Here is a 41,744-nt window from a genome sequence, read left to right as displayed (position 1 = left end):
CATTTGGCCAATGGTCAGTCGCAACAAATCGCTATCACTTATCAAGTAGAAGATGGCCATGGTGGAAGTACGCAACAAACCGCCACGCTTACGATTGCCGGGACAGATGATAAAGCCACACTGGTTTCTAATGTCATTCAGCTCACTGAAACACAAGCGCTGGATAGTGAATTTAAATTCTATAGAGGCCAGCTTCAGCTAATTGACCCTGATAGTGGTGATAACACTCAGTTTGTTTTTAGCGGGAAGTATTTAGGCCAAGGGGTTGAGCCTGGTCACCTTGATGTTTGGCCTAATGGCACTTATCAATTCAGATTAGAAGCTGTTACCAATCGTCATGCGGACGATCTCATTGGTAGCCTACATGCTGGCGAGTCGATGGAGCTCCCCTACGAAATCGAAACCAATGATGGTCAAAAGCTCACCATTATGGTGAAGGTGACCGGTGAAGATAACCAAGCAAAAATTGAAGTAACGCCCTACTCCAGCCTCAATAATCATGTTTACGAAGATCACACTTCCTTTGGCAATACCACTAATCAGCTCAGCAGTGGTGGCACGTTACACGTGATTGACCCCGATCACGACCAAGCCGGTTTTATTGCACAAACCATCACCACCGCCGAAGGTGGTCGGTTCAATATCAACGCAAAGGGCCATTGGTCATACGATATTGACAATGATAAAGTCCAACATTTAGGCGCAGGGGAAAGCTTCCAGCAAACCTTTACCGTTGAATCTATTGATGGCAGTGCTAAAAAAGATATCACAGTGACCGTTCATGGCACCAATGATGCGCCAATTGCCTCGGCTGAAGTGCGTTTAGCGAATGGCTTAGAAGATAGCAAAATTGTCCTCACCCCAGCACTGCTACTTGCTAACACAACTGATATCGATGATAACGATATTGGCAAATTATCCATTGAGAACCTACACGCCGACCATGGTTCGATATTAATTAATGGCGATGGCACCTTTACCTTTACGCCAGAAAAAGACTATAACGGCGATGTCCATTTTAGCTATGACGTCAAAGATGCCCACGGTGGTGTGACCCACACCGGTGCATCAACAACACTCTCGGCAGTTGGCGATGCTGCGATCTTCGCCGGAGATAAAAGCGGTCAAATAACAGAAGATCGCCATGTACAAGGTGATGCCCAACATACGATATTTGTCACTGGCGTGTTGAATGTTATCGATCCTGATGCCGGTGAAGATCATTTTTACGACACTCGTAATGCCCATGCGATCAGTGATCCCTATGGCGGTCATCTGACCATTGGAAAAGCCGGTGATTGGGCTTATTCGGTTCCCAATGCCAATATTCAGCACTTAGCGGCAGGGCAAGTCGAGCAGGTTCAATATGAAGTAACGACCGCTGGTGGTGATAAACAAATTATTACCATCAATGTGCATGGCACTAATGATAAACCAACAGTTTCTGAAGTTATCGCAGGTGCACATAACATTGATGAAGATGCTGCAAATGCGACCTCTGGGCAAATTATTATCAGCGATGTTGATCATAGCGATCAACATTCTGTCAGTATTGATAGCCAACATCAGCCACAGTATGGTTCTGTTACCTATAATAGCAATACACAAACTTGGGTCTATACACTTAATAACAGCAATAGCCATGTTAATGCTTTAAATAATGGTGAACAATTGACCGATAAGTTTTCTCTATTAGTCGATGATGGACACGGGGGCATTACAACTCAAGAAGTTGAAATGCGCATTGATGGACACAGCGATGTTCCACCAATGCCAACCCTAGTTGCCCCTGCAAAAATTACCGGCAGTGCAGGCAATCAGGACCTGCATGCCTCAATCGGAATTCCTCCAATTATTCACCAAGGAACGCCTACGCCAATGACAGGCTGGGGAATATCAGATCACCACGGACACTCTCTCACTGCATTACACGGTCAATTTGGTACTTTGCATGTCAATCCTGCAACCGGAGAGTTGAGTTACGATTACCAACAAACTTCATCAGGCGTCGTTAAGACACATACAGGAGGCTCTTACGGTAGTGGTACAGACGAAACCGACTCGTTTGTTTTAACCCTAGGAGGCGATCAAAACTCACAAGTCGCGGTGCACCTACATTTGCACTCGCAATCCGTCCATGGAAACAGCGGACATCACATTGACCAAACCACACTAACTGGCATGGATTTATCGCCAATCGCTCCATCACCTCCTCCAGCACCCGGCATGAGCCAAGCGGATGAACCGGATGCCTCTTTCAGCACCCCTGATGAAGTTACTCTTAATTTTGATGAGGTGACGGCAAACCTAGAACATACAGCGATAGGCGAACACGAACAGCGTTCTGGTGCCCATGCTTACCTAGACGCTCTGGGTATTAATGCTGACTCGCCGTCTATAGATTCACCGTCACACAATGTACCAGTAGCGCATGATATCGATATCATTTTCAGTGATGCCGAGAGTGCTTATGGGGCTGAGCAAACTGACGATGGTATGAGTGATGGGCTGTCTCACCATACCGATAACCCATCTATTGATGATTCTTTACACCATCATAATGACGTTGACGGACTGCCTGACATAGACCCAAATAACTAGAACTTCACCCCTTCGGTTAGATAAAAAAAGGAGCACGGCATGTGCTCCTTTTTTATGCAAGCCAGAGTGGAGGACTTTACCTCTCTCCAAACGCCACGCTAACATTGGTATAAATCGGTTTCCATAAGTATTGGAACACCGACTTCTCGCCAGTTGTGATGTCTACTTCACCCGTCATACCCGGCAGTATGGAAAAGCTTTCAGGGTTATCACGGAAGTAAGGCGTATCAACCGACACTACAACTTCATAATAGATCTCGCCACGTTCGCTTTGACTTGTGGTCGGTGAAATACTCTCTACCGCCCCTTTTAAAGCCCCAAAGCGGCTGTAATCAAACGCATCAATCTTGATACGAGTCGGCTGCCCTACACTCACAAAACCAATATCTCTTGGTGACAAACGCGCTTTAAAGTCGGCTTTCCCACCAACAGGAACGATTTCAACCACCGTGCCACCCGGCTGAATAACACCACCGTTTTGCGTGCTTGGCAGGCTTTGCACCAAGCCTTGTAGAGGTGACACCAACATGGTGTTGGTCAATTTAGCTTGGCTTGAACGAACTCTAGCATTCAATGCTGATAAGTCAGATACGGCTTTAGAACGATCATCGCTCACTTTAGCTTTCGCTTCCGCCAGAAGCTGTATGATTTTTTGGTCATTACTGTCAGCTTGTCTAATCAATACCGACTTCTTACCACGAGCTTCTTCGATTTTCTGTTCGATACTGGCCAATTTTTGTCGCATTTCAAGCACACGTAAACGTGAAATGTTACCCGCTTTGTAACCCTTCTCCAGTATGTTCAACTCTTGCTTAGTCGCATTTAACTCTTTCTCATAACTCGGCAAGGCCTTTTCTACGCTACGAAGCTGCTCTGCAATTTGCTCGCTCTCTTTCTCAAGCACCACACGCTTTTGGAAGTAGAGGGCTTTTTGCGCGTTCAGCTGCGCTTTTTGTTGGCTGACGATCTCTGGGTAATCGACCTCAAACTCAGCAAGGTTAGGCTCACGCTGCTCAAGCAGCGCATTCATACGTTCCACACTGGCTAGAAGCGTCACTTGTTGGGACTTTAGCTCTTCAAGGGCGGTACGCTGGAAAGTGGCATCAAACTCAACAAGCGGCTGGCCTTTCTCTACCAACTGGCCTTCTTTAACGAGAATTTGCTTTAACTTACCGCCAATCGCGCTTTGTAATACTTGCTTCTCGCCTTCCGGAATCACAGCACCTTTGGCTTTGGCGATTTCATCAACTTGAGTGACTACAGACCAAGTGGCAAAAGCAATAACACATAAGGCAACCGACCATGTGGCCAGCGCCAATGTACGAGCCGTATTTTGTGATTCAACAAGTTCACCGTAGCGCTTGCCCTTCTCGATAGATTGTTTAGTCATTAGCGACTCCTTGCTTAGACTCTGATTGTTCTTGTTGGGCTGCATTTTGTTGAGCAGACGCCTCTTGAGTTGACGGCTGTAGCTCTTGAGATAACGGTTGCTCAGATAACTGCGGTTCTTGAGAAGCTTGAGGCTCTGAAGGCTGTTCCTGCTTCGAAGACTGCTCCGGATCTAATGGACCGGCATAAACCACTGCACCTTCATTTAATACCACCACTTTATCGGCAAGCTTGATTAAATCCGGATCGTGGGACGTGTAGATCACCGTTGCTTTTCCTTTTTTCGATTGCACAAACTCACCAAATATACGTTTAGCATTTGGGTGAGCATCAGGCACAGGATTATCCATTAAGAACATTGGGTAGCCATAAACCAGCGCTTTCGCGTCAATGAGGATCTGCGCGACGCTGCCAGACAACATGTCAAAAAGACTGTCCGGCTGAATACTGCTGATGGAAGTATCGAGCCCACCTGATAATGTCTCGAACCAACGCTTTCCACCGACCATTTCAATTGCAGAGATCATTTTCTGATCTTCGACTTTGTGACCGTCGTTTAGCCACTCTCGAATACTCAGCGTAAGCAAATCAGGATATGCGGCTCGAATGAAACACCAGTGGCGATAAAGCTGCGGGTCGTATTGAACGAGGTTAACGCCTTCAAGCTCGACCATGCCATTTTGGATAGGCTGCAAGCCAGACAGCACTTCAATTAATGTTGATTTACCGCTCCCAGAAGGGCCGGTAATCGCGACAACTTCACCGGCTTCAATATCAAAACTCACACCATTCAAAGCGGGGCGACTCTGTTTGGGATAGCGCAGCGTCACTTGGTCTAATTTCAAGTTAGGCGCTACCACGGGTAACGGGTGATGCTGGTAACTGAATTCACGCTCAGACGGCTGAGACAAAATACGGTTCACTTGCAGCTTGGATTGATTAAAGCTATTAAAACGCATCGCGCTGTTTGCCAACACCTGAGCAGGACCCGTCACCTTAGATATCAACATCATTGAAGCAATCAAACCACCGGGCGTCATCACTTGTTCAAAAATAAGTCCTATGCCTAACCCCATCACGGCGAGTGTCGAGCCCACACCAATGAAATAGTAAATCGAGGTGTACCGACTCTGGAGAACCGATTGATTAAAGGTCACTGTTGAAGCAAGAAGATTGGCTTTTTTGAAACGTTGAATCCAGTGCTCTGAGAATCCAGCACTGCGAATAAAGGCAAGCTTGGATGACAGCTCATTAGTCATGTTTTGACGATTCGTACCTGCGACTGTCGATTGCATCGAGCGCTTGCTGCTAGAGCGTATCGAGCGTTTTGCTAGCAAGTAATAAAGGATTAAAGAGACGACTGGAACCAGTACCAACCATCCGCCTAAAACTCCTATCGCTAGTACAAAAATTAGAATGAATGGTAGGTCAAATAACGCATTTCCTAATGGCCCCGATAGCACACCTGAAATACGCTCTGACAACATCACTTGGTTTTGCTGACTAGAAGAAGCTGTTTGCTGATTTTGAGCATAGCTATTACGAAGCAGACGCTGCACGAGGGATTGAGAAATCTCACGACTTACTCGGTTGGAAACTGAAGCAAACACTCGGCTACGTAATGTTCTCAACCAACCCATCATCACAAACAACAACGCCGCGCCAATGGCGATACCTTGCAACTCATGCCCTGCATCACCACCAATCACATGGTCATAAATCGACATCGTGATGAAGGGAACAGCAAGCGCAAATAAGTTAGTGATAAAGCTGACCAATAACAATTTAGGAATGATGGGGCGAAACGCATGTAACCTTTCACCAACCCAATCAGGAGAGGCCTTCTCTAATGGTGGCCCTTCGATAACAATACAAAACTGAGGGACATCGGTGATGTCGTTATTGGCATTAAAGGCAACAAATTGCTTGGATTCCAAATGACCAGAGACCAGCTCATGTTCACCAAGTACCAGTAAGACCAATTTATGTTCACCAACTTCATCTAGGTTGGCAACCAAGCGATAAGGCAGTGCAAGCCTGTCGAACAAGGCAAACATATCGTCGATTGATTCAATGCCATTTTCATCGACCCATTGATGTGCGAACAACTGGATATTAGCATTAACTTCCAACTGCTTAAGAACGGAAAGGCTCTCGGTTTCTAAATGATTCATCACCTCTTGTCGACCGCTGGTATCTGCACGGTTGTTCGTACCTGAAGGGTTACCAATATCTAAACGATTCATACGACGGCCTCCTGATTGCTCTCGCTGTCGACCGTAATAGCTCGACTTTCCACTGTAATGATTCGATTAGCAAATTCGCGAAGCTTCGAATGGTAGCTCACCATCAGTATCGTGCGTCCTGCCGTTACTTCTTCTTCCAACACCTTAGCTAGATTCCCAAGGGCGTCTAAATCAAGTGAAGAATCCGGCCTTTCCAACATGATTATGGGTTTATCACTTGCCAATTGAGCCGCGATATTGAGCATTTTCACGTTACCCATACTCAACAAAGAAGCACTCGTATGGCCAATTTGTGTCTCTAGTCCATCGGGTAATCGAGTAATCTCTTTGGTTAAACCCAAACGCTTTGCATAGTCACTGGCGCTTTGCGTTTTCTCAGGGTCAAACCCGCACAAGTTGTCGAGAATAGTACCCGACACCAACTGCCCTTTAACGCCACAGTAGGCAGCAATATTGGTTACGGATGCGATTGAAACTGCAGCTCCGTTAATGAAGCACTCACCCGCTTTTAGATCATCAATACCTGCAATCGACGACAATAAATGACTGTTGGTGTGGCGATCCTCACTCTCTAACAAAACCAACTCACCTTTATTCAGTGTGACATCTGCATGAGAGAGTTCACCATATCTTTCAACGGTCGCTTGCTTGATTTCCAACGTCTCAAAGTCAGATAAGTGGTTCTCAACTTGCTCAGAATCTGAAGATTCCGATAATGATAAGTCACTCAATTTTTCTATTGCCTGATTGGCACTGTGTATTGAATTAAGCTTGATTCTAACCCCAACCAGAGCACTCAAAGGCGCAACCGCTCTGCCAGATAAGATAGAACATGCCGCCAAGCCACCAGTAGTTAACTGACCATCCAACACCCACAAGCTCCCCGTAATTACGAGTAAAACTGACGTGGCTAATGCGGCAAGCTGAATACATTCTTGGGCAAAGGCGTTCTGTTCTTCTTCTCTCGCTTTAGACTGAGAGCGAACGTTATTGAGGGATTTAAACTGATTGAAGATTCGAGACTCAACAGCCTGACGTTTGATTCCTTGAATGGTTTGGCTCAGTAAAATCAAGAACGCTTTTCGCTCCTGCTCATCTTGGGAAGCTTCTTCACTTAAGCTTTTAACGCGAATAGAAGATAACCAAACGATTCCGAGAGTAATCAGCCAAACTGCCAAAGGTATCGCCACCAGCTCACCGCCGATGTAAGCCACCAAGCCCAAGAAGATCAAGGCAAAAGGCAAATCAATAAAGCCTGCAATCACACCACCGGAATACCAATCTTTGACTTTGGATACAGAACCAAGCCCCTCTTCCACGCCGCCAACACCAATGTGGCGGAGATGGCCTGATGAAGCCGTTGTTACTCTTTCAACCAAAGTTTGATAGGTCGCTTTCTCGGTATTGCTGGCCGCGGCTGACAAAAGCCAAGTACGCACAAACCGGATCAATGCTTCCATGGCAACAGCCAACGCTGCACCCGCCAACAACAAAGTGGCAGTACCGTAACTTTGGTTAGGTAAAATACGATCGTAAATTTGCAAAACCGTTAACGGAACGGCGAGAGAGAGAAGATTTATGAGTAAAGAAGGCAGTAAGACTTTCCCCACCACCCCTTTGTTTTTCATTGAACTTGCGGGCATACACAATCCTTATCCATGCTTATGAAATAAGATTGGTACACCATGTTGAGTATTGCAAGGTAACGGACTGATTTAACGTGTTTTTCAATATAAATATGACACAGATCTTTCTACACAAATCTGTGGCTATACCCGTACCTTAAAAACTCTCCTTACAAACGCTCGTTACAAGTGCTCCTTACAAGTGCTCCTTACAAGTGCTCCTTACAAACAATTGTCGTAATCCGTTATCGCCTGCTTTAACTTTGAAAAGTCTGAGTTACATAAATACGGTTTCAGCGCTTCAAATTTATCTGAGGGCCACTCGTATATTTTGAATGACATGAGTTCGTCAATAACGGACTCATCAAAGCGGTATTTGACGACTTTAGCTGGAGAACCACCGACAATGCTGTATGGAGCGACGTCTTTAGTCACCACACTATTCGCTGCAACCACAGCGCCTTCGCCAATCGTCACACCGGGCATCACCATCGCTCTCATGCCTAACCACACCCCATCTTCAATGTGAGTGTCACCTTTGCCAATGTAGGCATCGTCGATTACATCCATAAATGGATACAGCGAAAACCAATCAACTCTGTGGGTATGGTTGCCACCCATTAAAATCACAACCTCTGCGCCAATGCAGACATAATCGCCGATATGGAGTTCGTCGATTTCCCATCGAGGCTCCCACTGGCGGCTGACTTCGTCGCCATGTAAATAACGGACGACAGATTGCTCGAACCCATTATCCCAGCAATCGCTGTAATAACTGTGTTGACCTTTTACGTGAATATTGGGGTTGGTTACGACTTCATGCAGCAACTCGAATTTGGACCAATGCTTCTTTTGCATTTTTACCTCTGAATGATCTATTAAGTTTTATTCGTTAACTATCAAAATGTTCGACGATGCAAATCCAAGGTGCACAAACTAACGCCCTATAAACACAGGGTTCACTGGGATGAATAGTGAGTATCACGCTTAAATCATAGCAATATCGCTAAAACTAAAGAGACGTCAGTGGATTCGAGGTTGCTTAAGAAGAGGAAGTAGTTTCAAAGTTTGCTCAGTTTTTATCGATAACTTGGTTGGATAATTTACAGGCGTAGTGTAACTGTTTAGTCGCGCCAATTTGACAGGAAGATGTGATTAATAAGGTTTCAAATTTCGTTTCGTGGAATACGGAATGAACAAGAGCCTGCGCGATTACACAGGCTCAAACTTAGACTCAGCTATAAACTTCGGAGCTCGCTTGGAGCTGGGCTCAGCGACTACATGCGTGCAAGCTGTACTTTTCTGTCTTTATTCACCACGCAGAAGTTACCGCGCTTAGTACGACACTTAGAGCATCGTTCGCATTCAACAGGGCTTCTATCCCCTTCCTTCCAACGCTTCACTAAATGGGGTTCAGAAAGCAGCGGTCTTGAAAGCGCGAAGTACTCAATGCCCGTGTTGTTTGCAATCGCTTCGATAGCATCAAAATCCGTTAGACCACCAACCGTGATCACTGGGATATTAACGTCTTGGCTAATCGCGTGACCATACTCATGGAAGTAGCCTTCAGCTTGAATGGTAAAACCATCGTGCGACTCGCCAATCATAGTGTCTGCTTTGCCATGAATATTGCCTGACACGACAATGCCATCCACACCCACTTGTTCAAGCTTTTTACAGACAATACGTGTTTCCTCAAAGGTGACGCCACCTTCAAAAAACTCGGATGCCGTGAGCTTAACCAAGATAGGGAAATCATCACCCACCAGCTTACGTGTCGCGGTATAGATCTCTAACAAAAATCTCATGCGGTTTTCTAAGCTACCGCCGTATTCATCTTCACGTTGGTTGTAATAAGGGCTTAGAAATTGGTTAATCAGGTAAGTGTGAGCGGCATGAACTTCAACGCCATCAAAGCCTGACTTTTGTGCTCTCAAAGACGCTTGAGCAAACGCATCAACAATGTAGTCGATCTCGTCTGTGGTCATCGCTTTACCTAGTGTTTGAGTGCCTTTTTCTGGAACCTCACTTGGTGCGTAGATCACTCGTTCGCCAAGATCATGCGTGGTTTTGGTGCCACCATAAGCTAATTGCATCACGATTTTAGAGTCGTTGTCGTGCACCAGTTGAGTCAGCTTTTGATACTCTTCAATGAATGAGTCGTTATACATACCCATCATGCCTGCATTCGGCTTTTCTTCTTCAACAATGTTCGCGTAGCCCGTCACGATCAGGCCGACTTCACCTTGAGCCAACTCTTCATAGATAGCGTACAGTTTATCTGTCATATGCCCATCTTCGGTGGCCATATTTTCCCACGTTGCACTTCTCATGAAGCGATTCTTTAGTGTCATCTTGCCAATGTGGGTTTCTGTAAACAAAGTGCTCAAGTGTCTTCCTCTCAAAATCGTGTTACGCAAGTTACCCATTAAGCATGGGCACTGATTCAGGCGGATACTACAGAGAATAAGGCAGCGAAAACTTAATCTAGATTAAGAGAGCGGCACTCTCATGTGAGAAAGATATAGAAAGCATCAAAAAGAGATAAAAAAGATTGGAGAAATGGTAACAAAAGAAAGTCGCTAAGTTTTAATAAGCGACTTTGTTCAATTTAATCTGGACTAAGTCAATGGTTCTTACGAGAGGTGTCCACCTGCGAATTTCTGCCTGCTAACAGTTATTTGAACTCATAGGTGTAAGACGCGCCAACACTGTTATTTTCACCGAAATCGTCCTCAGCAAAAATAGTGAAGAAGTTGAATGATTGAGCGTCACTCAACTTGTAGCTTGCACCGACGCCTGCCCAATACCCTGAATAATCATCAGACCCCATTGAACCGCCACCGAAGCCCATAATCGACCACTCATCCGTAATCGTTTTTAAACCAAAGGCACCAATGTAGCCACCATGTGTTGAACTCGGCATCAATACATAATCAGAGCCAACGTTATCATCATCGAAAACCGCCACTTCGCCATCATTATAACTGTAGCCAGCCATAGGGAAGATTTGCCAACCGAACGGCTCAATGTCGAAATAACTCAGTGGTATAAACGTACCAATACTGTAGTTGTTCTTATAAGCATCGTTGTCGTATTCAGAGCGGCTAAAGTTGAAATTGACGATCCCCATAGGCAACAACCATGAACCGCCTACTCGCCACTCTTCACCGTCAGCATTAACACGAGCGTTGATCATTCGCGCTTCATCAAGCCCAATAGACCCAGAGAACTGCAGATCTTCGTTATAAGCAACGCCAGCTTTGGTTACGATTTTAGTCGGATCATCAGGGTGCTTCTCTTCAGCAAAAGCACCCGTTGAAAATAAAGACACTAAAGTAATGATTAGTAGATTACGTAATGTCATTAGAAGGTCGCGCTAACACCAACAAAGTGGATACGGCCATCGAATGAACCGTCAACCATGAATCGGTCCATATCTACTGAACCCAAGTCAGCATATTCGTAGAACACGTCAATTAAGATATCATCCCAATAGGTAGATGCACCCACTGAGTAGCGATACTGCTCACCAACGGGAAGATCAACATACTGCATTGTCGGGTCGTCTTGTGGAGAAGTTTCGTAAGAGAAACCGGCTTTCAAACGCCAGTCTGAGTTAAGTTGGTAATCTGCACCAACTGCAAACTTCCATACATCGTCCCAATCGCGCAATAGTGTTTGATTAATTGGAAGGTTACCATTTTGGTTTGTACCCAAATCTAAAACAGTGCTATCCCATTGACTCCAACGATGAAATTGCACACTAGCTAATAGATCAAGCTGAGTATTAAATGCATAACTCAAACTGGCATCAACAATTTCAGGTACATCTATACCAGTATTTAATGAACGCTGGCCGCCAGTAAATACATTCACATCATTGTTAAATTCATGTTCGAGTTTAGAACGATAACTAGCACCCAATTTAAGCTTGTCTGTCGGTGTGTACATTACGCCAAGGTTATAGCCATAAGCCCAATCAGTGTCTTGCTTAGCTGTAAAAAGAGAGGATGATTGCTGTAATGCAGCCCAACTTAATTGTACACCCGCCCCAACCGACCACTGGTCATTCAGTTGGTAACTCAGTGATGGATTCACTTGCATCGCAGTAAGCGTAATATCTTGAAGTAAAAGATGACCTGCCCATTCGTTACCGTAATCAACGCTAGAGCCACCAACGGCACCAAGTGCAATACCAAGGTGTAATTTGTCAGTGACTTGATGCGCGTGGAAGACACCAAATGAAGGCATCACTGTATGTGCTTTACCGTCTTGCTTATCGCCGTTGTCTTGATACTGCATCTCAAGATCGAACGCCATGGTATTGATGGTCGTTTTGCTTTCGCCCATGTGAGACATAGTGGCAGGGTTTGTCCACATCGCCGCTGCAGATCGAGTGTAAACACCGTCGCCAGCACCAGTAGTACCAGCGTTGGCAACGACAGCTTCTTGCAAAAACAGGCCACTTGCGAATGCATTTAAGCTCGTAAAAATTGCAGTGGCAGCTAGAGAGTAAGTAAAAGTTTTGTTCATCAGAGCGCTCATTTAGCCTTAGACATTAAATTGCTCTAAGGTTACCGCAAAGCCCCATAAACAAAGGGAATATCGATTATTCCTGTACAAACATTATTTGAACTTTCTTGCTAAGTAAGAGCGTGGCTTGTCAGGATGAATTTCACGCTGTGCTGCTATCGCTCGGTTCTTACCTAACCCTACTTTGATCTGATACCAAGTTTCGTAGAACACAGCCATTCCGGGGCTTGACCACCAAATCTTGTTGTAGAGTTTCTTATTAGCAGCGACGACATCTGGCGACCGATTCGCACACTCAAGTGCCAACGCATAGGCTTCAGCGTAAGGATCTTCGGCAATCTTGGTCACCAACCCATATTCTTTAGCGGTTTCACAGTCGATCACTTTGGCCGTCATCGCCATTTCAAGGGTGTGATCTTTACGCATCAGCTCTCTAAAAGCGATAGCGCCTCCCATGTCTGGAATCAGACCCCACTTTGCTTCCAATATAGAGAAGTTCGCATCCGGGCTAGCAATTCTAAAATCACCCCCACTGACCAATTGCAGGCCGCCTCCCCAACAACGACCATGAATCGCAAAAATGACAGGGCATGGAATATCTCGCCAACCCAATGAAAAGCGTTGTGCAGCGTTAGGCAATGTCGGTAGCCATTTAAACAAGAGCTTCATCGCCCCAGATTTACTGGTTAATAGGGACTTAACATCAAGCCCTGAACAAAAATCAGAACCCTCACCTTTTACTATTACGGCACGAATCTCGGTGTTCTTTTTCAGCTGAGTCACCATGTTATTCACGCCTTGAAACATTGCCATATCAATAGCATTGAGCTTATCGGGTCGATTCAACACAACCGTCGCAATTTGGTTTTCATCGATAGAACAAGTAATACGATCGAGGTTTGGCATGGTGGCTACCTTATCAGTGGTCAGACCTTTAGGTTATACATTTTATTAACATATGCCAAACTTGCACATTAAGAAGCGAGACCTGTGTTGCTTAACGTCTTTCCCTTTACACAAACGACATCAACAAAAAAGCAGTGATGGATCGCTCCATTCACTGCTTTTCATCCGTAGCTTTTATCGCCAATGGCTTTGATTGCCAGTAGCTTTGATTAGCAATGGCTTTCGGTCATGAGCAAAACCTATGTTCTTCGAGATTTCAGTAGCAAGAAGATAAAGTAGCTGCCAGCAATAATGGAAACTAACGTCCCTGCCGCAAGCTGCGCTCGGAACACTACCACTTGCCCTAAGCAGTCAGAAAATAGCATATATTCTGGTAACTTAAACCAAAGCGCTGAACATTAAAAAGGCCATTGAAATTCATCATTTCAATGGCCTTCTCGTTCCTACTAGCCAGGCAGCTAGCTAATTACCTAAGCAACTAACTGAGCTGAGACTCTCTCGCTTCTTGGCTACTGAAACCACGCAAAATGTTAAACAGGGTAATCAATGTGAACAGCATGATAACGAGCGATAAATGCCACGCTTCCCCTAACCCTAACTGAACCAGGCCCATACTCACCATTGAAGACACCACCATCTGCCCGCCACCAGACATCGCAGCCGCCGCGCCAGCGTTCTTCTTATAAGGCAACATCACTAACGCCTGAGCACAAGGTAACGCAATACCATTACCAAGGATCATCAAGAACTGGCCAAGCATGAGATACAAAGGTTCGAGTGGACAGAAGAACAGCCACAAGGCCGCAGCAACGTGCAATACAGGTGTGCATAACAGAGTTTTCTTGTTACCCAGCATAGGGCGAATACGGTTACATAAGCCTGTTCCGCCAAGCATGCCTAATGCTGGAATCACCGCCCACATCGCGTATTCATCTGACGTCATACCAATCTGGTTTTGCATGATAAATGGCATCACCGACACAGTGGTGATCATCAAGCTAAAGTTAAGCCAACCGATACTCGCAAAGCTCATAAAATAACGAGAAGTGAGTAACTCTTTATATTGAGAAACCATTCTCTTAGGCGAAGGGATCGCCGAAACCTGAGTGACGGTTTCCTTAAATTTGAACGCTAACACCACCCAAGCTAATGAGACATAGCCAAGTAGCGAGATAAACACCATGCTCCAGCCAAAATGGAAGTTAATGAATCCACCGATAACGGGCGCGATCAAAGGTGTTATAGACGCAACCATAGCAATGTAAGACATCGCCAAAGGCAAGTCTGCCCCACTGAATCTGTCTCGCGTAGAAGCACGAGCAAGTACCGCGCAACAACCGGTTCCTAAGCCTTGCAGGAATCGCCCCATCACCATGCTAGTAAACGAATGGCTGAAGAAGATGATCATCAATAACCCAAGCATGGCAATCAACAAACCGCTTAGCAGTACCTTCTTGCGTCCCAAAGCATCGGAAATAGGGCCATAAATAAACTGGGAAGGACCAAAGCCCAATAAATACACACTCACCAAAAGCTGAGCTTGCTCTAGCGAGACATCAAAGTCTTTGGCGATCCAAGGTAAAGAAGGAAACACCAAGCCCATACTGAGCTGGCCGATACTGATGACCAAACACGCAAGTAAGATCGATTTAAAATCAAATCCACGACTCATCGTTTAATACGTCCATTTGAATAAAAATCGTGCGTATCTAACTCACAACATAAAAACTGAGAAAATAGCGAAAATGCTGCTGGTGAGTTGTTCATAATGCTCCGACGGGATCAAATAGAGAAAGGCACAGTAAACATACGTGAGCTTGTATAATCATACAATAGGCGTTCAACTAAATATGTGAATAGTCACTTTTCAGCAACCTCGGCTTTCCGCCAATCGGTCACAAGCGCTAGACTAACACTAGATGCTCATAATCAAGGGATTTCAATGAACACTCATCACCGTATTTTTTCATGTGCTTTGGCGCTGCTTGCCTCTGGTCCTATAACGTCAGCCTTTGCATGGCAGGCAGAGAAGATCACCGACGGACTCGTGATCCCTTGGGGGCTGGCTTATGTCAACGATAAGTCCATGTTAGTCACAGAAAAATCAGGCGTCATTAAACATGTCGATTTAAAAACAGGCGATCAAAACACACTGTTCAGGCTGCCCAATGTATGGGCGAAAGGCCAAGGTGGATTATTGGATATCGCACTCTCCCCTTTTGAAAACGGAAAGCTCTACGTCACTTACAGTAAAGACGTCGATAGTGAAGGCGTAACGACACTGGCTTCTGCTAATTACAGCAATAATGAAGTCACCAATTGGACAGATGTGTTTGTATCTAAATCTAGAACGGACACCGGACGTCACTTTGGTAGCCGTATCACCTTTGATGATAGCCACCTGTATTTTTCAATCGGCGACCGTGGTGATCGAGACAACGGCCAAGACACCATGACTCACGCCGGATCAATATTACGACTGAATGCCGATGGAAGCACACCAAGCGATAACCCATTCACGGATAACAACAAAGTGCTCAATGAAATTTGGAGCTTTGGCCATCGTAATCCACAAGGTCTGTATTACGATTTCCCGACTCAAAAGCTTTGGTCGATTGAACACGGCCCTCGCGGTGGTGATGAAATTAACCTAATAAAAGCGGGTGCCAACTATGGGTGGCCTGTCACCTCACACGGAAAAGAGTATTGGGGCCCTATCAGCGTTGGCGAATCGGAAACCAAAGATGGTATTGAAGCGCCAAAAAAAGTCTATGTTCCTTCAATCGCTCCGGGGAGCTTGATTGTTTACCAAGGCGATAAGTACCCAGAGCTGAAAGGCAAACTGCTGGCTGGCGCACTAAAACTTACTCACATCAATATTGTGACAGTCAATGAACAAGGTGAGGCAATCGAGGAAGAACGCATTTTAGAGGACTTGGGCGAAAGGGTAAGAGACATCGAAACTTCACCAAACGGAGACATCTTCTTCAGCACTGATAATGGCAACCTGTACCGCTTGAAAAAGTAGCCGAGACCTCGTTCAAGTAAAGGCACTTACCTTACAACGACATTTATAAATATAAGCCGTTAAAAGTGGGCTCAACGCCCAGTTAGCGGCTTTAAATTTGCAAAAATGAATGCGCTAAAACAGTGCATTTACTCCAAATTCGTCATCAATTTCGACCACCTTTTTCACAAAAACTACAACAAATCACCATACAACTGTAACTCCATGATATTTAAGGAATGCAAAGTTTGACTACCCCCAAGTTTCTGCAACCTTTCCCTATGTATTCGATTGACTATCCCCTGATTTGATTTAGACTCGTTCCCGGCTAGAAAGAAAGTTCTTTGTATATAAACATTTCGTTGGATTACTAGTAACCCCGTTGTGTTGTACGCAATAGCAATAAACTTTTCCACGCTATCAGTGCCACAATTGGCTCAAAATAAAAATTTAATTTTAGGATATCATCATGTCTAACACAGTTACTGGTACAGTAAAATGGTTCAACGAAACTAAAGGCTTCGGCTTCATTCAACAAGAAAACGGCCCAGACGTATTCGCACACTTCTCTGCTATCACTGGCGACGGTTTCAAAACTCTTGCTGAAGGCCAAAAAGTTGAGTTCGTAGTATCTCAAGGTCAAAAAGGCCCACAAGCTGACAGCATCAAAGTACTTTAATTTAGTATTTTAAAGCTTTCTAAAAATAGCCAGCCTCTGCTGGCTATTTTTTTACCCGCTATTCAGAGATTTAAGGTAATATTCCCCTTCACTATTTCTACCTAAGACACCCTCTCAATGGCTCTTAAACCGACAATCTACAAGTTTCGTATCTCTTTAACCGATATGAATCGCGACTATTACGACTCTTTCAATCTAACGGTTGCACAACACCCTTCTGAAACAGAACAGCGAATGATGGCTCGAATCATGGCTTTCTGTATCAATGCGTCTCCTGAACTTGAGTTCACTAAAGGGTTGTCTAGCATTGAAGAACCCGATTTATGGCAGAAGTCGTTAGACGATCAAATCCTAGAATGGGTCGATGTGGGCGAACCCGATCCAGAGCGTGTTAAGAAGGCAACTCGCCTATCTAAATCAGTACGCGTATTCAGCTTCAACACTAAATCAAACGTTTGGTGGGAGCAGAACAAAGGTAAATTCGGCTACCTAAAAGCTCAGATCGTTCGTCTAGACAACGATGGTATTGAGCAGCTAGCGGCGATGACACAACGTACGATGGATCTTTCAGTCATGCTGACGGGTAACTCTGCTTTCATTAACAGCGATACTCAATCGGCAGAAGTAACGTGGGAAGAGCTACAGAGTAATGACTGAGCGTCCAACCCCGAATAATTCGCAAACAGCAGCTAGCCAGCTAGAAGAAGCCAAGCAACAAGCCGACGCGCAGCAAGAAATCAAAGCTAAACAACAAGCTAGAACCAAGCTTCACCAGTGTTTAAAAGAAGCAGGTTTAGGTTCAGTCAAAGCGCTCTCGACAGGCTACGAGAAAGAGCTGTCGTCATTTATTGATGAAAACCACGCTTTGTTTAAACACGCTTGCGAGAACAAGCCGGAGAACTCTGCACGTCAGACGTTGCTTGGCTTGCTAACCAAGGTACATATCGATGCAAGCTATCGCTTTGAAAGCAATAAAGAAGCGAATGAGGCGATGCAAAATGTATTCGATAATACAGTGGGAACTGAGCACAGCGACAAGTTACAAAACTCTAACGCTCAACAGTTAAAACTAGTCACGCATTTGTGGTTGTTCATTCAAGGACGACTAGGAATGGATTACAGCCTAGCCAATGATCACGCAGCTGTAGCCGCTACGCTACTGTCTCGTATATCGAGAAGCAGTGATGATGAGATTCGCGTAGAGTTCATGGCGAGTTTTTACGATGGTTTGAGCATCTATCAAGCCGAGAACAAGCCATCCGGTATTGTTCACCACTTAAAGCGTTTGTTTAACCTTTCTTAAGCACTCCACCAGCGACTGATTCTAGTTACGCTCTATATGCTTTCAACAAACGTTAAGATATAGAGCGTGCTTTTTCTGCTTGGCCGCAACAGATTCCCTATTACGTTCATTCCTCACTTTAGGGAATGGCGAAAGTGAATAAGTCGCTCATTCTTCACTTTAGGGAATAACAGCATTTTCAGCCATTACAGTTGACTTCATTGCAGGCGTAAAAAAGCCCCGCATAAAGCGAGGCTTAGAATATTTTCAACGAACTTCAATTTACAAAGGCTAAATCACGTGCATCCAATAACGAAACGTATTAACGCAGGCCGTGTAAGAATTCGTGGCGCGTTGCTGGGTTTGATCTGAAGATACCGCCCAGAGCTGTTGTTGTCGTTTCGCTAGTCGCGTCCATTACACCGCGTGATTTCACGCAGTAGTGAACCGCATCCATGGTGACAGCAACGTCATCAGTTTCGAGTAGCGTTTGCAGTGCAACAAGGATCTGCTGCGTCATACGTTCTTGAACTTGTGGGCGCTGAGCAAAGAATCGAACAATACGGTTAATCTTTGAAAGGCCGATGATTTTCCCACGAGGGATATAAGCGACCGCAGTCTTACCATCAATCGTCACTAAGTGGTGCTCACAAGTACTGGTCACGGTAATGTCTTTTACTCGTACCATCTCACGAACGCCCATCTTGTTTTCGATTACCGTAATTTTAGGGAAATTGGCGTAATCCAAACCAGAGAAAATTTCATCCACGTACATTTTAGCAATACGTTGCGGTGTTTCTTCCAGACTATCGTCCGTAAGATCAAGTTCAAGGAGAGTGAGAATCTCACGCATATGGTGTTCGATTCGTTCCTTTTTCTCTTCTCGGCTAACCTGGTTTGGACTCATTGGTGTCTCTAAACCACGGCTTGCTAGCGCATCTTTAACCAACTTCGCTGATTCGCTAAGACCTGACATTGAACTTCCTCTTTTATTACCCCTTCTGGATGGCAAACAAGGATACTCGGAATTTTGAATAAATACACCCATATTTTAAGGGAGGTCATTATTTACGGGGCTTAAACTGTGCTAGAGTGGCTAGAATTTCGTTGGCGAACCATCATGATTTGATAACTATTGAATCCCTATTGCCAACCGCCAAATCAAAATAATAACGATCAAAGGATTTCAATTATGGGCTGTTGCGACGCTCCGGGCTTGATGCCAATTGAAGAAGCACTAGATAAGCTGCTATCACCAATTCAACCTATTCAAACGACCTTATCACTGCCATTAGCAGAAGCATTGGGTTACGTACTTGCTGAAGATATTCTATCCCCTATTTTCGTCCCTCCTTTTGATAACTCAGCAATGGACGGCTATGCACTGCGCTTAGCAGACCTAGAGAACAGTAAAGTGCTGCCTTTAGCGGGCAAGTCCTTTGCAGGTCAACCTTTTGAAGGTGAATGGCCAGCAAACACCTGTATTCGCATTATGACTGGCGCAAAGATCCCGGAAGGTTGTGACGTCGTAATCATGCAAGAAAACACGGCTGAAACTGACGCTGGCATTGAGATTCAGCAAGACGACATCAAGCTGAACAATAACATTCGCCCTACCGGTGACGACATCAAGCAAGGCGATATCGTTCTTAGCCGTGGCGAACGTTTAACACCTCGTGACATTCCAATGATTGCTTCGCTCGGTGTGAGTCATGTAACTGTGGCACACAAACCTAAAGTCGCTTTCTTCTCTACTGGCGATGAGCTCAAGCCATTAGGTCAGCCTCTTGAAGATGGTCAGATCTACGACAGCAACCGCTACGGTATCAAACCACTGATTGAAGCGTTTGGTTGCGAAGCAATTGACCTAGGTATTATTCCTGATTGCCCTGCAACGCTTAAAGAAACCTTTGTAAAAGCGCAAGAACTGGCAGACGTAGTTGTCACTTCTGGTGGCGTAAGTGTCGGCGAAGCTGATTACACCAAAGACATTCTTGAAGAGCTTGGCGAAATCGGCTTTTGGAAACTAGCAATCAAACCAGGTAAACCATTCGCATTTGGTGAGCTAGACAACGCTTGGTTCTGTGGCCTACCGGGTAACCCAGTATCAGCAATGATGACTATGTATGTGTTAGTTCAGCCTATGCTGGCTAAATTAGCTGGTCACACAGCATGGACAGCACCAGAGTCGATTCCTGCTATCACTAAATCTGCATTCAAAAAAGGCCCAGGCCGTACTGATTACCAACGTGGCATCTACTCGATTGAAAACGGTAAGTTTGTAGTAGAAACAACAGGTAACCAAAGCTCTGGCGCTTTCCGCTCAATGAGCTTAGCAAACTGCTTTGTGGTACTAGAGCGCGAACGTGGCCGTGTTGAAGTCGGTGAAACGGTTCAGATTCAACTGTTTAACTCCACGCTTTACTAACGAGGCTTGCTGATGGAAATACTGTCTGACGCAGAGATGCTTCGCTATAACCGCCAGATCATTCTCAAGCAGTTTGATTTTGAGGGTCAAGAAGCGCTGAAACAGAGCTCGATTTTGGTGTTAGGTGCGGGTGGTTTAGGCTGTGCCTCTGCTCAATACCTTGCGACTGCGGGTATTGGTAAGCTAATGCTGATCGACGACGATGTTGTCGAGCTTTCAAACTTGCAACGACAAGTGCTTCACACCGATGCTGATATTGGTAAGAAGAAAGTCGTTTCAGCCGCTGAATCATTACAGGTGTTAAACCCACACCTTAGAGTTGAAACGGTCGACCACAGACTTGATGACGAGGCACTAGCAAAGCTCATTGAAGCGCATTCGTTAGTACTTGATGCCAGCGACAACGTTGAAACGCGCAATCAACTTAACCGTTTGTGTTACGCCTCAAAAACGCCACTTGTATCGGGCGCTGCGATTCGCATGGAAGGTCAGATTAGTGTCTTCACTTATCAAGATGCTGACGCACCCTGTTACCAGTGTTTAAGCGCTCTATTTGGCAACGCTGCTCTAAGCTGTGTTGAAGCCGGTGTGATGGCACCTGTTGTTGGCATGGTAGGCGCGGCTCAGGCTTTGGAAGCTATCAAGGTTATTGCCAAGTTTGGACAACCAAAGCAAGGCAAACTTTTGATTCTCGATGCCATGTCTCACAGCTGGCGTGAAATGAATTTAATAAAGATGCCTAATTGTTCGGTGTGTGGTAAGTAATAAAAAGAGCCAAAGCCCATTGAGTTGGCTTTGGCTCGTTACCCTAATACGTTGTTAATGATTAGAAGTATATTCAGAAGCGACGTAATCTAGCTCCTTTTGCTCTGTGAGCATCTCAACTACAATTTCAGGTAGTGATGGAACCCCATGAAGAAAACCTTGTTGGTTAAAGCCGCCTAGAGCTTCCAGAAATGCACAGGTGTCTTTATTTTCAACACCCTCATAGATAATACGTGCGTTTTTTACCGAAACGAGCTTCTTAACTTCATCGATTTTTTGCATGTAATCAATGTTATGGCAAAGTCCCCATGTAATGGTTTTATCTATTTTTATCTCACTAATAGGCAGTTTGACAATACGTTCAATATTCGATGCTTCCATCCCAAAGTCATCTATAGAGATCTCAAAACCATTCAACCTTAGCCGTAAAATATTTGCCAACAATTCTTTTTCAATATTGCCTGAAAGCCCCTTTTCAGTCAGCTCTACAACGATAGTATGCTCAATACCTTGCTTATAGATCTCGAGTAGATTATCGACAACAGATTCATCAGTCAGTAAATTAGGATCGATATTAATTGAGAACCTCAACGATTTATCAAGTTCACTGAAGTGGAGATGATAATCCTGAATGAATTTATTTATCACGATATTGGTAAAAACCTTTTGCTTTCCTAGCTCTTCAATTACTGGCAAAAAATAGCTCGGTGGAAGTAAGGTCCCGTTTTCATCAGACCATCGTGACAACACTTCAAACCCCGAAATAACATTTATATCCGAAACAACTTGCGGCTGATAAACCAGATTGATGGGAAAATCGTCATCGATGATTGTTGCACGGTTACCAAAGCCAAGCTCGCTTTTGGTTATGGTTTCAACTTCAAGTGCTTTATCAACCAACTCACTTATTTGGTTAGCCCAAATAGGCTTTTCTAGTGAAGCGACAACATTTAACTCATAGAGCTTTCCAAGCATACTCACCGAGCTAACAATGGATTTATCCAAACCTGAAATAATGATTATTTTAGACTCAACATTTTGTTGCGACATCATACTCAAGAGTTCAAATCCATCGCCATTGGGCATCATGATGTCCATAATCACCAAATCAAATGATGCGTTTTGCATTTTGCTCATTGCATCGAACGCATTTTCTGCAAACTGTAGAGATGTTTTTTTATTAGATAAAGAGACCGCATTTTTAATGACCTCTCTCGATAGTTCAACATCGTCAACAATCAATACTGTGTTATTCATTCTCTTCACCTTTATAGTTTGCAATAATATCCATCCAAGTGCGTTGTGATTTCATTTTCTTTGAATCCAAGTTCATGACCTTCATTGATCTATCGTTACTTCTTACACTTCGATACTCGCAGCCCAATGAAAAAAACAGATCAAAAATCCTTTTGCTTTTCAGTAGTATATAAAGCTCTTTATCTGGATTTAAGCTTTGTAGATACTTGTACGCCTCTCTGCCCATTGTGTCTGTAAATGACGAATAATGAGTGCAGTTAAAAGTAACAACTAAATGTGCTCTATCTTCTTTAGATACTAAGACTTGCTCCAAAAAATCTGCTGCAAGATTATAGTTAGCACTTAATAAGTGTCCGATTAATTGCCCATTAACCGTGACGAGCGTTAACTCTCCAGAATATTGATTTATTATTTTTTCAATAATTACCTTTCTACTCATACCTAAATCTTCTAAATTACTGAGCATAACGTTATCCTCATATTCAAAGATGACATCAATTAACTTGGTAATCTTCCCAAGAAGGAATGAATTATTTGAGTTAATCACCGTAACTTCTGTTTGGACGTGCATGTTCATATCAATATAACCGTTATTATTAAATTTATTCGTTAACCCTGTGAGAACTGTTTGTGAGTCGTTTGCCTCCCAAACATCAAATATGTTGACTCCAATAAGGTCCAGTAACTCGTTTTGACGTTTTAAGTGGGGAGTTGTTACTCCTCTTTCCCAACGGCTTAGTGTCACAACGTCCAGGTTGTTAAAGTTAGAGTTACTTCTTTGAATCGCATCAACAAAATTAGTTTGAGACAAACCATTATTAACACGAAACGTACGTATAATATTTCCAAACATAGCTTTATTTTCTTATTCGTTATTGTGATTTAGCTTATTTTTAATTAAATACGAACAAAAGCTAAGGGCAAGCTGTGATTGAATAATTTGAAAATGCCCAGCTACTCTCAACACTTATTGGATGATAGTTATTTTCATAACAGTTTGGGCATTATCTTGATGACAATGCCCATAACTCTCAGAAAAACAGATGAAAATAATACATGAAGATCCGAAGATGGCTTACCCTCAGGTTATAGGTAGGAGTATTTAACTAAGTTAGCAAGTACCACCTGATAAAGCGCAATGAAGCTTTAGCTTTAGATCGCTCGGGTTGAGCGGTTTGGTTAGATAACACGAAAAGTATTGGTCCATTCGAGCCTCTTCTTGAATGGTAGCTCGTGCCGTAACGGCAATTATAGGTAACGATGGCTTACGCTTTTCCAACTCAGAAGCAAGCTCAATGCCATCCATAACCGGCATTGAAATATCCGTCAGTACAACATCAAAGTCATGTTCAGAAGCGAGTGCTAAAGCCTCCAAACCATCATTCGCGGTCATGCATTCACAACCTAGCTCGTTTAAGTGGAACTCTAGAATTTCTCGGTTGAACTCAACATCATCAACGATCAAGGCTTTTTTACTTGTGCAGTCTAAGCGCTCTCTAACGTTATATACCTGTTCAGCAACACCGTTAGAACACTCAAGAACATTCATAATTTCTTGAGCTGGGAGTGAGATAACAAAAGTACTACCGGTGCCGAGCACACTCTCAACACGCAACGAACCCTTCATTAACTCTACGATGGTTTTAGTTATCGCCAAGCCCAAGCCAAAACCAAACTGTTGGTCTTCTTGATTAACCTGTTCAAAGCCGTTAAACACCGCATCCAATTTATCTTGGGGAATACCGACTCCAGTATCGCTTACGGAGATATTGAATGCTCTATCGTCGGTTGAAACTTCTATTGTCACCCCTCCCTTGTTTGTAAACTTCAATGCGTTCGAAACTATATTATTGATTGCTTGCTTAATACGAAGCTCATCAATCATCAATGTTGTCGAAGCATCGACATTGCATATAATATCAAGCGACAATTGTTTAGACTCGCTAAGCGGAAAAAACGTATTTTCAATTTCGCGCATCAAACTCATTACTGACAGGCATTTAGGGTTTAATGAATAGCTTGCTGCTTTTACTCTTTCAAAATCCAATAGGTCATTCACAATGCCTAAAATAGTATTGCTCGCACTCGAAATACCGTTCAGCTGATGGCGATATTCGTCAAAGTTTTTGCTATGGCTTAGCATATGTGTATAACCAATAATCGCGTTCAGTGGCGTGCGAACCTCATGGGACACATTTGAAAGCAGCACCGATTTCTGTTTATTGGCCTCACTCGCCTCTTGCGCTGCTATCTCGTACTGCTTCGTTCGCTCTTCAACTTCATATTCAAGCCCTTCAATCAAATTTTGAATCTGGATCCCAGCCTCAGAATAAGCCTTTGAAAGCTGTTCAATTTCGTCTCCATTACTATAAACAGTATGTCTGGATTTATTAAAATCACGCTGCTTTAGATATTTAGCTTGTGCGATCAATTTAGAAATAGGTATCAGCATCTTATTCACCGCGATTGAGTTAATAGCTAAAAACAGACCAAGCAAAAGGATATAAGCAAAGAACAGGCGTTTGATCAACGAGTTATCACCAGATAAAACCAGCTCTTTGGTGGTCGCATAACTGGAACGAATCACATGCTCTGGCGTGACTAAAATCAACCTCCAACCGGTTTGACGGTTCTGAACAAAAGTGACATTGAAAACACCTTTTTCGCCACTTACCACAAAACTACCCAAGTAATGTGACATGATATGGCTTCCGACACTCTTTTGAATTTGTTCATCAAAAACACTTTCAGACATCAATTGGTCGACATTCTGTTGTAGATTCGACGCGATAAGCTTGCCGCTGTCGTCTACTAAGAAATAACGGTATTGGAATTCATCGATCATATTTTCAAAAGTCAGTGAACGAGAAAAATACTCTAAATCTAAATCAAATTTGAGTAACGCGTTATCCCAGTGCTCTGGACGGATATAAATGGCAAACTTAGTGACGTGCCCCACTTTAACTTCTTTCCCTATATAGAAATTCTTGTAGTGGATCATGCGACTAAAATCGACAGAAATAGAGCGGCTTACAATACCATTTTCGGTGATAGAGACTTCTTGGTTGCGTTCAGTGTCAATAAAAAGCACCTTTTTGATAAAAGGCTTACGCTCTGTGTTGATATAAGCCAGTTGTTTATTACGAAGTGCCTCGTTTTTCGATTCATTAACAAAATCATGAGCAAAATCAATCGCTACATGCTCCACTTCCTCAGTGATCAGCTCGACCTCTTTATCGAGGGTTACACTTTGAGCTTTCACAAAGGTAAGTAGAAGCTTTTTGTTATTTCCCGTAATGCTCTCCTTTATCTCTTCAAATTGGTTTTGTGAAGAAACCTGAACGATTTCGATAGCGGAGTACGTAAGCAACACCACAAATAGAACCAGTATTGTTGCGTTGGTGAAAATGATTTTATTTTTAAAAGACACGTTCCTATCCTCCAACTTAAGCGTCAAAAAGTTGAATCATGGCGTTAGACACATCCATCAAAATCTTTTTTCCGGCACTTTCATTGATTACCGCGTCGTAGTGCTCCAATTTAAGACAAATTCTTGCAACCTCTGTAGCCCCGCAAGATAACGCAATGCCTTTCACTTTATGGGCGAGCGCTCGATTGGACTCACCTCCTTGAAGAATATCATCATTAACCTTGTGCAAACTTCTAATAGCAATCTGACGAAATCGAACGCCAATATCCGATTGAAAGTTACAACCCGTCGCCATTAAAAATACATTTGTGTCGATGCTATACATACCAATTTCTCCCGCCTTCGTGACCCCCCTTAATTTTGACCGTCTGTTACAAAACTGATATGGCAGATCGAGAATTTAAATAACCGGCATGCCTAATGGCATTGTCTGTTTTTTAACTTGGCTTATGCCATATTCACTGCTGGCTACATTTGGACAATAGATCACACTTTTTATGATTATCGAGTGAAAATAATGGCTCAACTTTTCAGACATACTTTTAGACGCTTGGAACAATTAGGTCGAGTGTCTATAAAACAAATATTTGGCGTAACGGCCTTCTATGTAGATCACGTTTTGCTCGTTCTACATAAAAGTGGGGAGCTGTACCTCAGAGGAACACCGGCACAAGAAGGCTACTTTATTAACAAGGGCTACCCCAAGGTGAATGCGAGCGTACTTGGAGTAAGTCAGAATGCGGATTATTACAAGTTGCCAGCAAACCCTTGGAGCAAGTATTCTTTGACTCTATGTGAAGCAGAAATCGCACTAGAGCAAATAAAGAGATCACGAAGCAGTTATATTTCTGCTCCCGAAAGGCTCAAAGACTTACCCAACATGCGATTCTCAACTGAGCAACTTCTTGAGAAAGCGGGTATAAACTCCATTGAGAAACTCAAAAACCTGGGCACGATTGGTGCTGTAGAGGCTATCCAACAGCATACCCACCATAAACCAACCATCGAGTTAGTTTGGTCGTTAGAGGGTGCAATCCAGGGTATACACCGTTCACAACTGCCGACGAACCTAAAAAATGCATTGCGCACCCAAGCTCAAAGTTATTGTTAGCCTATATTGTTTTAACGAAGCTTAGATTCTTGTTAAATCCAAATGCGGTCAATTTGATGCCGTGGCTATTCCTAGCTACGGCTCATTAGGCTAACCCGCTGTCCTTAAGTGATTTCACTCAAGTTTAACGTCTTTAAATTAGCCTCCCCTTTCATTTGATCGCCCACTCCGTTTTAATTTTCACTGCCAGCCTTTATTTTGGTTTCCTACTATTCCCTCTGCTACAAATTACCATTCAAGTTTTAATGCAACTGAATTTATAACTATTTATTTTACAACCTGCCCTATCGCTACCAAACTAGGCATATCAACACAACACTAATAAAAGGTGCCTAAATATGCGTTCATTAATCTTTATTTCAACAGCAGTATTAGCAACTCTTATCTCTTTTCAGTCGGCGGCCGCAAATGTCACTGTGCGTTGGACAGGGAAAGTACCGACTTCTGACTGCGCTTCAAACCCTATTAGCAATCAAGTCGCGTTCAACTCACAAAGCGAACGTTGTAAGGTTGAACTTAAACAAACTGAAATAACTAATACAAAAACAGCAAATAAAATGGTTTCGTTTGATGTGTAATATGAAAGGAAAACCCATTAAGTAGGCATAATAGCCAGATTAATATTCAACCTGACCTTGCATGTAATCGCAGCAAATAAATAATACGGGTATGATAATTAAACTGGCTGTTTGTTTATGCACTTAATCTTACATAAAGGGTCGCTAAGAATTTCGCTAGCCGACCACCCAACGATAAAACCCATCCAGCTCACACTCAGTGAATTTTTAGTTCTAAAAGAGTTACTCACTCATCAAGGGGAGCATTTAACCAAACACCATCTACTAAAAATGGGATGGCCCAATTCATTCGTCTGTGACAATGCATTGAATATGGTGATCATGTCTTTAAGAAAGAAGCTTCTTAGGCTCGGTGGATGGATAGAAATCAATACCATTTACAAGATAGGTTATAGTTTAAATAAAACTGACAAAATATGTGTTTTGCAGTGAATTTAAACACTCCCGTCCAAAAACCAGCGCCGCCAACCTACAACTTGCCTTTGAATATGACCAATGCATTCGGTCAGCACAGCAAGCGCACCGTGAGAGAGGAACTTCATTTCCCAAGCTAATAACAGCAGTGCTGAGATAGTCTCTAGCGAAGCATTAACCTCCATTAACAAACTTACGGCGCACTCTTTTCCTGCCGTTGTTGATTTATTTTGTAGATTCGCTAGTACTACATTGCGAATCGCTAGCGTTATTTCTTTGAGCAATTGTTCCCCAGTGGTAAACCGAAATGCTCTGGGAAAATGCTTATGTTGGTTCCAATATAGCTTATACAATTTCTGTAAGTCATAGTATATTCGATTATGTTTAAAAGGTTGCCCCATAATTATCCCTCATCAATTCGTCACAAACTTGTCTCTGAGTTACTCCGTAGTGCTCAACTTGCAGGTCGTAGCCAACAAAAGGCTACACAGGCCTTGCAAATGCCAACATACTGCCACGAGCTCTGTGATGCCATACTTAGCGGCTCATATAGCCCTGAGCCCTACCAACACTTCGCCATTACCGAACCTAAACTCAGAGAGATTTATGCCCCTTCATTCAAAGACCGAATTGCTCAAATGTGGGTGTGTAGTCATTTAACCCCGCTAATGGAAAAGCGTTTTATTGACGACACTTACGCAAACCGTAAAGGGAAAGGAACCTACGCGGCTATAGAAAAAAGCCAAAAATTAATGAGGCAACCAAAGCACCAATGGGCAATGTCGTTGGACATATACAGCTATTTTAACCAGATAGATAAATCCCTTCTACTCAATAAAATAGAGCAGCTTATTGCCAATGCTACCATTAACCCACTTAAACAGCGTTGCCTTATTGAAGTAACCAAGCAAATTATTACTCACGATACCGCACGTGAAGCTCTTACCCGAACCGGGGATCAGTCTCTTTTGCACGCCATTCCTAAACATAAACGCCTCATTCACAGCCCAATAGGAACAGGCCTGCCGATAGGTAGCGTTACGAGCCAATTAATGGGTAATTATTACCTCAATGACCTAGACCACTTTATTAAACACGAGTTAAAAGTGAAAGGTTACGTTCGTTATATGGATGACCTATTTTTACTTGCCGGCTCTTCAAGCACCTTGCAAAGCTGGCAACAAGAAATTAAGTGTTACCTCATAGAACAATTAAAGCTTAAACTACACCCAACAAAGGTTCACCTTGACAAAATAACGCATGGCTTTGACTATTTGGGGTATCGTATTTATGGGCACCATAAAACTATACGTCAGTCTACAGTTCAGTCACTCAAGCAACGACTCTGTTATTTTCGCTCTCTCCTGATGCCACATATGACTTTACCAAATGCGACACCACCAGAACGTGGCCAATGGCAACGATGGGACAGAGCGGGCAACACGCCTCCATTAGGGCTCCCTTTATATCGCGCAATGCTAAGCACTATTAATAGTTATTACGGCTTATTGAGCCATGCTAACCACTGTAGATTACGTAAATCGCTCTATCACAATCATTTCGGCGAGTTAAAAACGCTCTTTATTCCTGCCAATGCATACTATACGAGCGTTAAGCTCCGTTCTTGTCATTTTTGATAAGGCGACAACACTGAGTATATGTCAGCCTGATACGCACGAGACGTAGTTCTGATTGGATGGGTTGTTGCTGTTGACGTTGCCATAGTTGAGGTTCACGTTGTAGTAGTTGGAACCATTAGCCGTCGACGACCAGTAGTTGTTGTTGGTCGCCCAACCCTTCACGTTTGCACTTATTGTTTATACGGAGTGTTGCCTTTCGACTTGCCCCCCTTTATTACCTCTAATAAGGCCATAAGTGCCGATAACATACCAGGGCCCGCTCACCAATGCCGTAACAAAGGTGTTCTCTAGGCGCAGCAACGCTGCTATGTTCCCTGTTTTTAGCGTATCGCCTTATCAAAAACATTACTAAGGCTACCGTTCAGTCCAACGAATAACATCAAACAACAACCTACCCTCTGGGTTAGATGTGTCCGGTGTGCATTCGTCTAGCTGGTGTACTAACCACTGTGGCATCCAAACTTTAGCGAAGCTGTTATCTATTTTTAGTCTAGGATTTAAGTCAGACCGTTCATGTACAGGTAAGTCGTTTTTGTGCGATAGATACCACTCTTCCCAATTAGACATATCGGCATAAAAACCAATGCTGATGATACCTTTTCGTCAGGAAACACCCCTACTTTTGCAAGGCTGCTTACAGGTAACCCGCCCGATAGAACACATTGTGACCCGAGTTTTTTAACCACTTTAGCTGACACTTTTAAAACAGGCAAAGAGGGGGGAGTGACCACCCACTGCTGCCATGCGAACAGCGCTTGATCATAAAAACGAACAAACATGCCTTCATGTATGCCGATAATTTTACCTTGTTGCTGACTAAGCTTGAGTTTTGTTTCAATATCCATATTAATCCTTACTGAGTTTAGAAAATAAACCGCTACCCTCTATAAAAAGAAAAAACGGCCCTGCGGGCCGCAAACTCTGAACGTTGAACCCTAAGAACCTGATACGCACGAGACGTAGTACTGACGGGATGGGTAGCTGCTGCCGACGCCGCCATAGGTGAGGCCCACGCTGTAGTAGTAGCCGGAACCATTAGCCGTCGACGACCAGTAGAAGTAGCCGGTCGCCCAACCCTTCGCGGTGTACATGTGACCAAAGTTATTAAAAAGACTCGTCAACTCATCTATATTTGCTAAAGCCCAATCATCTCTCCCGTTAAGCTCAAGTGTATTATAATGTTCACAAAGGCTATGTGCTTCAGTAACACTAAAAATTGCAAACGATCCTGAAGGACCATAAGGGATATTGTCAACATGACTACCGTAGTAATTACCACTATAGCCAACAGCGTTTAAAAAGCTCTCACTTGGAGTACCGGTAAACAACTTTCCATCGCTTTCCGCAATTTTAACACAGGCACCCGCGGCGTTTTGTTGATCATCATCCCCAACTTGGCCACCACACAAATAGGCATGAAAGGTAACTTGGCTAATCGCATTAGTCTGTGTATTGGTTGTTGTGGTGTAAGATGACGCCACATCAAAGGTCATGGTCGTTGTTGGGGTTTGATAGTTTGTATCCCACTTTACCCGCACTTTTTGCTCACCTGATTCATCGGTTTGAGTCGTTTCCGCTTCAAGGATAGGAGTAACCATTTCTGCGGTGTCTGGGTGCTGTTCTGTACTTACCACTGAAATGACTGAGTAACCTTCTACTGGGTTGCTATTTTGATCGGTCAAGGTCGCAGTAACCTGGCCACCTTCCACTGACGTATAAGGTACCGTGTCAATCGTTGCTTCTGATGACACTGCAGCCGTCTTTTCATCACCAATAAACTTAACTTCATAGTCTTGAGTAATGCCACCCACATCAAGGGTTAATGTGACGGTTTCCGCTTTTAAACTGGTTAAGCGAAACTCGGCAATACCATAGCTGTCTGTGGTAACGTTATCGCTGTCCAATGTCACATTTGGGCTAGAGACAGAAGCCGTCACAAGGGTATCTGGTCTTACTTCTTGACCGAGTTTTAACTCAACAAATACAGAACCAACATCAACTCCATCCGCGACAACTTCCGTGCTTGAGGTAGGCAATACAGTAATTAAACCTTGCTTAACACATGTCACATAATAAGCCGATGTTGGATCGACATCGCCTGTAAGGGTGCTGCCATCTTTAAGATCCACCCACTTAACCAGATCTGCTCCGTCATCATAAGCGAGGTATTGCGCTTTAACAGGCCAGTTATGTAACGCCTGAACATCGGTATCAGTGGCCATCAGCTTAAGTTGATCAAACGTCGGCACTGAACCACCGATGGTGTCGCAGTATGCTACGGCCGACGGATAACGAAAACCAGCCATATCAATCGCTGGGCTGTAGCCATCATCGTTCAGTTTTATATCATAAGGCGAGCCTTGCCCGGCTGCATCAAGTGCGGTGGGTGGTCCAATATAGAGATCCAACAAATGAGAAATGTCGTCCCATTTTGATGACTGATTAGGATCGGTCACTTCAACACGAATCAAACCCATGTCATACACTCCATTATGATCACTAACCGCAAAACTAATATAGTGGTAACCTGGTTGTGACGCTTGAAAGACGATCGTTTTATTCTGAGTGTCCAGTGGATCTTTAGGTACCGCTTTTGCGTTAAACGATTCAACATACACCAATTGATAATCATCACTATCGTCCGAGGAAACAAAGCCGCTGATGTCGATTTCTTCATCGGTCAATACGTTGACAACAACTGGATATACAATATTATCGTCAATCGTAAAACCTTGGTTAGCTTCGTAGCCCACCGCAACATCTAAAACCCCCATCAGCACAAGGCCATTAACCGAGTCTTCTAACGTATAAAGAACACGGTCAATGCCGGTAAAACCTGACGGCGGGGTATAATCCATAGTCTGGTCATCTGTACTATTTATTTGAACTGAGCTCGAGCGACCGTACGGTAGTGTAAGCTCCGTTAATACAAACTCGTCACCTAACGTAAAGCCGACTTTCTCCAATTCGTCCTTCAGTAAAACACTCACATCTTCATTAATCAGTGTTGTTGCACTTACTGGAACCAGTTCGGTTGAGCTAGGATTACTACTTACCGCAATGCGCGTAACCGCAGAACTCGAACCTTCTGAGCTACTACTATCACTCATTGGCGCTTCAGCCATACGGCTCATTGGCGACAATGTTTTAGGAGTCACATGATATCGATAGTCACACACCTTGGTATCAAAGGCCTGAATTACAAACCCTGTTTCCGTCATACTTTCTACTTGGCAGCTATCATCATTAGACAAGACCTCGACTTCACTCAGCGCAAAGCCACCACCCGTTGATGAAAATACCTTTGACGACAGGTCAACCTCGAACGATTCAGCATAGCCAGTCGAGTAGGTAGCATTTTGAGCGGAAAGCGTCGCGCTTTGAGTATTAGGGGAAACACTTGCTGAGCTTCCGGCACTTCCTTCACTGCCCTCTCCACCACACCCAAAAAGGGTAAGCGTAGTAGCGACGACAAAACCCAGGGGAATGCTTCCTCCTGGCTTATTGCTTAAAAGGTTCATATTACTTCTCTTTACTTTTTATTGATTTCAAAATTGATTTTATGATTTGTATTTAATGTTGTATTGGGCATTTACACTTTGCTGATAACAGTGATGCCATGTAGGCTAAAATTAGCACTGAACATGGGTAATGAATGCTGATCGTCCTTGATTAGCATTCATCATTGAAGGCCTATAATTATGTCTATTTTCAGCGTTCCTATTACTGAATAGGCAGTTGCATCTCTTTAGAGTATTTTTTATCGTAAGATGTTACGGTTACATTAAGTTGTTCACTTTGCGTATATTCCGCAAGAGAAAACGTTTTATCCCGACCAGATACAACAGTGAACTTTTGTTTACATTGCGTATTATTTTCTGTTGTACATGAGTTAACATAAACATCAATTAGCGTATTACTATTATTATCGATGCGTAAATTCTCGCCCTGATTGTAAATCTTATAATCAAAACTTGGCTTTGTCGTAGGCAGAATATAAACCGGTGAAAAACCATAGTTTATCTCGACACCGTGAATTTTCTCTCCCTCTTCTTTATAACGACTAGGAGTAAATGGCAGCATAAACATCAAATCTTTGCTGTTATCGCAAGACGTGTTGTGACATAAGCTACGAACACCCACGTCTTTCTCTTCACCAGGTCTTAAAACTAATCTTGGGTGCGTAAGAGATATTTTCCAATCATCTAGATTGTTTCTTGTATAACTATTACGAACGATTTTTTCGCCATCAATAAACTGAATTTCTTGTACTTTTCCATTAACAAAAATCGGGTGAGACTCATCATTAATAAGTGTCACGACACCATTGCCCTTTTTATCCGCGACGACAATCATCTTGTCGACATTAAAAGCATTGGCAGCAGTAGAAGTCATTGCTGAACAAATTGCGAATACTGTTAATAGATTATATTTAATTTTCATATTTCTCTCTACTAAAAATAATAAATTTTAGGATACTACTCGTCTATTTTGCTCAGCGCGTATATAACACCAAGTGCGAAAAGAATGAGTACATACATGTTTAAAATATTTGGTCCGATCATTACTCCGCTCTCTTATATTTGACCTTCATGCATATAATTGAGGTATTAATTAGCATATTTGCGAGCCCAAACGATAAAAGGTGAGTAGCTCGATTGGTGAGCAGTATCGCGCATTCGGATTTAAAGGTATTGGGCACTCTTGAATTTCAAAAACGCAAGATGCGAGATAGCTAAACAAGTGTAGATATCATTTACATTGGCGAGATACTCTCTGCTACAAACAAAGAAACACTGCCAAAAAATTGGCAGTGTTTCTGTTTCAAGGAAGGCAACTTAATCTAAACAGCTAACTTTCGGGTAAAGTATTTTCTCTTCAGGGTAAATCAAATTCAAATCACGATTATTAAGATTTGGATTTGCTTCGACTAATTCATCAAGTGAGCTATCAAATGCTCTTGCAATTCGGTGCAAATAGTCGCCAGGAACCACTCGGTATTCAACTAAACGCTGCTGACACGATGGCGCCTTCTTAATTGGGACAATAGACGCCAATTGGGTTTTCGGCCTTGATACTTGGGTCGACTCTTCAACAAGCTGGTCAACATTGGGCCTTGGGTTAATATCTGAAAGGCCTTCTGCGGCTTCATTGCTTGAAAAACGATAAACCAACAGTGCATTAAATGCGTATAGATCGTCTTGTTGACGAGCTAAATCAAAGACGCCTTGGTAACCAAGGTCGGCGCTCCAATTTTTACTCAATTGGTATTTAAGACCAAGCGATGCCGTAAAATTGGTGTCGTCACTAGAAAACGCGCCCCCGACTCCTGCATACAAGGAGGCAAATTCACTGACGGGTAGCAATAAGTCGGTTTCAACCATTACCGCACGTAAACTATCTATTTCCGAATCAGAAAAAGCAGAATAATCAGCATAGCCAAGTTCAAATAGTACGTTTTCACTAATGTTATATCCAACCGCCGCCTTATAACCAAGTGCTTCAGTCTGTCCCATGTTGTCATCAAATGCAGAAAACGTCATGCCACCACTCATCTGGATAGGCAGCTCCTCTGCTGATACACTTATGGATAAGAACACAGCGATAATCGATGACATTAAGTTCATTTTTTTCATCTTAAATACCAGGCTCCAACATGATCGTTACTTCATCAAAATAATCTCCGGAAACAGCAGAACTGCCCTCAATATCGTAATCAAAGTCTAAAGTAAAGTTAATACTTGTTTGCACTCCAGCTCCTTCTGAAATAGCCGTTGTTTGATACATTAATTGTCCTTCATCAACTAAGTTACCAGAGCTGCACTGATCGCAATGAATGCTGTAAGGAATAACCACACCAGGGTTACTTGAATTAACCAATTCGTATGACTGTAAGGGCATTGTTAAAACAATTCCGTCATTAAAATAGCCGTTCGCTGTAATATCAAATGACGTTGTCGATGTTATTCTTTTGCCAATTGTGTCGTAGACTGGCGTCATGACACCATCTCCACTTACAAAAACACTGTCGAGTTGAACAGGCTGATAATCAAATGAAAACAACATCACTTCATTGATGTTGCGATAAGTCATAATGCCGTCATTTTCATAGTAGTAACGAATATTTACCGGCACTGAAGCTGAATATTGCCCCTCTGGTAGCCCACTTAATGCCGACACTATTTCACTTTCGTTAATATCGAAAATAGGTCTCAGGAAAATAAATGGGCTCGATTTTTGTTTATTAATTAATCGAACAGACGAAACACAGTTTGGACCTTCAACAGTCACAATCGGTAGTGACACTTCATCAAATGAGCACCCACCACCTACCGTATTCGCTGACTGGGCAAATTCAATTCCAGTAGTATTGTATTGAACGCCCGATATATCGATCGATATTGACGGTGAAGTATTCCCATTTCCCCCAATTAAAGTCATCTCTGTTGGAGGTGTACCCGAAAATGTCGCGGCCGCCCAAGCTTCTGAAGCCTGCAACATAGGAGGAGTTTCCCACGTACTTGGCAGCATTTTACCATTGTAACGTGTCACATTGTCCCAACGAACACCACCAGCCTTCACTTCCGCGCGAACTTCAAACGCAGCTTGAGCCATGCTTGTCGTCATTAATGCAATAAACGCTACAATATATAGGATAGGTCTAGGCATTATATTTTACCTCTCGTCACCATTTCTTTCTTTGAATAGCTTCTGTCGTGAGATGTCACGGTAATGGTCAACTCGTTATTTCGCATAGTTTCGGTTAAAGGGAACGTCTTATTCCTTCCCGATACAACCGTAAATTTTTGTTTGCATTGGGCTTTGTTTTCAGCAACACATGCATCTACAAAAAAATTGAGCATGGTATTACTTTTATTTTCGACTCTAAGGCTATCACCGTTGTTGGTTAATTCGTAAGAATAATTCGGTTGTGTTGTAGGAATAATATAAACAGGTGCGAATCCGTAATTAATTTCCACACCACTCACTACTTCACCAGGTCTGTATTTACTTGGAGAAAAAGACAGCATAAACATCAAATCTTTTGAATTATCGCATGCAGCGTTGTGGCATAAACTACGTATGCCAATGTCTTTCTCTTCACCAGGGTTCAAAACTACCTTCTGGTGCGTTAATGACACCTTCCAATCGTTTAAGTTGTCTCTTGTATATTGTTTTTTTTCTACCTGTTCTCCATCAATAATATTTATTTCATCCACCTTTGCTTGGATAAAAATTGGGTGAGACTCGTCGTTGGTTAACGTAACGATACCGTTCCCTTTATCATCAGAGACAATAACCATTTTATCTACCGTAAAAGCTTGTACACTTATAGATAACAATATAGCGGTGAGTGATACTAAATTTAGTAGAACTTTATTGGATTTCATTTCCCACTCCTTAATTAACTTGTGCGACTGGGTATGTAATGGCGTTGGTGCGATAAAGTCGCTTTGCCAACAGTTTTAACTGATCGATATCTCTTTTATGAAGCGCTATTGTTTCCGCCATGTTTATAGATTCATGCGCTATATAAATTGCCTTAAACGAACCCACTTCTTTCTGAATAATTCGATAACCGTGTGACTCGAGCTTTTTAAGCGCTTTATTCAGTTCAATCGAGCTTTCGTATGCACCTAAATACATCGCTTGTAGTCGTTCATCTGCATCAATCAAATCTATCTGCTTTTCTTGAGCTATTGGCAAACAATAGTTTTGACCAAAGTTCATCTGATTTGTTGAAGTAAATTCATAAGGCAGTAAGCATTGGCTTTCTTTCGCTGACAATTCAAAGTTCATGCCTTCCAATACGGTTACTCTATAAACACCGTCGGCCATTTCATTGACTTCAATACAACCTTCTCCATGACACTCCACTTCTGTAATCGGCTGTTCTGATATGTCATTAAAGGCGCTGACAAACGAAACGACGCGACTAACTCTTGGCTCAATAGAAGCAACCGTACCTGGGTGTGTAAACACGGTTACGTTACTATCACCAGAGTTGTAAAGATCAACGCTCTCTGAATCAAATTTCGCACGATATTGACTATAGTCTTCCAAAGGCACAATTGTTTCATCGTTATATACGATGAACTTACTGTTGTTTCGCCCTTCTTTTTTAAGAGAGAAGTAACCTTTTTCATCAAACGTCTGCTCTGTATTCTGCGACTGATGAATATCGACAAGCGTATAAGACATTGCCGCTTTATCGGTAATATAAACGCCGTCTGTCGTCACGATTTGAGTGCTAGACAAGCCAGCATTGATACCACTCGTGCCATTGGTGGACGTATGGGCGGAGGCATTCATTCGAGCGTATTTAGTCGTGCCACTGGTCGCCAATAACGCATCTTGATACATATCATCCTGTTGTCGATCGTAGGTGTTACTCACCTCAAGCGACGTATTAAAGGAGTCTGAGTCAATTAACTGATTTCGTCTTACTGTTGTTTTAAATTGATTAATGTCATCACTATCACTCGTCAGGCCCACGATAGTTTCTACTGTGTCTGACAACGGGACACTCCATAACAAATTAACTGATATGTCGTCCGTCGCCTCAGAGTAATCGACGTTAATATTAACTCGCGAATCTAAAACTGTGGGCGTGCTGTAACCAACGGAAATAAACTGCTGTTCCTGTTCATCCGAGTTACCTAAATTGTCTAACTGCTTGTCGTTATTAAGCGAGTAAACCGCATACATAGATTGTCCACCGCGGAAGCTGTACGAAGAATTCAACGATAGACGTGAATAATCGGCATATCCGTACATATAAGAAGCAACTGGATCACCAAGTTCATTATCGAGAGACTCATAAGATAGACTTAAATAAGGGATACCGATATTAGCATTAAAGTGAGATGCGTCTTCGAATTGGCTGTACACAGCTTCAGTACTCAAATCCCAATCAATCAGATTGTATGCACCACCAACGGTGTACATAGTGCCACTGTCCGTGACCAAGCCGCCCAAGCCTACTTGCAACGAACGGGTGAGTTGGTAGTTAGCTAATGCCTTGCCATAAACATCGTCTTCAATATTTTGAATGCCATGTTCCGTGTAGTCGTAATGGCTTCCTGAAAACATACCCGCAGTGGCAACGAAATCCACTTCCCCCTGAGTCAGAGAGTCACCTTTGGTGTTATATACTTGATAAGTCTGGGTATTAACAACTTGCCCACCACTTGTCACCTCAAGTACAGCTTCATAGCGACCAGATGGTAACTTGCTGTAAGGAATTGAGTTCTGCCCTTCTGGTACGTTATCTTGAAAAATCAATCGACCATCACGAAGAACTTGTACACCGCCACTTGTTGGCGCATAAAAGCTCAATACTTTGTCGTTATTATGTCCGCCTACGAGCAACTTTTTAGAGGTACCTACCGTGAGCGAGTTTTGAGCAACTCGAGCGGTGTTATTCAGGAAGTCAGTTGAGTTAACCTCTGGCTCAAATTCAAAATGACCCGCTTTTATTGAGTAAGAATCGATATCTAAATGATATGCCGCTTCATACAATTCAGAACCGTTATCACTGTTGTTGGCATTGAAATCAGTTTTGAGGTATCCGTAAGGTAGCCCCAGTGTCGTTTCATTATTTAATGAAACGATTGAGTCTTGATCTTGATATTCACTCACGTACAGATCAAATGAATTGATTAACCCATTGTGTTGACTCAGAGACGAGTGGTATACCAGTTCTTCATCGAGATTCGAGTATGACAACACCTGTGGAGATACAAAAAGATAGACTTCTTGATCGTTATAGTTATGAACGATCTCAAACGTTTCTGGGTACAACTCACACTCATCGAGCTTACCTAAACACTCAGACTGATCTTGTATGCCAACCATTAATTGATTTATGATCTTCTGCTGGTACTCAGCCGACACTGTATTATCATTTAAATAGTCAGATACCTGTGCGATCGCTTTTTTATTATTCGAGTCTAATTTTAACGTGTTAAACGACGTTAAAAATGGGATCGGTGAAGTAAGGGAACCATCTAAGTTACGTATACGGACTGTTGACTCTTTCAATTCAAACAGTTCTTCAAAACCTTCAAGAACATTTTGACTATAACTTGAATACGAATACACAGGCAATAACACTAAGATTGCCATTGTTATGAGTTTGAACCTGAACATTATATATCTACCTCTATATTGAACTCTATCTCACCATTACACCTCTCCGCTTGGCCCGCTGTGATGATATCTTTAAATGACTGAAAACTTAATATAATGTCATGCTCACTATACTTATTGTCGCCATCATTTAAATTGAAATTTGAAAAAGAGACGGATTCACCCTCTGACAAACTTTTCCCGTCAATCGTTAATGTAACGAAATCATCCTGAACATTGCTCACTCCAGAGTAGTCCGTACAAATTGACGTATTTTTTGTTAACGTTGAAATATAAGGAATATCCGAAGACTCAAAAGGTATATCTGTTTCAATTCTTAATGTGGTATTAACATCATCAAATTTTGTTTTGTCTTGATTTGACGTCAACTCCAGAACTGCCGGAATAAATTCAACAGAATTAATTGAATTTGTATAAAGTTTGCCTACATCGAGGCTCGTAGTAATGTAAAGCACTTTGAAATCGGCGTTGGCATTCATACTCATGAAAGCCAATAGTATTAAAACTTTTTTCATATTGACTACCATCGTAGAGAAATAAGGCTCGTAATTACTACGAGCCTTTGAATCGGGAATTTTCTACAAATTAAACAAGGTCAGCCATAACCGTTACTGATGCTTGAACAGTAGTTCCACCTACTTCAGATTCAGGTAATACAGCAGTCTGCTTAACTTTAGTTGAAATAGTTTCTTCACCAGAAACAACATCACCAACGGCTACTGGTGCACCATTTACATTAATCTCAACAGCTTGAGATGGGTTTGCCACACCGTCAAAAGCTACTGATGCATCAACTAGAGTCCAGTTAGCTGAAGCTAATGCACCAACAACAGGAGTAACAGCATCACCATCATTTAAGTGAGACTCAAGTACGATAGTATCTGATTCAAACACACCGTCTGAGCTTGGAGTGATAGTACCGTTAAGCGCTGTTGTATCACCTCCTAGGCCAGTGATGATAAGTGCATCTGATGCGCTAGTTGTTGGAACAACGCCGTTCCATATAACAGTAGCATTTGAAGATGCGTTAGCACCTGCACTTACTGCCATACCCATAAGAAGAACTGATGCTAGTGCGCTTTTTTTGAAGTTAAACATTTTACTTTCCTTTAAAGATTAAATATTTCATAAATTAGTAATCCCGCTCCTGCGTTTAAATTTGTTAACGCTCATCGGTGACAGGACGAAATAAATTATGCGGAACACTGGAAAAGAAATATTGGGCATTTGAAAATTCCATTTGCCGAAAATGCCGATTCGATAAAACCATCAACAGTAAAGCTAGTAATACCTACCTTCGTTTTATCTACATCTATAATAAAAACCTGCCCGATAAGCTATAGTTTAAATTCTAATAAAAGAAGATTGAATTACATAAGCAATCGAACAATACTTACCATAATAGAGATTATCGAGGACAAAGAATGCCACTCACGTTTGCACACTTCTTAGAACAAGCCAGAAAGGAGCGAGGTTTAACACAGCAGGAGATGCTTGAGTTACTGCTTGAGGCCGACCCGACATTGTCTAAGCTCGACCTCAGGGCAAGATTACGAAGCCCCTTGCCCTGCAAGGACTTGCGAAAGGTAAGCGTTATTGCGGTTCGCTTTTTTCTGCTTTCTTTTGATCCCTGCTTTGAAGCTGATTTCTTCCGTCAGCAGATTTAAAGCTATATGTCTTATAACTGCTAAATTCTCA

At 42.8% G+C, this 41,744-nt stretch carries 35 protein-coding genes and 1 pseudogene; 11 read left to right on the top strand and 25 right to left on the bottom strand.

The annotated features are described in order from the left end of the window. On the top strand, positions 1–2,601 hold a 2,601-nt coding region (locus AB4482_RS12250), incomplete at its 5' end, for a VCBS domain-containing protein (RefSeq protein ID WP_372181018.1). 76 nt (positions 2,602–2,677) lie between these two features. Here AB4482_RS12250 and AB4482_RS12245 read toward each other — a convergent pair. The 9 genes from AB4482_RS12245 to AB4482_RS12205 form a co-directional block, all read right to left on the bottom strand. Next, on the bottom strand, positions 2,678–3,991 hold the full coding sequence (locus AB4482_RS12245) for an HlyD family type I secretion periplasmic adaptor subunit (protein ID WP_081230386.1): 1,314 nt from the start codon (positions 3,989–3,991) through the stop codon (positions 2,678–2,680). Then, positions 3,984–6,236, bottom strand: coding sequence for an ABC transporter transmembrane domain-containing protein (locus AB4482_RS12240; protein WP_372181016.1), 2,253 nt, complete (start codon positions 6,234–6,236; stop codon positions 3,984–3,986). The genes AB4482_RS12245 and AB4482_RS12240 overlap by 8 nt, the downstream gene beginning before the upstream one ends. Further along, entirely contained in the window at positions 6,233–7,879 is a 1,647-nt protein-coding gene (locus AB4482_RS12235) for an ABC transporter ATP-binding protein (RefSeq protein ID WP_017066510.1), read from the bottom strand. The genes AB4482_RS12240 and AB4482_RS12235 overlap by 4 nt, the downstream gene beginning before the upstream one ends. Positions 7,880–8,083: 204 nt before the next feature. After that, a complete protein-coding gene (locus tag AB4482_RS12230; RefSeq protein WP_017061734.1) occupies positions 8,084–8,719 on the bottom strand; it encodes a CatB-related O-acetyltransferase in 636 nt (211 codons plus the stop codon). 419 nt (positions 8,720–9,138) lie between these two features. Continuing rightward, entirely contained in the window at positions 9,139–10,251 is a 1,113-nt protein-coding gene (locus AB4482_RS12225; protein WP_372131049.1) for an NADH:flavin oxidoreductase, read from the bottom strand. Between the two features lie 287 nt (positions 10,252–10,538). Continuing rightward, a complete protein-coding gene (locus AB4482_RS12220; RefSeq protein ID WP_017061732.1) occupies positions 10,539–11,228 on the bottom strand; it encodes a hypothetical protein in 690 nt (229 codons plus the stop codon). Next, positions 11,228–12,397, bottom strand: coding sequence for an OmpP1/FadL family transporter (locus AB4482_RS12215; protein WP_104216140.1), 1,170 nt, complete (start codon positions 12,395–12,397; stop codon positions 11,228–11,230). The genes AB4482_RS12220 and AB4482_RS12215 overlap by 1 nt, the downstream gene beginning before the upstream one ends. A 93-nt stretch (positions 12,398–12,490) precedes the next feature. Further along, positions 12,491–13,303: a crotonase/enoyl-CoA hydratase family protein gene (locus tag AB4482_RS12210; protein WP_017066674.1), complete on the bottom strand. Its 813-nt coding sequence runs from the start codon at positions 13,301–13,303 to the stop codon at positions 12,491–12,493. Positions 13,304–13,781: 478 nt separating this feature from the next. Continuing rightward, positions 13,782–14,975 (bottom strand): multidrug effflux MFS transporter, encoded by a 1,194-nt coding sequence (locus AB4482_RS12205; protein WP_136976044.1) that lies wholly within the window; start codon positions 14,973–14,975, stop codon positions 13,782–13,784. A gap of 270 nt (positions 14,976–15,245) precedes the next feature. Between AB4482_RS12205 and AB4482_RS12200 the strand changes: the two genes are divergently transcribed. From AB4482_RS12200 to AB4482_RS12185, 4 genes are all read left to right on the top strand, one after another. After that, entirely contained in the window at positions 15,246–16,331 is a 1,086-nt protein-coding gene (locus tag AB4482_RS12200) for a PQQ-dependent sugar dehydrogenase (RefSeq protein ID WP_372131052.1), read from the top strand. 448 nt (positions 16,332–16,779) lie between these two features. Further along, positions 16,780–16,989 (top strand): cold-shock protein, encoded by a 210-nt coding sequence (locus AB4482_RS12195; protein WP_010430417.1) that lies wholly within the window; start codon positions 16,780–16,782, stop codon positions 16,987–16,989. Between the two features lie 117 nt (positions 16,990–17,106). Continuing rightward, complete coding sequence (locus AB4482_RS12190; RefSeq protein ID WP_017061727.1) at positions 17,107–17,646, top strand: YaeQ family protein; 540 nt, start codon at positions 17,107–17,109, stop codon at positions 17,644–17,646. After that, complete coding sequence (locus AB4482_RS12185; protein WP_229648331.1) at positions 17,639–18,292, top strand: hypothetical protein; 654 nt, start codon at positions 17,639–17,641, stop codon at positions 18,290–18,292. Before AB4482_RS12190 ends, AB4482_RS12185 begins: the two co-directional genes overlap by 8 nt. A gap of 301 nt (positions 18,293–18,593) precedes the next feature. On the opposite strand, the gene folE is transcribed toward AB4482_RS12185, so the two are convergent. Further along, the gene (folE, locus tag AB4482_RS12180; protein WP_017061725.1) at positions 18,594–19,247 is read right to left on the bottom strand and encodes a GTP cyclohydrolase I FolE; all 654 of its coding nucleotides are present in this window, start codon (positions 19,245–19,247) and stop codon (positions 18,594–18,596) included. A gap of 216 nt (positions 19,248–19,463) precedes the next feature. On the opposite strand from folE, the gene moeA reads away from it, so the two are divergent. Both moeA and moeB read left to right on the top strand, forming a co-directional pair. Further along, positions 19,464–20,699 carry a molybdopterin molybdotransferase MoeA gene (moeA, locus tag AB4482_RS12175; protein ID WP_102393097.1) on the top strand — a complete coding sequence of 412 codons (1,236 nt, stop codon included), beginning with the start codon at positions 19,464–19,466 and terminating at the stop codon, positions 20,697–20,699. A 12-nt stretch (positions 20,700–20,711) separates the two neighbouring features. Further along, positions 20,712–21,464 carry a molybdopterin-synthase adenylyltransferase MoeB gene (gene moeB, locus AB4482_RS12170; protein WP_065583719.1) on the top strand — a complete coding sequence of 251 codons (753 nt, stop codon included), beginning with the start codon at positions 20,712–20,714 and terminating at the stop codon, positions 21,462–21,464. A gap of 54 nt (positions 21,465–21,518) precedes the next feature. On the opposite strand, the gene AB4482_RS12165 is transcribed toward moeB, so the two are convergent. From AB4482_RS12165 to AB4482_RS12150, 4 genes are all read right to left on the bottom strand, one after another. Further along, positions 21,519–22,721 (bottom strand): EAL domain-containing protein, encoded by a 1,203-nt coding sequence (locus AB4482_RS12165; protein ID WP_372181015.1) that lies wholly within the window; start codon positions 22,719–22,721, stop codon positions 21,519–21,521. After that, positions 22,714–23,574, bottom strand: a complete 861-nt coding sequence (locus tag AB4482_RS12160) for a helix-turn-helix transcriptional regulator (protein WP_102319859.1) — start codon at positions 23,572–23,574, stop codon at positions 22,714–22,716. Before AB4482_RS12160 ends, AB4482_RS12165 begins: the two co-directional genes overlap by 8 nt. Before the next feature lie 258 nt (positions 23,575–23,832). Further along, entirely contained in the window at positions 23,833–26,151 is a 2,319-nt protein-coding gene (locus AB4482_RS12155; RefSeq protein WP_372131056.1) for an ATP-binding protein, read from the bottom strand. Positions 26,152–26,167: 16 nt separating this feature from the next. Then, the gene (locus tag AB4482_RS12150; RefSeq protein ID WP_017061719.1) at positions 26,168–26,476 is read right to left on the bottom strand and encodes an Hpt domain-containing protein; all 309 of its coding nucleotides are present in this window, start codon (positions 26,474–26,476) and stop codon (positions 26,168–26,170) included. Positions 26,477–26,668: 192 nt separating this feature from the next. Between AB4482_RS12150 and AB4482_RS12145 the strand changes: the two genes are divergently transcribed. The 3 genes from AB4482_RS12145 to AB4482_RS12135 all read left to right on the top strand — a co-directional run bounded on the left by AB4482_RS12145 (position 26,669) and on the right by AB4482_RS12135 (position 28,272). Next, a complete protein-coding gene (locus tag AB4482_RS12145) occupies positions 26,669–27,262 on the top strand; it encodes a TfoX/Sxy family DNA transformation protein (RefSeq protein ID WP_137001856.1) in 594 nt (197 codons plus the stop codon). A 338-nt stretch (positions 27,263–27,600) separates the two neighbouring features. Further along, a complete protein-coding gene (locus AB4482_RS12140) occupies positions 27,601–27,840 on the top strand; it encodes a hypothetical protein (protein WP_017061717.1) in 240 nt (79 codons plus the stop codon). Between the two features lie 117 nt (positions 27,841–27,957). Then, positions 27,958–28,272 carry a helix-turn-helix domain-containing protein gene (locus tag AB4482_RS12135; protein WP_017061716.1) on the top strand — a complete coding sequence of 105 codons (315 nt, stop codon included), beginning with the start codon at positions 27,958–27,960 and terminating at the stop codon, positions 28,270–28,272. 2 nt (positions 28,273–28,274) lie between these two features. Here AB4482_RS12135 and AB4482_RS12130 read toward each other — a convergent pair whose 3' ends face one another. Beyond that, the gene (locus AB4482_RS12130; protein ID WP_258183228.1) at positions 28,275–28,538 is read right to left on the bottom strand and encodes a hypothetical protein; all 264 of its coding nucleotides are present in this window, start codon (positions 28,536–28,538) and stop codon (positions 28,275–28,277) included. Between the two features lie 96 nt (positions 28,539–28,634). Here AB4482_RS12130 and AB4482_RS12125 point away from each other — a divergent pair, with 96 nt between their 5' ends. After that, the gene (locus tag AB4482_RS12125; protein ID WP_372133989.1) at positions 28,635–29,891 is read left to right on the top strand and encodes a reverse transcriptase domain-containing protein; all 1,257 of its coding nucleotides are present in this window, start codon (positions 28,635–28,637) and stop codon (positions 29,889–29,891) included. Positions 29,892–30,391: 500 nt separating this feature from the next. On the opposite strand, the gene AB4482_RS12120 is transcribed toward AB4482_RS12125, so the two are convergent. From AB4482_RS12120 to AB4482_RS12075, 10 genes and pseudogenes are all read right to left on the bottom strand, one after another. Then, a complete protein-coding gene (locus AB4482_RS12120) occupies positions 30,392–30,739 on the bottom strand; it encodes a hypothetical protein (protein WP_137001854.1) in 348 nt (115 codons plus the stop codon). A 90-nt stretch (positions 30,740–30,829) separates the two neighbouring features. Further along, positions 30,830–33,415 (bottom strand): DUF1566 domain-containing protein, encoded by a 2,586-nt coding sequence (locus AB4482_RS12115; protein ID WP_102321097.1) that lies wholly within the window; start codon positions 33,413–33,415, stop codon positions 30,830–30,832. Between the two features lie 202 nt (positions 33,416–33,617). Then, positions 33,618–34,337 carry a hypothetical protein gene (locus tag AB4482_RS12110; protein WP_240800832.1) on the bottom strand — a complete coding sequence of 240 codons (720 nt, stop codon included), beginning with the start codon at positions 34,335–34,337 and terminating at the stop codon, positions 33,618–33,620. 395 nt (positions 34,338–34,732) lie between these two features. After that, positions 34,733–35,530, bottom strand: a complete 798-nt coding sequence (locus tag AB4482_RS12105) for an outer membrane beta-barrel protein (RefSeq protein ID WP_102321098.1) — start codon at positions 35,528–35,530, stop codon at positions 34,733–34,735. A gap of 1 nt (position 35,531) precedes the next feature. Further along, positions 35,532–36,563 carry a hypothetical protein gene (locus AB4482_RS12100; RefSeq protein ID WP_065583729.1) on the bottom strand — a complete coding sequence of 344 codons (1,032 nt, stop codon included), beginning with the start codon at positions 36,561–36,563 and terminating at the stop codon, positions 35,532–35,534. Further along, positions 36,563–37,285 (bottom strand): hypothetical protein, encoded by a 723-nt coding sequence (locus AB4482_RS12095; RefSeq protein ID WP_102321099.1) that lies wholly within the window; start codon positions 37,283–37,285, stop codon positions 36,563–36,565. Before AB4482_RS12095 ends, AB4482_RS12100 begins: the two co-directional genes overlap by 1 nt. A gap of 10 nt (positions 37,286–37,295) precedes the next feature. Continuing rightward, positions 37,296–40,046 (bottom strand): TcfC E-set like domain-containing protein, encoded by a 2,751-nt coding sequence (locus AB4482_RS12090; protein WP_372181014.1) that lies wholly within the window; start codon positions 40,044–40,046, stop codon positions 37,296–37,298. Next, positions 40,046–40,561 (bottom strand): hypothetical protein, encoded by a 516-nt coding sequence (locus AB4482_RS12085; RefSeq protein WP_102321101.1) that lies wholly within the window; start codon positions 40,559–40,561, stop codon positions 40,046–40,048. Before AB4482_RS12085 ends, AB4482_RS12090 begins: the two co-directional genes overlap by 1 nt. Positions 40,562–40,631: 70 nt before the next feature. Beyond that, positions 40,632–41,144 carry a hypothetical protein gene (locus AB4482_RS12080; protein WP_102321102.1) on the bottom strand — a complete coding sequence of 171 codons (513 nt, stop codon included), beginning with the start codon at positions 41,142–41,144 and terminating at the stop codon, positions 40,632–40,634. A gap of 452 nt (positions 41,145–41,596) precedes the next feature. Further along, positions 41,597–41,744, bottom strand: a pseudogene (locus tag AB4482_RS12075) (ISAs1 family transposase); the annotation flags it as partial.

It is taken from the genome of Vibrio sp. 10N.222.55.C7 (assembly GCF_041473335.1).
GTDB classification, from domain to species: domain Bacteria; phylum Pseudomonadota; class Gammaproteobacteria; order Enterobacterales; family Vibrionaceae; genus Vibrio; species Vibrio crassostreae_C.
The sequence above is the reverse complement of the archived record's forward strand: the minus strand, read 5'-3'. Positions and strand labels throughout refer to the sequence as shown.

What these genes read in the sequence shown, in the direction of transcription:
- AB4482_RS12135 (WP_017061716.1), top strand. Translation starts at nt 27,958, where the DNA reads ATGCACTTAATCTTACATAAAGGGTCGCTAAGAATTTCGCTAGCCGAC.
- AB4482_RS12220 (WP_017061732.1), bottom strand. Translation starts at nt 11,228, where the DNA reads ATGACATTACGTAATCTACTAATCATTACTTTAGTGTCTTTATTTTCA.
- folE (WP_017061725.1), bottom strand. Translation starts at nt 19,247, where the DNA reads ATGTCAGGTCTTAGCGAATCAGCGAAGTTGGTTAAAGATGCGCTAGCA.
- AB4482_RS12110 (WP_240800832.1), bottom strand. Translation starts at nt 34,337, where the DNA reads ATGAAAATTAAATATAATCTATTAACAGTATTCGCAATTTGTTCAGCA.
- AB4482_RS12200 (WP_372131052.1), top strand. Translation starts at nt 15,246, where the DNA reads ATGAACACTCATCACCGTATTTTTTCATGTGCTTTGGCGCTGCTTGCC.
- AB4482_RS12150 (WP_017061719.1), bottom strand. Translation starts at nt 26,476, where the DNA reads ATGTATAGCATCGACACAAATGTATTTTTAATGGCGACGGGTTGTAAC.
- AB4482_RS12205 (WP_136976044.1), bottom strand. Translation starts at nt 14,975, where the DNA reads ATGAGTCGTGGATTTGATTTTAAATCGATCTTACTTGCGTGTTTGGTC.
- moeA (WP_102393097.1), top strand. Translation starts at nt 19,464, where the DNA reads ATGGGCTGTTGCGACGCTCCGGGCTTGATGCCAATTGAAGAAGCACTA.
- AB4482_RS12165 (WP_372181015.1), bottom strand. Translation starts at nt 22,721, where the DNA reads ATGAATAACACAGTATTGATTGTTGACGATGTTGAACTATCGAGAGAG.
- moeB (WP_065583719.1), top strand. Translation starts at nt 20,712, where the DNA reads ATGGAAATACTGTCTGACGCAGAGATGCTTCGCTATAACCGCCAGATC.
- AB4482_RS12210 (WP_017066674.1), bottom strand. Translation starts at nt 13,303, where the DNA reads ATGCCAAACCTCGATCGTATTACTTGTTCTATCGATGAAAACCAAATT.
- AB4482_RS12160 (WP_102319859.1), bottom strand. Translation starts at nt 23,574, where the DNA reads ATGTTTGGAAATATTATACGTACGTTTCGTGTTAATAATGGTTTGTCT.
- AB4482_RS12245 (WP_081230386.1), bottom strand. Translation starts at nt 3,991, where the DNA reads ATGACTAAACAATCTATCGAGAAGGGCAAGCGCTACGGTGAACTTGTT.
- AB4482_RS12235 (WP_017066510.1), bottom strand. Translation starts at nt 7,879, where the DNA reads ATGCCCGCAAGTTCAATGAAAAACAAAGGGGTGGTGGGGAAAGTCTTA.
- AB4482_RS12090 (WP_372181014.1), bottom strand. Translation starts at nt 40,046, where the DNA reads ATGTTCAGGTTCAAACTCATAACAATGGCAATCTTAGTGTTATTGCCT.
- AB4482_RS12190 (WP_017061727.1), top strand. Translation starts at nt 17,107, where the DNA reads ATGGCTCTTAAACCGACAATCTACAAGTTTCGTATCTCTTTAACCGAT.
- AB4482_RS12095 (WP_102321099.1), bottom strand. Translation starts at nt 37,285, where the DNA reads ATGAAATCCAATAAAGTTCTACTAAATTTAGTATCACTCACCGCTATA.
- AB4482_RS12195 (WP_010430417.1), top strand. Translation starts at nt 16,780, where the DNA reads ATGTCTAACACAGTTACTGGTACAGTAAAATGGTTCAACGAAACTAAA.
- AB4482_RS12215 (WP_104216140.1), bottom strand. Translation starts at nt 12,397, where the DNA reads ATGAACAAAACTTTTACTTACTCTCTAGCTGCCACTGCAATTTTTACG.
- AB4482_RS12140 (WP_017061717.1), top strand. Translation starts at nt 27,601, where the DNA reads ATGCGTTCATTAATCTTTATTTCAACAGCAGTATTAGCAACTCTTATC.
- AB4482_RS12080 (WP_102321102.1), bottom strand. Translation starts at nt 41,144, where the DNA reads ATGTTTAACTTCAAAAAAAGCGCACTAGCATCAGTTCTTCTTATGGGT.
- AB4482_RS12085 (WP_102321101.1), bottom strand. Translation starts at nt 40,561, where the DNA reads ATGAAAAAAGTTTTAATACTATTGGCTTTCATGAGTATGAATGCCAAC.
- AB4482_RS12145 (WP_137001856.1), top strand. Translation starts at nt 26,669, where the DNA reads ATGGCTCAACTTTTCAGACATACTTTTAGACGCTTGGAACAATTAGGT.
- AB4482_RS12240 (WP_372181016.1), bottom strand. Translation starts at nt 6,236, where the DNA reads ATGAATCGTTTAGATATTGGTAACCCTTCAGGTACGAACAACCGTGCA.
- AB4482_RS12230 (WP_017061734.1), bottom strand. Translation starts at nt 8,719, where the DNA reads ATGCAAAAGAAGCATTGGTCCAAATTCGAGTTGCTGCATGAAGTCGTA.
- AB4482_RS12115 (WP_102321097.1), bottom strand. Translation starts at nt 33,415, where the DNA reads ATGAACCTTTTAAGCAATAAGCCAGGAGGAAGCATTCCCCTGGGTTTT.
- AB4482_RS12105 (WP_102321098.1), bottom strand. Translation starts at nt 35,530, where the DNA reads ATGAAAAAAATGAACTTAATGTCATCGATTATCGCTGTGTTCTTATCC.
- AB4482_RS12100 (WP_065583729.1), bottom strand. Translation starts at nt 36,563, where the DNA reads ATGCCTAGACCTATCCTATATATTGTAGCGTTTATTGCATTAATGACG.
- AB4482_RS12120 (WP_137001854.1), bottom strand. Translation starts at nt 30,739, where the DNA reads ATGGATATTGAAACAAAACTCAAGCTTAGTCAGCAACAAGGTAAAATT.
- AB4482_RS12185 (WP_229648331.1), top strand. Translation starts at nt 17,639, where the DNA reads ATGACTGAGCGTCCAACCCCGAATAATTCGCAAACAGCAGCTAGCCAG.
- AB4482_RS12125 (WP_372133989.1), top strand. Translation starts at nt 28,635, where the DNA reads ATGTTTAAAAGGTTGCCCCATAATTATCCCTCATCAATTCGTCACAAA.